Below are 46,351 nucleotides of genomic sequence, written 5' to 3' on the forward strand. Positions count from 1 at the left end.
GCCGTCGCGCGGTTCGGGCGGGACGCCCGGTGACAATGGCCGGATGCGCGCACCGATCGAAGCCATGGACCGCAACCTCGCCGAGCACGCGTGCCACCTGCACCGGGTCACTCCCGGGATGCGGGTGGACGAGGACGACCGGGTGGTCGTCGCGGACAGCGGCCTGGCGCACGACTCGTACAACATCGTCGCGGGCGCGCGGCTGACCGCCGAGACGGTCGACGCGGTCGTCGAGCGCACGACGCGCCGGATCGCGGCGACCGGGCGGCCGTTCTCATGGTGGGTCACCCAGGGGTCGCGGCCGGCGGACCTGGCCGAGCGGCTGGTGGCGCACGGCCTGCCGATCAACGAGACCGAGGTGGCGATGTGGGCGCGGTGGACCCGCGGTACGCCCGCCGAGGCCGCGTCGCCGGCCGGGTTGCGGATCGAACCGGTGCGCACGCGCGCGGGGTTGCTCGACTTCGCCGAGGTGTTGTCGACGCTGTGGACGCCGTCCGCGCGTGATGTCGTGCGGTTCGTCGAACTGACCGCCGAGGCCGCGCTCGCATCGGCCGCGCGCTACCTGGTCGGGTACCTGGACGACCGGCCGGTGGCCACCGCCGAGGTGTTCGCGCACGCCGGTGTCGCGGGCGTGTACAACATCGCGACGTTGGCCACGCACCGCATGCGCGGGTACGGCGCGGCCCTGACCCGGGCCGCGCTGGACACCGCCGTCGACGAGGGGCATCCGGTCGCGGTGCTCCAGGCGTCGGCGGCCGGCGAACCGGTGTACCGGAAGCTGGGCTTCGAGGCACTCGGGCCGGTCACCGAGCACGCGTTCGCGAGGTGAGCGCGCGGGCCGAGCGCGGGCCGGACGCGGGCCGGGCCAACGCGCCGTCGGAAGAAACGCGCGGCCCGACGACGCGCGGCCCGGGTCGGTCCTACTCGAGCAGTTCCGGGTGCAGGGCCTCGACCATCCGGCGCATTCCGTCCTGCCAGTGCACGGTGGTGCGGCCGGTGATCGCGTGCATCCGGGTCAGGTCCAGCGTGACCGAGTCGATGGTCGCGTCGGTGGCGTTGAACTCGGGCGTGACACCGGTGAGTTCGGCCAGGTAGCCGCACCATTCCTCGATGCTCACCGGGTCGCTGCCGCCCCAGTTGACGGTGGTGACCTCGGGGGTGGCCGCCGCGAACAGCGCGGGCAGCGTGCCGGCGATGTCGTCCACGTGGATCGGGTGGTAGACGCTCGGCGCGTTGGTGTGCACGTCGATGGGCGCGCCGCCGAGCATCATCTCCAGGTGGATGCCGGGCCAGCCACCGTTGTCGCCGTAGGGCACCGACAGGCGGGCGATCGTGGTCGGCAGCGCGAACCGGCGCGCACCCCAGCGGGCGGCGCCCTCGGCGGCGATCTTGCAGATGCTGTACGTCTCCAGGAACGACCACACGCCGTGGTTGTCTCCCAGAGGAGCGCTTTCCCTCAGTTCCTTGTGGCCGGCGGGCTGGTAGACGGCGGTGGAGGAACAGTGCAGGAAGGCGCGGGCCGCCTGGTGGTGCTCCATCAGGGACAGTACGCCGCCCGCGTTCGCGTCCAGGTCCACGTTCCAGTCGCCGTTCTTGGCCACGGCGAAGTTGACCACGTAGTCGGCGTCGGCGGGCAGCGCCGCGACGTCGCCGGAGGCCAGGTCGATCTTCACGCACGTGACGCCGGCGGCCTCCAGACGCTCGCGGGCCTCGTCGTCGTGGAAGCGGGCGGCGCCGTACACGTCGTTGTCCCGGGCGAGGATCTTGGCGACCGGTTCGGCGACTTGGCCGGTGACACCGGTGACGACGATCTTCGCGCCGGTGAGGGTCGATGCCATGGGGACAACCTCCGTGCGGGTCGCTGCGCTGTGCGTGGGCCGGAACCCGCCGCGAGTTCGGCGGTCCCGGTGGGCCGGTTGGTTCGGCCCGCGGTCGTGGGGCCCGGTGCGCGGATCGTCCGAGGACGCCGGGCGGTTGGGCGTGCCGGCACGTTAGTGCAGGATGCGATCAGGGGGAAGGGAGGGAACGAGGGGCTTCCCTTATCTGCGGACGAATGCGGAACGGGTGTTCTCGGTTGGGCGTCTTCGGACGCGGGGGATCGACGTTCGGGGGCAGCCATGAGTGTGACGGGGCACTGCCGACTGTGTGGGACTCCGGTGGCGGACGAGCGCCACGGATACTGCGAGGGGCCGCTGTGCGGGGCCGACCTGGCCGGGCAGCGGGTGGGCGATCCGGCGCTCGCGGTGCAGGTCGGATTCGAACGGGCGCGGATCGCGGCCACCCCCGGGGAGGTGGTGGAGGCCAGGTTGGTGGTGCGCAATCGCGGGGGCGGGGCCGAGCGGTTCCGGGTCCGGGTCTTCGACAAGGAGCGGGTCGCGGTGGTGGAGCCGGAGCCGGGCGCGCCGATCGGCCCGGGCGCGGAGGTGGTGTGGACCGTGCGCTATCGGGTCCCGCGCGAGGGCGGTCCGATGGGCGCGGGCGCGTTCGCCGGCACGGCCGGGCCGTACCACGCGGCGGTGCGGGCCGAGGCGGTACGCGACGGACGGGTGGGCGCGGCGGCGGTGCTCGACGTACGCGTTCGCGACGATACCGACCGAGCCGGGCCGGAGTCGGGCGGTGACCGGGCGCTCAACGCGCCCAGTCGGGCGCATGGCGCGCGACCAGGCTCCGCCAGGCGGGGACGCCGCCCTTGAGCGGCCAGGCCCGTGTCGGGCCGTAGCCCTCGCGCAGCCGGTGCAGGTCGCGGGCGAGCTGCAGGCCCGCGTCCCGTACCGCGTTCGCACCGGCGTCGGGAGCCGCGGTGATCGATGCCATCCGCTGCTCGTAACCGCCCACAGGGCCCGCCACGTAGGCGTCGTACGCCATCGGGCGGGACAACACCAGCAGCGGCGGCACCCGGTGCTCCGCGATCGACGCGGCGAGCCGGTCGTGTCCGTCCAGCACCACATGGGTCTGGAGCACGCTGATCCACCACACCAGCACCGGTGGCAGCGAGCCGTCCCGCACCTGCTTGCGGTACGCCTTGACCCGACCGTGCTCGGCCGACGAGAGGGCGCGCAGCGGCAGGATCTCCCAGTAGTCCGAGGTGTGCGCGTTGAAGTCGATCCGCCCACCGGGTCGGGTGGGCAACATCGGCGCGGCGAACGCCGGAAAGCGCAGCCGGGTGCGATCCATGTCCCGCGACAACACCCACGCGCCGCCGTACAGGGGACCGCCCGCGGTCAGTGCGTCCGCCATGTGGTGCGCCCAACGCGCGTACCAGGTGCGGTCGTTCGCGGTGCCCAGGGCGCGCGCGTCGGCGGCGCGCAGCGGTGCGAGCGGGGACCGGAGCGGGGCCGGGCAGTGGTAGTCCACGCCGTACCACCGCGGGTCGACCTCGCCGAGCAGGAGCGGTGGCGCGTCGGCGTCCGCGGCCGACTCGTCGACCAGGACGAGATTGCGGTTCCCCGCCACCGACAGGCGCAGCGACGGTCGCGCGGACTCGGGTACATCCAGGCGCAACGCGTCCCATTCGCCACCCGGGCGGGTGAGATTCGTGCGATCCATGCGGTGATCCTAGGGTGGCCGGCAAACTGTCCGGAATGAAGGCATCGCTGTGGTTCACCTGGACCCTTTCGGGTTCCGGTTGGGCCGACTGCACCATCGCCGACATCGCCGGGGAGGCGCAGTTGGTCGTCTCCTACATCACCGACGCGCCCGAGGAACTGATCGGCGCGGTGACCCGGCTCGCGCTCGGCGAACCGGGCGACCACAAGGTGATGTTCGAGGCCGAACCCAACGGCTTTCTGTGGCACCTGAGCCCGGACGGCGACGCGGTGGACATCAGGATCGTCGAATACGCCGACGCGTCGAAGCGCAACCGGCCCGGCGAGGTGTTGTGGGAGGCACGCCATCCGATCGAGCTGCTCGCGCGGAGCGTGCTGCGTGGCTTCGACCGGGTGGACTTCGACCTCGGCGAGGATCGCTGGTACGCGGACTGGCGGCGGCCGTTCCCCCGTCGCGAGTTGGAAGCCCTGCGCACGGCCTGGCACAAGCTCCGGTTGTGAGCGTGCCCCGCGTGCCCCGCGTGCAGGGGGCGTCGAATTTCCGCGAGCAGGGGTGGTCGGGTGGGGGCGTGGTGCGACGCTTGGGCGCATGACCGCGCCTCGTGATCCATCCGCTCCGGACGTGACCATCCATACCGGCGGTGCGCTGTGGCCCACGCCGGGGCAGTTGCGGGCCGAACTCCCGGAGGGCGCACGGGAGGAGTTCGAGGTCGAGTACGGGCGGGCGCTGGACCACGCGCGTGACGCGGGCGATCTGGCCCCGCTCGCACACGCGTTGGTCCCGTGGCAGCGGCGGCTCGTGCATCACCGCAACGGCGACTACGAGGCCGTCCTGGAGCGGGCCCGGCGGATCCGTGAGGGCGATCTGTCCGGGGTCGTGCGGCCCCGGGCGGCCCGGCTGTTCCGGGCGCAGCGGTGAACTATGGCGTCGAGTACCACGTCGAGGCCGAGGCGATTCGGCGCACCCTGCCGACCGCCGCCCGCCGGGCCTGGGTCGAGTTGGAGCGGCGGCTGCGCCACGATCCGTGGAACGCGGGCGCGCGGATGAGCGGTGGCCTCAAGGACACCCTGGAGGCGGCCTTCGCGGCGCACGGCTTCGCGACGTACATCGTGCAGGAGAACCGGGTGATGGTCAGTGTGATCAACCTGGTGTGGATCGGGTGACGGGCGGGGCGGGCGGCTCGGCCTCCCGGGGGTCTCCAGGTTTTTCCCGGTCTTCCCGGTCTTCCCGGTCTTCCCGGCCTTCCCGGGTCTCGTGGCTCTCCGGGCTTTCCCGGCTGCCTTGGCTGTCCCGGCTTTCCTCGCTCGGCTCGGCGGTTCGCTCGGCTCAGTCGGTTCCGAGGGTGAAGTGGTGGGTGGGGAAGGTCAGCGGGATGTCGGTCGGGCCGGTCGGGCAGGCCGCGCGCAGGGTGCCGGTCGGGGTCAGGTCGAGGGTGCCGGTGCGGAAGGACTCCGGTACCTGGAAGGCGAGTTCGACCGAGGCGGCGTAGAGATCGGACTGTGGGGAGGCGTTCAGGACCGGGACGCGGCGGCCGTCGGGCAGCCGCAGCACCACCTCGTCGGCGAGCTTGTGGCCGTAGGCGAAGGTGCAGCCGGCGGGGTCTGCGCCGGAACCGGAACCGGATTCGGGAACGGAGCCGGGGGCGGGGTGGGCCGCCGGGCGCAGGGCCGCGTGCAGGCCGATCAGCACGAACATCGTGCCCTTCGGGGCGGTGCCGACCTTGGGCAGCCGGTCGGTGATTCGCGGCGGTTCGGGCGAGGTGGAGACGCCCACCGCGACCTCGAACGTGATCGACCGGCCCTGCCACGGGATCGTGGCGGACACGACGCCGTCGGTGTAGCCGGTGACGGCTCGGTCCGGGGCCGCGGCCGCGGTGTCGCCGCACGCCGCGCAGCCGGCGGCGACGAGCAGGACGAGGGCCGACAGGTGCACCGTGCCGCGTCGTGTGGGCGCATTCGGTCGTCCCCTGGCCACGCGGTCCCTCCTCGATCCCGGTCGCCGTCCATGCAACCAGGGGTTCGGCCGAGGGGACACCTTCGCGGGTGGATCGGCGGGAAGTCCCTCACCTGGCAAGGCCCGGCACACGAGCGGAGGACCCGCGCGGGGCCGCGCCGGTGGGCGGGGCGTCGGGGCGACGGTCTCCGGGTGTCATATCGTCTGGAATCCGTCGCTCACAGCGCCGGGGGAACGGGAACGGGAGAAAGCGAACGATGACGGAGCACGAAGTTCTTGCCGAACGGTTCGAGGAGAACCGCAGCCATCTGCGGGCGGTGGCGTATCGCATGCTCGGCTCGCTCAGCGAGGCGGAGGACGCTGTCCAGGAGGCCTGGCTGCGCCTGGACCGCTCCGACATCAGCGATGTGCACAACCTCGGCGGCTGGCTGACCACGGTGGTCGGGCGGGTCTGCCTGGACATGCTGCGCTCGCGCAAGTCCCGGCGCGAGGACATGTGGGACACGCACGTGCCGGACCCGATCGTCTCGCACGCGGAGGGGACCGATCCCGAGGAACTCGCGGTCCTCGCCGACTCGGTCGGGCTGGCGATGCTGGTCGTGCTGGACACGCTGCCGCCCGCCGAGCGGCTCGCCTTCGTGCTGCACGACATGTTCGCGATGCCGTTCGACGACATCGCGCCGATCGTGGACAAGTCGACCGCGGCGACCCGGCAGCTCGCCAGCCGCGCCCGGCGTCGGGTGCAGGGTGCGGCGCCCGAGCCGGACCTGCCGCGTCAGCGCCGCGTCGTGGACGCCTTCCTGGCCGCCTCCCGGGCCGGCGACTTCCAGGCCCTGCTGGACCTGCTCGACCCCGACGTCCTGCTCCGTGCCGACGCCGGCAGCGGCCCGATCGGCGTCTCCCAACTGGTCCGCGGCGCCCGCGCGGTGGTCGAGCAGGCGCTCAGCTTCGCGCGCTTCGCGCAGTACGCCCGCCCCGTGCTCGTCAACGGCGCTCCGGGCCTGCTGAACGCGCCGGGCGGCAAGGCGTTCGGGGTGATGGACTTCACCATCGTCGGTGACAGGATCGTCGAGATCAACATCCTCGCCGACCCCACCCGCCTGGCCCGTCCGGACATCAAGGACGTGGTCGGCCCGGGCGACCCGGCCGAGCTGCGCGCCCTGGGACTGCCCACGGAGTAGGCGCGAGGCCGCCGGGAGGGGGCGCGTGCGCGGGCGGGCGGCGACGGAGCGTCGCCGATCCGCTCGCGGCGGCCCGGCCCGGCTCGGCTCGGCCCGACCCGGCGCGGTTCGGTTCGGTTCGGTTCGGGCTACCCCGGCGTGCCCGGGGTGATCAGGCCGCTCTCGTACGCGAAGACCACCGCCTGGGCGCGGTCGCGCAGGTCGAGCTTGTCCAGGATCCGGCTCACGTGCGTCTTGACCGTCTGTTCGGCGAGCACGAGGTGGGCGGCGATCTCGCCGTTGGAACGGCCCTGCGCGATCAGCCCGAGCACCTCGGTCTCGCGCGGGGTGAGGGTGCCCAGGCGGGTCGAACTCGCGCGCGTGATCGGCCGGTTGCGGGCGAAGTCGGCGATCAGCCGACGGGTGATCGAGGGCGCGAGGAGCGCGTCCCCGGCCGCGACGATCCGCACCGCGGCGATCAGCTCGGCGGGGGAGGCGTCCTTGAGCAGGAAGCCGCTCGCACCCGCGCGCAGCGCCTCGTACACGTAGTCGTCGATGTCGAACGTGGTCAGCATCAACACCCTCGGCATCGCCTCGAACGCGCCGGGTGTGCCGAGCAGTTCGCGGGTCGCGGCAAGGCCGTCCAGGGTCGGCATCCGCACGTCCATCAGGACCACGTCCGGCCGGGTCTCCCGGGCCAGCCGGACCGCCTCGCGCCCGTCGGCGGCCTCGCCGACCACCTCCAGGTCCGGCTGGGCGGCGAGCAGCGCGGCGAAGCCGGCACGGATCATCGCCTGGTCGTCGGCGATCACTACGGTGGTCATGCCGCTCCGGGGGTGCTCGGGGCCGACGTGGCGTCGGCCGGCGGTAGGGGAAGCATCGCAGCGACCCGGAAGCCGCCGTCCGGCAACGCCCCGGTGTGCAACTCGCCGGCCAGCATCGCGACCCGCTCGCGCATGCCGATCAGGCCCTGGCCGGTGCCGGTCGGGCCGGGGCCCTCGGCCGGCCCACGCGGCTCCACCGGCCGGCCGGCCGCTCCGGGCGCGGAGTTGACCACGGTGAGCCGCAGCGCCGAGGCGTCCGCGGCCACGGTCACCCGGACCGAGGCGCCCGGCGCGTGCCGGACCACGTTGCTGAGCGACTCCTGGATCAACCGGTACGCGGACAGTTGTACGCCCACCGGGATGCGGTCCGGCGCGGGCACGGAGTCCTCGATCGACAGGTGCGCCTCCAGGCCGGCCCGGTGCGCGGTCTCGATCAGTACGGGCAGTTCGGCCAGGCCCGGTTGCGGGCTGTGCTCGGCGCCTGCGTCCGCGTCCTGGCGCAGTACGTGCAGCAGGCGGCGCATCTCGGTGAGCGAGCGGCGTGCCTCGGCGGCGATCGTGTCGAACTCGGTGACGGCGGCGGGCGGCAGGTCGGCGATGCGATACGGCGCGCTGTCCGCCTGCACGGTGATCACCGACATGTGGTGGGCCACCACGTCGTGCAACTCGCGGGCGATCCTGGTGCGTTCCTCCAGGAGGGTACGCCGGGCGTGTTCGGCCTGGCTGATCTCCTCGACCCGGACCAGTCGGCGCTGCACCGCACTTCGGCTGCCGATCGCCTCGGCGGTGAGCGGGGCGAGGGCGGACAGGATGGATATCGGCAGCAGTTCGTCGACGTCGATCGGACTGCGGGCAAGCATCAGCGCGGTGCCGGCCGCGAGCAGGATCAGCCACAGCACGACCAGTACCCGACGCGGCGCTCGCAGCGCGATCACGCTCAGGACGACGACCAGTGAAAACACCGAGGTCACCGCCCACGGCCACGGCTCGGAGTCGGACACCGGATGGGTCGGCACCGCCGTCGCGATGGCCGCGGCCAGCGCCAACCACCAGGCCGCCAGCGGGCGATACAGGCACAGCAGCACCGGGACCGCGCGGGCGATGGCGGCGACGGTCGCGCCCGCGGCCGACACGTCGTAGTGCTGGTACAGGTCGAGCCAACCGGCCACGCCGATCACCAGCGCGGCAAGCGACAACACCCGCCTCGCGCGGCGGGTGTGCGGCAGCGGGGCCACCGAGTCCGGTGCCAACGCCTCGCGCAGCGCGGCCAGGACGGTCGGTTGTCGAACGATCTTCACGGTTGGTGATGCTATGCCCGGATGGACCGATCGGTCGGGCGGGGCGAGGGCGGTGTCCATCACGGTCTCCGGGGCGGGGCGGGGCGGGGCGGGGGCGGGAGCAGGGGTGGGCGAGCGGGTGCCCGGTGGCGATCAGGCCGGCGGGCCGAACGTTCGGCGGGCCGCGTTCGCCTGCACGTCGGTCAGCGCCTTGATCAGGCACAGGCACACAGCGAAGAAGGCGAGGCCGCCGATCGCATGAACGGCCCAGACACCGGCCAGGGTCGGCCCGCCCCACGCGTCGTGGTAGTCGGTGTCGCCGTACCAGATCGGGTAGGTCAGGTTGCGCAGCGTGTTGCCGTACGCGTATCCGGCCAGGACCAGCGTCGGGATGCCCAGCGCGACGTCGAGCACGCCGTCCCGGAGCACGCGGAGCGCGCCGGGGTAGGGCGGCCCGGTCCTCTCGTCCGACTCCGTGTCCAGGAACCGCCGGGCCGCCGCGAGCCGGAGGCGGGCCGCGCGGGCGGGCCGGCCGCCGAGCACCAGGCCGATGCTCAGCAGGCCGAGCGGCAGCGCGATCAGCGCGTACATCGAGCGCCGACCGGCCTCGCGCACCGAGCCGGGCGCGAAGCGACGGATCGTGCGGCGCGTGGTGCGGCGCGTCGTGCGCCGGCTCGGGGTGCGGACGAGCGGTGCGGCGGCGGGGCGAGCGGTCGTGGGTGTCATGGCGGAGTCCTCGGGGACGTGCCCGCGAGCTTTGCGGGCGGGGGCGATACCGGCACGGGTGCGGCCGGTTTCGGCGTGTTCCCCAAGGTAGGAGTCGGGCTTGGCGGGGGCATCACACCGCGGCGCCAACTCCGGAGTGATACCCCGGTAGGGGGTCGGGACTTCCGCGGCGGGGCCGAGCGGGCCGACGCGACGGCGGTTCGGCGTCGGCGCCGGCGTGCTGGAACCCGCGGCGGTACCGCGGTCCGCGGTCGAAGGTCCGGGAAACGGCGCGGCCGCCGGGTCGACGAGCCGGCGGCCCGGCTTGGCCGCGCCGGGAGAAACAGGTGGCCCGCCGAGATCGAGGCAGCCGCGGCGACCGGGACTACGGCCCCGCACATTTCACCGCCCTTGCGGGCTCCATGGAGTATCCGCGGCCTGCGTACCGGAAGGCCGTCGAAACCGTAGCGCGGCGGGCCGATTCGGGGCGAGGCGATTTGTGCGGCGGGCCGGTCCACCCGGCTGCTCGGCAGGTGTCGCTGAGCCGGCCGACCGCTGCGCCGGCCGCTGCGCGCGCGGCGTCGGGCCGACCGCCGGGCCCTGGGGTCGGTCCCGGCGACGTGCGAACCGATGCTCAGGAAGAGGGCATCTGGGTCTCGGCGTCCTTCTTGGCGTAGTGCTCGCGCTCGCGCCGGTCCGCGCGCAGGATGCCGCGGATCACGAAGGTGAAGCCGACCGCCACGGCGACGAAAGGGGTGAGTTCGGCGAGGGCGCCGAGGGCGTTCAACACGATGACTCCCAAAGGTGGTGCAGCCGGCGGACCACGCCACCGGCGACACCGATCGCGCGAACCGGACCCGGCTCGCTCCGCCGTTCGTCCTCCGAACGGCGCCACAACACTACCGTCCGCCCCCGCGTCAACCGCCGGCGACCACGGGTTCACGTCGGGCGGCGCGGGCGTGGATCGGGACGACGCCGAGCGCGCCCCGTGCGCTCAGCGCGGGCCGCCCGCGGCCTCGGTGAAGCGGCGCAGGTCCTCGACGTGCGCACCCCAGCCGTCGCGGTGCGCGGCGGCGAGGTTCGGACCGTCCTGGAGGTGACTCCAGCCGGTCTCGCGGACCCGGATCCGGGTGCCCGGACGGGCCCGGGCCAGCTCGATGGTCACCGTCGTGGACACCGCCCAGTCGTCGTCGGCCCAGGTGAAGCGCAGCAGGCGGAGCGGCTCGAGTGCGCGGACCCGGCCGGTGGTCAACCGGGCCTCGCCGTCCGCTCCGCTCCAGCGCTCGCTGAGCCGACCGTCGACCCGCGCGTCCAGGTCGAGACAGCGCCACCACATCGCGCGCGTGTCCGCGTCCACGAGGGCATGCCAGACCGCCTCGGCGGACGCGGCGATCACGACACTGACCTCGACGAGCGGTTCACGGACCATGAACCAACGGTAGATCTCGCCAACGCCCGCGTCAGTCTGCCAACGGTCCGCGAAAGGTTTGCTGAGGGTCAAGACTGCGCCGTGCGCGCGCCCTGTGCGCCGCCTCGGCCGAAGCCCGCCGCCCGAGCGGGCGGACGCCGGGCGCGCAGGTGGGCATATGACCGAAAGCTCGGTTATGCCGGGAATACGATTCGGCCTGAAACGCTCGCCGCCCACCACCGCTTCGCCCATCCGTGAATCGTTCGATTGGCGATCACCTCGGATGGGGAACGCACAGCCACAGGTGCGTATCGCGCATCGCCGGCCACCGGGAGGAATCCGCCCATGCCCCACCCGCCGATCGCAGCTCTGCGAAGCGCGTTCACCGCGTCCGCCAAACCGGGCAGCGAGGACTGGCCCACGCTCGCCGACTTCACCGCGTTCGCCGCCGCCGGCCGCGCCTGCGGCCGAGCGCCGCTGATCGGCCTGCCCGGCTGGACCTGCGACGACGCCGCGCGGGTCCTGGCGCTGGCCGAACTGGCCGCGCGTACGCCCGAGTGCGACCTGTCCGCGCACCTGCGCACCCTGTACTGGCGCGGCGACGCGCACGAACGTCGAGCCGTGTTGCGGGCATTGCCCTATCTCGCGGTGTCCGAGCGTGACCCGGCCCTGGCCGGCGCGCTCGTCGAGGACGCGCTGCGCACCGGCGACCCGCAACTGATCGCCGCCGCCCGCTTCGCGGAGGTCGTCGCCGGCACGGAACCGGCGGAGCCGGCGCGATCGGACGGGTCGGACGGGTCGGACGGGTCGGATGGTTCGGACCGGGCGGACACTTCGGACGGTGCGGACCCGGCGGTCGTGCAGCCGCGCCGGGCGGAACGATCCGAGCAGGCGGAGCAGTCCGTACAACCGGTGCAGCCCGGCTAGGGGATTCCGGGCCGCGGCCGACGTGCTGCGGGCCCGCCGGTGCGGAGCGAACCGCACCGGCGGGTCCGCGGCACGTCGGCGGCCCAACCCGGACCGAGCGGGTCTCAGGTCGCGAGTTGGTCCAGGGCCGTCGACCACGACGCGCACAGGGATTCGGCCAGCTCGCCCGGCAGGGCCGTGTCGACCGTGGCGCTCACGTACAACGTGTCCTCGAACGTGCCCAGGAACACCCCGAACGGCACGCTCCGGGGCATGCCGCCCAAGGGGATCGCGCCGACCATCGGGGATCCGCGGAACGCGTACGGCCGGCGCAGCCACCCCTGGACCGGCCCCGCCGCCACGTCCACCTGCCACGGCGACAGCGCCGCCCGCAATCCCCGGCGCACGACCGGCGGCGCGGGAGCCTCCGTGATCAGCGCCAGGCGCCGCGCGGGGTCCGCCTGGTCGCAGGGCAGCCGGACCCGGGTCGGCCGGGCGTGGCTGCCCGGTTCCGCGCGGGCCCAGCCGCCGGCGGCGGACGGTACGAGGGCCCAGACCGGCTTCGGCCCGCGTCGCCACGGGACGCCCGGGCAGTCCCGCAGCGCGCCGGTGAGGGCGGCGAGGAACAACGCGTCCGGCTCGGCGCCCGTGTCGTGTACCGCCGCGCGCAGCCGCTTGGCGTCCAGGCCCAGCCAGGCCATCCGACGGGTACCGGCCGGCCCGCGCGTCGCGAACGGCCGCGTGCTCGGCGGAACCAGGCAGCGCAGCCGGTCGCCCGCGCCGAACTCGCCCACCTCGGCCGCAGGCGCCGGAGCGGCGTCGATCGGCTCGACCCCGAACAGGCGCCGACCCACCTCGACCACCGACGCGCCGTCCAGCAGCCACTGATGCGCCTTGAAGACCACCGCCCACTCGTCCGCCGCGTACCCGTGCACGAGCCGGGCCTCCCACAGCGGCCGATCCCGAGGCAGGCGATCCGCGAGCGCTTCGTCGACGGCGGCGCCCAGGCGGTTCGCGCCGACCGGGTGCACGCGCACGTGCCGGGCCAGGTCCAGCGTGCCGCGCCGCCGGTACGCGCCGTCCACGCGATAGGCCAGCACCGGCACCCGCCACAGCCGGGCCGCGATCGCCTCACGCAGATCCTCGACGCGCGGCGCGAGGCCGCGAAAACGCAGGACGCCGCCGACCTGAAGCGCGTCGGCCCGGTCGGCGCGGCCATGATCGCGATACACCTTCTCCGCCGCGTCGGCGCGCCGACCGCCGCGGCCGGGCCGGACGCAGTCCACGAGGTAGTCGCGATCCACGCCGATCCTCGAACACGGCTCGCCGAGCAGCGCGCGCACGCCCGAGTCGTCGTAGCCACGACGGTGCGTCAGATACGGCGTGAACGCCGTGTGCGCCTCGGCGAGCCGCTCCACGCCCGTCGGCCGCTCCGGCGGTTCGGCGACGAACCGCAGCCGGACCGGCAGGAATTCGGCGAGCACCTCGCGGACCACCTCGATCGGGACGTCGTGCGGATGCCGCACGTGGTAGACGTCCACGCCGCCGGAACCGGCGAGATCGGCGAGCCGGGTCATCACCCGCGCGGCCTCGTGCACGGGGACGAAATTGAGCCGGCCGTCCGGCGCCGCGGCCAGTCGCAATACCGGCCGCACCCGGCGCGGCAACCGCGCCGCCCAGCCCAGCGCCGCGCAACCACCGGTCGCCTCGGCCCGTTCGACCATGTACCGCAGGGCGTTTGTGGGCAGACCGGGCTGGTCGGAGACCAACGTGGTCGGCCGCAGGATCATCGCCGAGCGCCCGCACCGCGCGGCCCAGTCCCGCACGAGCACCTCGGCCTCGTACTTGGACCGCTCGTAGTCGTTCTCGAAACCGCCGGAATCGTCCGGCAGTTCCTCCTTCATCGTGCCCTCGCGCCGGCCGCCGGCCACGTACGCGGTGCTGATGTGCAGCACGCGCGGGCGGCGCCGGCCGACCTCGGCCAACTCCAGCAGGTGTCGGGTGCCTTCGACATTGGTCCGGCGCAACTCGGCCGGCGGAGCGTCGATCCTGGAATCGCCGGCGCAGTGCCAGATCACGTCGACCGAGTCGGCCAGCGAGGCGAAGTCCGCCCGGGACAGGCCCAGCCGGGGCAGCGTCAGGTCGGTTTCGACGATCCGCAGCCGCTCGGGGAGTCGCCGCACCAACTCGTCCGGAGCGGCGGAGACTTCCAGAAAGGCCCGAATCCGGTCGATCGCGCCGCGCGAACCCGCGTGGGACAGGACGGTGATCGTACGGTGCCGGTCGAGCAGTTCGCGGAGCAGATGGAGACCGAGGAATCCGGTGGCTCCGGTGATGGCGACGCGCATGGCTCAGCAAACTCCTTGCAGGTATTTCCGATTGGCCTGACGAGGCGTCGCATCGACGGTGTCGACGCACGGCGAGTCCGGCCCGATGGCGCGCCGCGCCGGGGCATGCGTGGTCAATGTCTTCCCTGGGACGAGTGGGTTTCGTCAGGACGCTAGTCGCCGGAGGGCCGGCACCCGGGCGGTATTGGGCCAACCGGTGTCGGCGTCACCCGATCGGGTTCGCGATCGTGGTCGTGGGTTGGTGCGGGGCCGACCGTGGTGTCCGCCGTGGTGTCGGCCGGGACCCAATGATTGTGCCGTGGTCGGGCGGCCGATACCCCCGAAAGAAGCTTTATTGCTTGTTTTCGCGCGGGGGCACCGGTCGGGGGCACTACGGTCTGGAGCGGGACGAGCGCCCGGGCCGGGCCCGAGGCGCGCCGGGACCACAGGGGGCATACGCGGATGGACACTTCCCAGGCCGGGGCCACGGTGGCCGCGGTGGGAGCGATGGACTACGGCAGCCACTGCTGCTTCGTGTCGGCCGACGAGGCGGTGGTCCGGCTCGCGGTGCACAGCTACGTGCGGGACGGGTTGTCCGCCGACGACCGGGTGATGTGCCTGCTCGGCCGGCGCGATCGATCCTGGCTGATGAGTACGCTGTCCCAAGGACCCACGCGGCCGGCCGAACGCGAGGCCGACGGCTCGCTGGTGGTCGTCGATGTCGGCCGAACACCGCTGTGGGACGGCGAGTTCACGCCCGAGGGGATGGCGCAGACGTTCTTCGCGGCGGTGGACCAGGCGCTCGAGGACGGCTACCGGGGCCTGCGCGTGTGCGGTGACATGACGTGGGGCCGAGCCGGTGGCGTCGGATACGACGAACTGCACGAGTTCGAGCGGCTCGCAGGCCTGGGCCTGCCCGGCCGCCGGGCGATGGGCATCTGCCTGTACGACCCGCGCGAGTTCAGCTCGGTGCAGATCGACGCCCAGGAACGATTACACCCGATCGTCGCGGGCACCGGGCGCGCCCGTCCGCCCAGCCTGCAGGTCACCGACACGACCAAGGGGCTGCGGCTGATCGGCGAGGCCGACGTCGCGACCCTGGGTTTGTTGGAGGAGGCGCTGCGGCGGGCCGCCGCGCAGCCGGGGCGCGACCTGGTGGTCGACCTGTCCGCGCTGGAGTTCGCCGACCTGAGCACGATGGAGACGTTGTACCGGGCCGCCGCCGCGCTGGGCCCGCACCGGCGATTGGTCCTGCGCGCCGCCGGGCCGGCCGTACGCAAGGTGGTCGACCTGCTCGGCTGGAGCGGCGCCGGTGGCCTGATCGTGGACGGGGACCGTCCGTCCGGCGAGCGTAGTGGGGGAACGCAGTGACCGGCCCGAACCGCGACCGCGCCCGTTCCCGTTCCGGGGGCCCGGTGGAGGTGCTGCCGTTCGGCGCGTCGGACCTGTGCCTGGTGCGTGCCGTGGTGCGCCGGCACGCCGACGCGGTGGGCCTGGCCGACGACCGCCCCGACTGCCTGGTGCTCGCGGTGCACGAGATCGCCGCGTGCGCGGTCACGAACGGCTCGAAGCCGGCCCTGTTGCGATGCGTACCCCGGGCGGGCCGGGTGGTCTGCGAGATCCACGCGAGCCGTGACGAGCAGAACGGCTGCCGACGGCGGAGCTTTCCGCGGCTGACCGACAAGCACGAGACCCCGGGGCGGGGATTGTGGATCGCCCGCGCGTTGTGCGACGAGGTCGAGGTGACCGAGTGCGCCGAGGGTGTGGTCGTGCGGATCACGATGCACCTGGGCACGTCGGCGGGCGCGGCGCCCCCTGAGGCGAGTGGTCGAGCGGAGGCGAGCGGTCGAGCCGAGGCCGGCGGTCGACCTGCGGCCGGCGGTCGGCCGGAGGCGGAGGAGACCGCGGCGGCGTCGGGGCCGCTCTCGATCGAACCCGACGGTCGCCGCAATTCGATGGGCCCGCCGCCTGCCGTGTGACACCGTCGGTCGCGATGACGGACGAGCAGGCGATGACGGTTGAGCAGGCGATGACGGCCGCCGAACAGGCCATGGTGGGCGAGCGCGCGGTGGCGGACGCGCGGGTCGTGGCGCACGGGTGCGTGACGCCGCTCGGGTCGGCGGTGGGGTCGGGCGCGGCGGCGGTGGCAGGGCCGGAGCGGACGGCGATCTTCGAGGCGGTATGCGCGGACCGGGACGGACCGGTGACGCGCGTGCTGCTGGGACTCGCGGACGCGGGAGCGGTCGAGACGCGCCTGCGTGCCATCGAACTGCTTTGCTCTCTCTGCGAGTTCGGACGACCCTGGCCGGTCGTCGCCGAGCGTGCCGCGGCGTATGTGGTGGACCCGGAGCCGGCTGTCCGGGTGGCGGCGGCATCGCTGTTCGTGGCGACGGGTGAGGTCGAGGAGGTTTCGGCGTGGCTGCCGGGGTCGGCCGACCCGGCGGTGCGGATGGCGGGCGCGAACGCCCTGCTCGGGAGCGGTGACACGTTCGCGGCACTGCTCACCAGGCTTTCGGAGGATGGCGACCCGACGGTCCGGGTGCCGGCGGCGCTCGGGTTGTCGGGCGCGGAGGGTGTTTCGGGGGCCCGGTCCAGGGCGCTGAACGACGCGATCCTGGCGGACCTGCCGGCGGCGGTGGACCGGATCGGCCTCGACGCCCGGTCGTGGGGCGCGACCTGGGCGTGGCGCCTGGCCCGCAACGATCACGAGGACGAATGCCACCGCGTGGCAGGGAAGTTGCTCGCCGCCCAGCAGGAGGGCGTGCGGTGGGTCGGCGTGGACATGGCGGCGGCGGCCGTCCGGCTGTGGCGGACCGGGCCGGTCGAGATCCTGCCCGCCCTGGCCGAGCTCGCGGCCGGCGCGGGCCCGGCTTTGCGCGAGGAGACGCTGCGGGTGTTGCGGCTGTCGAGCGACCTGTGGCGGGCGGCGGCCGCACGGTGGGCGGCGGGCACGCGCGAGGTGGACCGGCTGCTGTCGCGCGAACTGGGCGAGCCGCGGCGAGTCGAGCCGGCCGTACCGGAGTTGCACGCGGTCTTCGCCGCCCGGCGGCCGAGCGGCGGGCGCGCCGACCTCGACGCGTGGTTGGCGGAACAGCCGATCGAGGTGGTCGACTCGCGGCGCAGGGTCGGTCGGGCACTGATCGGGTTGATGGCGTGCGGCGGATTGACGGAGCGTCAAGGGCGGCAGGCGATGAGCCTGTTCGAGCGTGAGTCGGTGCTCAAGTACGAGCTTGCGGGCGTGGTGTGGCGAGCGCGTGGTGTCGTGGACGCCGGGATCGCCGATCGGCTCGTGGGGGAATTGGCCGCGGTGGCCGGGGATCAGTACGTGGGTGCGCACGCGCTTCCGGTGCTGGCCGACATGGGCCGGTGCGCGACCGGCGCGCTGCCGAGACTGACCGCGTTGATCGACGCCCGGCGCCGACTTCCGGTGAACGCGCCGGACGCCGAGGCCGAGATCCGCTTCGACGAAACCAGGCGAGCCCAACTGATCGTTGTCCGTGATCGGATCGCCGCCGACATCCCGTAGGGTCCTTCCGGGGCTCGTGCGGACATCTGTACGAAGTCGGAAGCGGACAAGGGGAGATGGGCATGCCGATAGGCAGGGTCGCCGTGGTCGGCGGAAGTATCACGGGCTGCGCGTTCGCGCTGGCGGCGGCGCGCGGCGGAGCCGAGGTCACCGTGTACGAGCGAACCACCGGCGAACTCGCCGATCGAGGTGTGGGCATCGCGCTGCACGTGGACCGCTACGTGGAACTGGAGGCCGCCGGCTATGTCGACGACACCACCCCGTGGCGGGACGTGGTCGGGCGCAAATGGCTGGTCGACGACGGCGGTTCCACGCGGGGCCGCTTGTTGTGGGACCAGTCGGCCGGGTTCCGGGTCTACAACTGGGGCCAGTTGTGGCAGGGGTTGCGCCGCCGGGTGCCGGCCGAGGTGGACTATCGCGGCGGTACGCCGGTCACCCTCGGCGCGGACGGCGACGTGGTCCTGCCGGACGGCACCAGGGAGCGCTACGACGTGGTGGTCGGCGCCGACGGATACGGCTCCGCCGTACGGACCGCGCTCTTCCCCGCCGCGGTACCGCAGTACGCGGGATACGCGATGTGGCGCGGGAGCGTTCCGTGGGAGCACGAGCCGATCGACCACCTGATCTCGATCTGCATCCCGAACGGCCAAGGCGTCATGTACCGCATCCCGAGCAGCGCGGGCGACCGCATGTCGTGGGGCCTGTACAGCGCGGTCGGCGGCACGGCCGACCCCCGGCCGGGGCTGCTCGCGCTGGTCCGCAAGTACTTCCCGCCGTTCTGGGCGGACCTGGTGACCGCCACCCCGGAGAGCGAGACGTTGATCCAGCCGATCAACGACCTGGTGGTGGACGCGTACACGAGCGGTCGCACGCTGGTCGCGGGCGACGCGGCGGCGATCGCGCGTCCGCATGTGGCGAGCGGTGCGGTCAAGGGCATCCAGGACGCGGTGGCGTTCGAGAGCGCGTGCCTGGCGGTGGGGCCGGACGGGTCGTGGGACGACGTGCTGGCGCGCTATCAGGCGGACCGCTATCCGGCGGGCGCGGACCTGGTCCGGGTCGCCCGGGCGATGGGCTACGCGATGGTCGAGGACACGCCGGACTGGACCACGATGACGCCGGAGCGCATGGTCGACTGGTGGGCCGCTCAGCACGCGGACGACGGTTTCGGTGGACACGCGTTGGGGGCGTCGATCGGCACTCGGTGACGGTGGCAGTGCGTCGGCGGGGCGTCGGCGGGGCGATCCCGGCGTGATGCGTGCGTCATGTCCGCGGTCGGGCACGCCCGCCGACATTGCCCGGGGTCGGGCGATGTCGGGGGGCGAGGGACGCCGGAGTGCCGCGTACCCGCTCGGGTCAGGAACCGTCCTCGAGGTTCCAGCCGATCACGCGTTCGGGGTGGATTCGCAGCACCTCGTTGCTGAAGAAGTCGGCTGCGAACGGCGGTTCGTGGTCGCGGAGCAGTTCGGCCCGGCCCCGGATCTCGACGCCGCGGCCCCAGCCCGGCCGGTACGCCCCCGGCTCGTCCGGCGTCATGTCGTCCACGACGAACGCCACCGCCGGATTGCGCTCGGCATTGCGCCATTTCTGGCTCGTGCCGAGCTTGGGTCCGCCGATGTCGACGGTCCCGTCCTCGTTCAGCCGAAACCCGACGGGCCGCACCTGCGGCACGCCGTTCGGCCCGACAGTGGCCAATCGGCCCAGGCCCTGTCCGATCAGGTACGCACGTTCGATCTCGGTGTAGGTCGCCATGTCCGCCGCGCTCCGTCCGTGTGGGCCGGGGCTCCCGAGGCCCCGGACGCTCTTCGGAGCGTAGAACTTCAAGTCGACTTGATGTCAAGGGGCGGTGGCCCGGGCGGCTGGGCGGGCCGGCGGATGGATGGGTGGGGCGGTTCGATTGCCGGGCGGTTCGCTCACTCGGGGTCGAGCGAGCCCTCCCACAGGAGCCGTTCGGGTCCGCGCGGGTCCGCGACGACCTCGTTCACCGGCTCGTTGTCTCGACGGAAGGTCATGACCGGGCGTTGCGTGGTGTCGTACGCGGGCCAGTCCGTCGGTGCGCCGGTCAGGATGAACTCCACCCAGCGCCGGTGCATTTCGTCGGCGAGATCGCGGGGAGGACTGACGACGAGTTCGTCCACGCCGGGGGCGTCGAGGGATTGCCAGATGAAGGGGATCTCCGCGATGTGGCATGCCCCGAGGGGCCGGGAGTCCTCGCGCGTCTTGGGCGTACGCCAGCCGAACTCGTATACGTGGGTGGTGGCGGAGGAGACATTCGCCCGGGCCTCGGCGATCCGGTAGGCGGGAATCCGGAAGAGTCGGTCGGTCATCACCGCGGCGAAGACCTCCGGGGGATCTTCGCGTGGGTAGGACTTCGTGAAGCCGGCTTTGTAGTGGTCGTACATGTCGGCGCTGTCGGGCACGCCGTAGTCCGTGAGCCGTTGTTGCCAGGCCTCCGGCGACACGTCCGACGGGGCGGGCAGGACGAAGTGGCGGTTCTCCTCGACGTTGGTGCCGATCAGCAGCGGTACTTCCCTGCCCGCGCCGCGGGCGATGGCGTCGATGGGGCGTTCGTGCAACAGCGCACCGTCGATCACGGGCACGAGGGACATGCCGCAGGTCTGGATGGTGGTGTGGCCGTACTTCGCCGGATCCGCGGTCGCGACGATGTCGTCGTGTACCCGGGTCTGCGCGGCGACGATCGCGGCGGGTGCCACGGCGGACAAGCCGGCGAAGGAGGCTTCCATGCGCAGGTCCGCCGCAATGGCCCCGACGACGAGGGCGGCGTCCTCGGGGGTCTGGGCCACGTGCGCGCTGCCGCTTTGCACGATGGCCCGGTGGAACAGATCGCGGCGGCCGGTCGAGAGCAGGGCCAGGATGCACATGGCGCCCGCCGACTCGCCGGCCACCGTGATGTCGTCCGGGTCGCCACCGAAGTTCGCGATGTTGTCGCGCACCCACTGGAGGGCGAAGATCTGGTCGAGCAGCCCGCGGTTGGCCGGGGCGGGCGCGTCCGCGATGTAGCCGAACCCCTCCACGCCGAGTCTGTAGTTGATGGATACGCACACGATGCCGTGCCGGGCGAATACCGCGCCGTCGTAGGCGGTTCCGGCCGAGGAGCCGCGTACGAAGGCGCCGCCGTGGATCCAGACGAGCACGGGTCGGCGGACGGTCGGGGCGTGGGCCTGAGTCCAGACGTTGAGGTTGAGCCAGTCCTCTCCCGGCACCGGCTCCTTGCCGCTGAGCAGTTCGTCGAGCCGAGCGCCGACCGTCCTGGGGGCCGTCGGGCCGAACGCGTGGGCAGGCAGCGGAAGGGTCCAGGATTCCGGGGCGACCGGCGCGGCGAACCGGTTGACCCCGGTGGGAGCCGCGGCGTACGGGATGCCCAGGAAGCGGGCCGTGCCGTCGCCGTCGACCAGCCCGGAGACCGGTCCATAGGTGGTCGCCACTTCGAAGATGTCGTCGTCCGGCACGCGTCGTCTCCTTGGGTATCGGTTCCTGTACGCAGAGGCAGCGTCTCACCGAATGCGCGCGCACCGTCACGGAATGGGAAACTCCATGATGGTCCCGGCTCGGTCGGATTGCGATCTTTTGCGATTGATGACGTGTGGCGTGCCCGAATCGCTACCGTGTGTGCGGATGAACTCCCCGCACCGTGATCCTCACACGCGCGAACGCCGTGGCCGGTGCGCGGGGACGGACCAACCGGAGAAGCCATGCCCGCACGACCCCTCGGCGCCAACTCCAAACTGGTGACCGCACGACGCACCCTCGGCCTGCACTCCCAGGCCGGCTTCGCCGACGCCTTCGAGGAACACGCCCTCGTGATGGGCATGCGGCCGGCGGTGAGCGTGCGCCAGATCCGGCGGTGGGAGAGCGCGGATCCGCCGTATCCGACGCCGGACTATCGGCGGGTGTTGGAGGACTTGTTCGGGAGGCCGCTGGCGGCACTGGGGTTCGTGGCACCGGATGAGCCGAACGGCGATCACATGGACGCGGGTTGGCGCGACATTCTGAGTGACGTTCCCGAGCGACTGCATCGGCTCATTCGGTTGGAGAGCACGACGCTGAGTCTGCGTAGCTACCAGACTGCTTTCATTCCAGGCCAGTTGCAGACACCAGATTACGCGCTTGCCGCCATTCTCATGCACGATCCGACTCTCTCCATGACTGCCGCTTACGAAAGGCAGCGCCTGCGGATGGATCGAGTACAGCGCCTGCTCGCGGCCCAGGTTCCCGCCTGGTTCATCGTTGCCGAACCCGCCTTGTACCAGCCCAATGGCAGCCCGCAGGTTCTCGCCGACCAACTTGGACACCTCGTCAAGGTCACCTCGGAGCATCCACAGGTTCGGCTGCAGGTGCTCCCTACAGGGGCACCTTTCGCGGTATCCGCCCCCTGCCTGATCCTCGAACCCAAGCGGGGTCGGTATGTTGCGTCCCGCCAGCGCCCCATCAGCGCTTTCACGCCGTCGATCTGCGCCTGGGACGCGTGCTTGATGTTGGTGTCGATGGCGTCGTTCAAGCCGCCCGTGAAGGTCTCGAACGACGCCATGTCGAAGGAGCCGCGCCGCGCCGACTCGTCGATGAACTCGATCGCGGCGTCGAGGATGCGTGCGCAGGACGCTTCGAGTTCGCGCGCCATGAGCGCGTTGCCGAGCTGCCGTCGGGCCGTGGTCAGGGTGGCGCCGAAGTCCTGAAGTGGGCTGATCCATTCCTTCGTTCCCGGGCCCTTGAACGCCACCATGTCCACGTCGTGCTGGTCGAGGCGGTCGGAGCTGGGGAGTTCCGGGATGCGGCGGCTCAGATACGGCGCGATGATCGAGTAGATGCCCAGGGGCACGTGGGCGACCGACTTGGCCGGCTCGAAGACGTCGGAGACAGGGTGCATGGTGCCGGACCCGGATCGCCCGCCGCCGCGGACGCGGTCCGGGCGCCGCCGAGGTACGGGCCGGCGCCGACCGCGGTGGCGATGCCGAGGAATCGTCTGCGTGTGCTCCTGCTCCGCCCCCACAAGCCGTTCGGAACGATCCCACCCGACCCCGAAGTTCCCATGCCGACTCAACGGCGTCGCGATCACCCAGGACACGGCCCGGTTTCCGGCAAGACGCAGACGGTCTGCCATTCCACCGCGTGCTGGGCCACTCGTGGGGTGAAGCCCGACGCGGCGCACGGGCCGACGATCCGGTCGTACAGTCCCGGGCCACCTGGCGTGGCGGGAGTACGAAGGGCGATCCCGTCAACTGCGCGACCCGCACGGCTCGTTGGAACGTGAGCGGGTGCGCCGCGAGCGGCACGGCCACGAAGGGCTCGGTGAGTAAGGTCCCGAAGCCGAGCCGTGGTTCGTGGTCATCGGATTGTCGATCGCCAGGTGATGGATGCCGGCGTCGAGGGCGAAACCGGCTGTCGCGGCGATGTACGCGGCTGCGATGGCCTCGTGGGAGTCGTGCCGGACGCGGGTGCGGGTGGGAAAGCGGCCGGAGGTCGAGCTTGCCGCGGCCGGCTCGTACGGGGTGATGCGGTACACGAAAGGCGCCATGTCAGCGCCCGGCGCGGCTCGAAGTTGCCCCGAGGGCCGGTCGCGGATGGACGGGGAAAATACTCACGGCGCAGCGTTGCGGCGTGATCCACACGGGAGCAGGCCGCCCGGAGTACTGGGCCGTATGGGGACGGCATGTCCCCGATCGGGTGGTAACAACCGGGAAGTCTGGCGAGTTCGGGACTCGGGTCAGCAGCATGGCGACGTCGCGGCAGATTGCCGTCGCCGTTTCGATCGTGGAGAAACCCCATGCGTATGCGTACCTTGGCGCTCGGCGCCGCCCTGTCGCTGACCGCGCTGTTGCTGCCGGCGACGAGTGCCAGTGCGGCACCGGCCGCGCCGCCGTCCTGCAACGACGGCTCGGTGTGCTTCTGGACCGGCGAGGGCTTCCGCGGCAACACGTGGGAGTGGACCGCGCGCAGCGGCTACCGCGATATGCCGCCGGCCTTCCACGACCACGTCGGTTCGGCCGTCGCGAGCACCAGGGCCTGTTTCATCAACTGGAGCCCGCTGGAGAAGCGCGACGTGTTCAACGGTGACTGGCGCTCGAAGTACCTCGGCGACTTCGGTGGTCGGATCGACGGTGTCGGGCCGGGCGCCTGCTGAGATCTTTTCCGGCGGCAACGGCCGGTGCTCCGAGGGGGCACCGGCCGTTGCGTGGGTGACTTCACTCCGGGTCGCGCTCGCGGTCGCGGTCTGGGCTTCGGCCTCAGTCGCGGACCGGCACTGTTACCGTGGACGGGTCGTTCGCCGGTGACGAGAAGGCGAGGCCGGCGGCGAAGGGGTTGTGCTCCAGGTAGAGCGGGTCGACGGTGTCCACCACGACCGCGAGGCGGTGGCCCGCCGGGACGTCGTAGGCCGTCGCGAACATGTCGATGTCGATCGGGAAGGCCACACCCGGCGTCTTGCCGTGGAAGCTCAGCGGTGAGTGGGTCACCAACTTGCCGACGCCCAGCGGGCCGACGTCGTACAGATAGGCGAAGATCGTTCCGCTTTCGTGCGACGCGGTGACCGTGGTGTGCAGCTTGGTCGTACCGCGCACCTTCGTCTGCGTGTTGTAGCGGTCGCTCTGCCACACGCCCGCGAACGCCCTGGGCAGCAGCGGGATCGAGGCGACCGGCGGGATCTGGAGGAACTGGTCGAGGATGCTGGACAGGAAGATCGTGCCCCCGTTCGCCCCGGAGTCGATGTTCGCCAGGACGCGCTGGGTCCCGGTGAGCGCGATGGTGCGGGTCGAGGACGGTACGGCCGCCCAGCTCGGGTAGCCCTCGTAACCGCCGTCACCCGTACGGGACTTGAGCTGGACGGGCTGCTCGCGGTCGATGCCGTTGTCGACGCCCTTGAGGTGGTGGTCGAACCAGCGGGTCGAGTCGGCCCACATGTCGTTGGGAAGTCCGAACAGGCCGCCCGCCTCGGCGGTGGCGTGGTCGCCCGGACGGAATTCCAGTCGCTTGGGGCCGGTCAACTTCCCATAGAAGTCGGCGTATTGGTTCGGCGGGAAGAGCGAGTCGCCCCACGCGTTGCCGAGCATGATCGCGGCGCCGTTGGCGTTGATCCGGTCGAGGTAGGTCGCGGGGGAGCGCTTGGCGCCCCACGCGATCATCTCCGCCTCCTTGGCCAGGTTGCCGGAGAGGAAGTTCTTCAGGATCTCGGTGAGTTCGGCGCTGGGTCGGCCGGTGAGGAAGCCGGCGCCGCCCAACAGTGCGGCGGCCTGGGCGTGTTCGGTGCGGCCGCTGTAGATGGAGTCGATCAGGTCGGCCCAGCCGCTCATCGCGACCACGGCCTTGATCCTGGGATCGAACGCGGACGCGAGCAGGCTGATCCCGGCGCCGTAGGAGACGCCGGCCATGCCGATCCGGGTCGGATCGGCGGGCGTGTTGGCCAGCGCCCAGTCGATCACCTTGGACGCGTCGGCGATGTCCTTCGGGCCGGCCGTCTCGATCTCGCCGCCGGACTGCCAGAAGCCGCGCGAGTTGTAGCCGACTACGACATAGCCCTTGTCCGCGAGCTTTTGCGCGGGGACGACGTACTCGATCTGGGGCATCGCCCAACTGGTGGGCAGCACCACGATCGGGTAGCGGGCGCCGGGGGCGCCGCCGGTCGGGGTGGTCACGTTGGCGGCGAGCTTGGTACCGCCGTCGCCGGGGATGTCGACGAAGCGCAGGGACGTCCCGGCGGCGGTCTGCACGGCGGCCGCCGGGGTGCGGGTGACGGTGGTGCCCGCCGAGGCGGCCGGACCGAGGGTGCTCCCGGCGAGGATCGCGGCCGAGACGACGGCGACCGCACGAGCGCGTGGGCGCACACCAGCGCGTGGGCGCATGCGGAATTGACCCATGAGGGTCTCCTGACGTCATGGTCGGGGCGTGGCCCGACCAGCGGGAATGCGTGGCGAAGCGACGCCCAGGGACGGCGTCGGAGGGTGACTCACGAGTAAGTTACGCGCCGGTAAACCAAGACGGAAGAGCCACGGGGCGCTCCGCTTCGGCAACCGGAAGGTTCGCTCGCGCGTGCGGGCGACGGGGCGCCCGAGCGGTGGGGCGAGGGTGGGGACGGGGACGTCGGTGGACCGACGGAGTGGCGCGCTGGTGGACCGACGGAGCGGCGGAGTGGCGGGTCGGTCGGCCGGTGAGCCGGTGGGCCGGTGCGCCCCGGACGGTGGGGCGGGTGAGGTGGGGCGGCGGGACTGGGTTGGGGGGGTGGAGTGGTGGCGTTGGGCGGTGGGATTCGGCCGGGGTCGTGATGGCGTGTTCGTTGGCGCGTGTTTGTGTCCCGGTACCGTGGATTCGGTGTGCGGGGGCCAGCGGGGGGTGGGCGTGGAGGATGTCGACGCGGAGACGCGGCGGGCGCGGGAGCGGGGTGAGCGCGGTCGGGCGCGGTGTGCCGAGGCGTTGGCGGCCGAGGCGGGGGAGGGTGGCCCGGACGCCGCGCGGGAGTTGTTCGCCGAGGCGATCGAGTTGCTGACCGAGGCGCTCGGCGTGCTCGACGGAGCCGACAGCCGGTGGCCGGAATTCGCCTACGCGGCGGGCATCGCGTACGCCGCGAGCGCGGCACCCGCCGGCGACAGTCGAGCCTGGGACCAGGCGCGGATCTGCTTCCGGCGCGCGGATCGTGCCGCGCCGGCGGACGCCCACCTGCTCCGGGCCGCCGCGCAGGTGGCCTCGGCCCGGATCGGGCTCGACCCGCGCGGCACCCCGTGGCATACGCTCCTCGACCCGCCGTCGGCCGCCGAGATCGCCGCCGCGCTGACCCGGCTCGGCAACGACGCGCTGGTGCAACTCGTCCCCGGAGCCGCGGTGATCACCGGCACCGAGGGCGCGACGCGGGTGCTCGACCTGCCCGAACTCGAATACGGCCTGGACCTGGGCAGGGGCGATCGGGAGAACTGGGCGGACCTGCTCGACGCGCTGTGCGCATGGGCCTGGGGCGCGGTGATGGAACCGGTCCTGGCCGCGCTGCCCGACTCGTTCGGCCACGCCCCGTCCCTGGTGCTGCTGCCCGCCGGACCGTTCGGCATGGTGCCCTGGCACGCGGCCTGGACGGTCGTGGACGGCCGCCGCCGGCACGCGCTGCAGAACACGCGGATCTCGTACATCGGCGCGCCGAGGTTGTTGTGCGACGTCGCCGCGCGGTCGGCGGGTGAGCTCGACAGGCCGCACCGGGGCGAGGTCGGCCGCGCCGCCGGCGATCCGATCGCCTTTGTGCCGGCGGGTGGTCACGACGAGAACCGGCGACGGGCCGCCGAGTACCTGACGGCCGGCAGCCACACGGTGGTGTCCACGCTGTGGCCGGTGGACGAGACGGTCACGGCGCTGGTGCTGTACATGGCCCGCCACTACCTCGACCGCCGCGACCTGGCGCCGGCCCAGGCCGTACGCACCGCCCAGTTGTGGCTGCGCGACCCCAAACGCGGCATCCCGGCCGCGATGCCGCCCGAACTGGCCGCCAGGGCCCGTGCGATCGCGCCGGACGACCTGACCGGCTGGGCGGGCTTCACCCACTCGGGCTGGTGAGCGCGCGGGTGCGTGTTCGCCCGGTACGGGGAGGCGGCGGGCGTGTGTTCACCCCCTCGGGGTGGCGGCGTGCACCACTCCGGATGGCGCCGGGCCGCAGGCCGGTGTTCACCTACTCGGGAAGGCCGGCGCGAGCATGTGCCCGCCCCTCGGGAAGGCGGGCGCAAGCATGTGCTCACCCCCTCGGGGTGGCCTGCCCGGGCCCGTGCTCGCCCACGTGAGGCGGCCCGCTCGCGTTTGTGTGTTGGGTCACCCCGCCTTCCCAAGGGGTCCGTGGGGCGCGTACTGTTCGCCACGCCATCGCGGGAGCTCGGACCAACCGGGCTGAGAGGGCGGCATGGGGTGTCGGCACAGCGCCGGCGCACCCGGGGCCACCGACCGCTTGAACCTGTCCGGGTAATGCCGGCGTAGGGAGAGCAGGTAGAGCCATGTCGGCTCCGGTCATAGACGACGCACGCCCCGAGGCACCGCACGGTGGCGCCGAGGCACCACTGATCCTGGACACCGCGCCGCCCCGTACCCTCGGGTTCCGCGACCAGGCGGCGTTCTGGGCCAACCTCGGAGTGAGCCTGCTCGGCTTCTCCGGCGCCCTGTTCGTGCTCGCCCCCGCAGGCTATCCGCAACTGTCGATGGTGGCCGCGATCGTCGCCGCCGTCGGCGGCACGCTGATCGGCACACTCATGGTCGCGGTCGCCGGCATCCCCGGCGCCCGCAGCGGCGCGCCCGCGATGACCGTGTTGCGTGGCCTGTTCGGCACGAAGATCTCCTACGTGCCGACGGTGTTCAACATCGTCCAGTGCATCGGCTGGGGCACCTTCGAGCTGCTGGTGATCTCGATGGGCATCGAGGCGATGACCGACGGCGACGGGCCGCACTGGCTGTACATCGTCGCCGCCGGCGCGGTCACCACGGCGATGACGCTGCGCCCGCTGGGCATGCTGCGGATCCTGCGCCGCTACGTGACGATCGCGGTGGGCATCGCGATGCTCTACTTCTCCGTGCAGTTGTGGCGCGAGGGCCTGCCGCCGATGACCGAGGGTTCGTGGTCCGGGTTCTTCCCGGCGATGGACGCGGCGCTCGCGGTCGCGGTCTCCTGGGTCCCGCTCGCGTCCGACTACACCCGCCACTCGCGCGGCACCAAGCCCGCGTTCTGGGCGGCGTTCAGCGGATTCTCGATCACCAGCATCTGGTGCTACCTGCTCGGCCTGGTCGCGCTCGCCCAGGTCGGCGGCGACGCGGACAAGATCTTCGACTCGTTCCTGGGCGTCACCGCCGGGTGGGTGTTCTTCGCCGTGCTGGTCGTGCGCGAGGTGGACCAGAGCTTCGCCAACGTCTACAGCACCGCGATGTCGATCCAGAACCTCGCGCCGCGCGTGGACCGCCGGGTGTTGTGCCTGGGCGTGGGTGCGCTGGTCACCGCGTTCGCGCTGATGGTGAACGACTTCGACACCTACGCGAGCTTCCTGTCGCTGATCGGCTCGATCTTCATCCCGCTGCTCGGTGTGCTCGCGGTGGACCTGTTCGCCGGACGCGGTCGGGCCGGCTGGGACCTGGGCGACCGCGCGCCGGCCCGCTGGGTGATGGTCGTGCCGTGGGTGCTGGGCTTTTGCATGTACCAGCTGATCAACCCGGGTTCGGTCGAGTGGTGGGCGAAGTTCTGGGGCCGGCTCCAGGACGCGCTGCACATCCACGCGCAGACGTGGACCTCGGCCTCACTGTTCTCGTTCGCGCTCGCGGGCGTGACCGCGTACCTCGCGGTCGCGTGGGACCGGCGGCGGGCGGTCGCGGCGCGTTGAGGTGGACCGGCCGCGTCGGTCGGGTGCCTCCTCCCGACGCGGCCGCGATCCACCAGCCGGCGGGACCCCGGTGCCCGGGAGCGGAGCGCCGGCGTCCAGATCCGAGTCGAGCCGAGCCGACGGAGCCCACCCGACCCGCGTCCGCCCCGACCGAGCCGGGCCCGCCCGCACCGACCACGCCCTAGCTGCCCAGGGCCTTGGCCAACTGCGCCTTGTTCATCGACGAGCGACCCTTGATGTTGCGGCGCTTGGCGTCCGCGTAGAGCTGGTCGTACGTGGGCGCCTGCGAACCCTTGTGCGAGTTCTTGCCGCCGCGCTTCGCCGAGGACATGTCGTGCAGCGACGAGCGACTCGCGGTCTTGGCCTCGCCGGAGCGGGCACGCTCCTTGTTGACCGTGCGGGCGGCGATCTCCTCGGCCCGCTTCTCGCCGGTGCCGCGCCGCTTGGCGCTCTCCTTGATGTGCTCGTACTGACGTTCGCGCTTGGGGCTGGATCCGCGTGGCATGGTCGTCCACCTCACTTGTATCGCCGGCCACTCGATGCCATGTCGGCCTTTTCGGCGGCCTCCTTCATCGGCTCATCTCGGCTACCCGCACTCGCGTCGATCACCCGCGCCGGCCGACCGCAGTTGATCTTCGAGCCGGTCGAAGCCGCGGACTCGCCGCCATGGACGACGACACGAACGACGAGGTGCGGGACGTACTGGTGGGCATCGGCGCGTTCGCGCGGCGGGTCGGGCTGAGCCCGAGCGCGTTGTGCTACTACGACGACTGCCTCGTGCCGCGGCCCGCGTCGGTGGATCCGGGTACGGGTGCGCCCGGGTCGAATCGAGGGCGGGCCGGGACAGGCGCTGGTCCGGGTGGGTGACCTGATCGCACTCGGCCCCGACCCGCCGGTCCTGATCCGCTCCGCCGACGGGGGCGGCTTCGGCACATTGGTGATGCCCGTGGCCCTCCCGAAAGCCGGGAACCCGAGGGAGGGGACGGTCTCGTTCGGTGCCCGCGAGCGGGCCGAGGCATCGATCGGCCGGCGCGGCGTCAGGCGCCCTTGTGGCGACGCCGGCCGCTGCTTTCCAGGTAGCGGGCGAGGCCGGAGAGGAGCATGCACATGCCGATGTAGATCGGGGCGATGACGATGACGACCGGGATGAAGGGGAGGCTGTAGTCGAGGTTGGTGGCGATCTGCTTGCCGGCGTAGAGGAATTCCTCGTAGGAGATCAGGTAGCCCAGCGAGGTGTCCTTGAGCGTGACCACCAACTGGCTGATGATCGTGGGCAACATGGTGCGGACCGCCTGGGGGATCAGGATGTGCACCATCACCGAGGTCTTGCGCATGCCCAGCGCGTAGGCCGCCTCGCTCTGTCCCTTGGGGACCGCGTTGACGCCGCCGCGGAAGACCTCGGCCAGGACCGAGCCGTTGTACAGGGTCAGGCCGGCGATCAGAGCCAACCGGGGCTCGACCTTCATCGCGATGAAGATGAAGAAGATCATCACCAGCACGGGCATGGCCCGGAAGAACTCCACCACCAGACCCGCGCCCCAGCGGACCACCCGGTGATCGGAGAGCCGACCGGCCGCGAAGAAGGCGCCGAACGCCAGCGAGAGCACCGCCGCCCACGCGAAGACCTCGAGCGTGTTCCTCAGGCCGCGCAGCAACAGCTTCTGCACGCCCACGTATTCGAAGGGCGCCCACTTGTCGTGCGCGAACTGTCCGGTGTCGATCAGCTTGTAGATCACCCAAGCCAGCACGCAGGCCAACAGTGCGGTGACGATCCAGCCGTAAGTACGGTGCCGAGCCAGGGCTTTCGGGCCGGGGACGTCGTACAGCGCCGAGGTCTCGGTGCTCATCGGGCCACCTCCAGGCGCTTCTCCAGGAAGCGGAACAGGGCGCTGATGGACAGCGTGATGATCAGGTAGCCCACCGCGATCCACAGGAACGTGACGACGATGTCGTAGCCGAGTTCGTTGAGGGTGCGGTACGTGCCGAGCAGTTCGGTGACGCTGAACGAACCGGCGATCGCGGTGTTCTTGGCGAGCGCGATCAGCGTGCTGCCCACCGGCGGGATCACCGCGCGCACCGCCTGTGGCAGCACGATCAGTTGGAGCGTCTGGCCGAAGTTCATGCCCAGACTGCGGGCCGCCTCGCCCTGGCCGACCGGCACGGTGTTGATGCCGGCGCGGACCGCCTCGCAGATGAACGCCGAGGTGTAGCAGCCCAGGGCGAGCACCGCGAGCGTGAAGAAGGGGAGTACCACGCCGAATCGCGGCAGGCCCAGCACGACCGCGAAGAACAGCAGGGTGAGCGGGGTGTTGCGGAGCACGGTCACCCACGCGCCGCCGAGAATCCGCAGCGGACGGACCGGGGAGACCCGGCAGGCGGCCATCAGGACGCCGAGCACGAGCGCGATCGCCGAGGCGGCCAGGGTCAGTTCGACCGTACCCACGAAGCCCTTGCGGAACAGGGCGAAGTTGTCGAGCAGCACATTCATCGTCGTCGACGCCCTCCGCTAGTACCGGTCCACCGGCGGCGGCTGGGGAGCCGGTACGCCGGAGAGGCCGAGGGTCGAGTCGTAGGCGCGCTTCCAGTCGCCGTTCGCCTCGTGCGCGACGATCGCGTCGTCGATCGCGAGGCGGAAGTTCCGGTCCCCGCGCGGTACACCGATCCCGTACGGCTCCTGGGAGAACGGCTCGCCGGCGAGCCGGAGTTGGTCGGGAACCTTGGCGGCATAGCCCTTGAGGATGGTGTCGTCGGTGGTGACCGCGTCGACCTGAAGGCTGATCAGGTTGTCCACGCAGACCGAATAGCTGTCGTAGGCGACGGCGGTGGCCTTGGGATAGTTGGCCACCAGACGCTGGTACGGCGTGGAGCCGGAGACCGAACAGACCTTCTTGCCGGCCAGGTCCTGCGGCCCGTTGATGTCCTTGTCGTCCTTGCGGACCAGGAGCGCCTGGCCGGCCATGTAGTACGGCCCGGCGAAGCCGACCAGCTTCTTGCGGTTGTCGTTGATCGTGTATGTCCCGACGTAGTAGTCGACTTCGCCGTTCTGCAAGGACGTCTCGCGGTTGGCGGAGGTGATCGTCTTGAACTCGACCCGGTCCGCCGGGAAGCCCAGTGACGCGGCCACCATCTTGGCGATCTCGACGTCGAAGCCCGAGTAGTAGCCGCTCGCCGGGTCCTGCGCGGCGACGTAGGGCTGGTCGGCCTTGGTGCCGACGATCAACCGGCCGCGCGACTTGGCCGAGCGGAAGGTGGGCGAGTCGATGTCGACGTCGGTGGCGACCTGGTAGGAGGGCAGGTCCTTGGGCTTGGGGCCCTTGGGCGGAGGCGTACCGGACTTGCCGCAGGCGGCGAGGAGGAGCACGGCGAGGAGGAGGGCGAGCAGGGTGGCTGCCCGGGGGGTGTTTCGGGCGGTCGCGCCGGCGCGGGCGTGAGTGCGGGTGTCGGCGCCGGCGAGGGGGTCGTGTGGGTCGGTGCGGGCGTGGGTGCGCATCTGCGATCCCCCGTCAGTGCTTGAGGATCTTGGACAGGAAGTCCTTGGCCCGGTCGGTCTCCGGGTGGTCGAAGAAGTCCTCGGGCCTGCGTGATTCCATGATCCGACCGTCCGCCATGAACACCACACGATTGGCCGCCGAGCGGGCGAAGCCCATTTCGTGGGTGACCACGACCATGGTCATGCCCTCGACCGCGAGCGTCCGCATGACCTCCAGGACCTCGTTGATCATCTCCGGGTCGAGCGCGGACGTCGGCTCGTCGAACAGCATCACCTTGGGATCCATCGCCAGTGACCGGGCGATGGCGACCCGCTGCTGCTGACCGCCGGAGAGTTGCGCCGGGTACTTGGGCGCCTGGTCGGAGAGGCCGACCCGGTCCAGGAGTTCGCGCGCCTTCTTCTCCGCCTCGGCCTTGCTGCGCTTGCGCACCTTGATCTGGGCGAGGGTCAGGTTCTCCAGCACCGACTTGTGCGCGAAGAGGTTGAACGACTGGAACACCATGCCGACATCGGAGCGCAGCCGGGCCAGTCCGCGACCCTCGGCGGGCAGGGGCCGGCCGTCGATGGTGATGCTGCCGGAGTCGATCGTCTCCAACCGATTGATCGTGCGGCACAACGTCGACTTGCCGGAGCCGGAGGGGCCGATCAGGACGACGACCTCGTTGCGCGCCACGGTCAGGTCGATGTCGCGCAGGACGTGCAGCGACCCGAAGTGCTTGTTCACACCGGAGAGGACGACGAGCGGGTCTTCCGAGGTCACAGGTATCCGACTCGCCTTCGACACGGGGGCGGGGGCCGTGCGCGAGCGCACGTGCCCGGTGCATCCACCTCGGCGGGTGGGTTCAGTCGCATCACCCCGGCCAACCCCTCTAACGGCCGATAGAGTCCCCTCGCGTGGGTGACGCGCGGGTGACACGTGCGTGGTCGGCGGCGGGACCGATGCCCGAGGGGGCCGGTCGCACGGACGTGTGGTCGTGTGGCCGCGCGCACGGGAGTGGTCGCGCACGAGAGTGGCTGCGGGGAAGAGTGTCGTCGTGGGGACGAGAGTGGTCGCGCGGTCGCGCCGGCGGGTGTCGGGTTCGGATGGAGCGGGTCGAGTCGAGGGAGCCGTCGATGGCGAAGGTCAACATCAGCCTGGACGCGAACGTCGTGATCGAGGTCATGGTCCTGTCCGGCGTGCGCAACGCGCAGGACGCGATCGAGGCGATCGTGCTCGACTACATCGCGCGCGGGCACCGTACCGAGGCGCTGACCGGCAACGTCGAGGAGCACCGGCGCACGGTCGAGGAGCGCGAGCGGCGCAACCCGGTCACCGACTAGTCGGTTCGGGCCGGCCGGTACGCACATGGCCAGGCCCGGTGTTCGCCGAGTCGTGATGCCCGGCCGGTGCGCTTGTGCGGATCCGCCGCGCGCGGACGGAAGGCTCTGCGCGAGAATGATCCCGACCCTTGTGGCGCGGAGCCGCAGGTCGGGGTCGAGGTCCGGGTCGGCGGGGGACGAGGTGCGTACGCATGCGGTTGTGGCTGAGTTATTTCGCGTTCATGTCCTCGATAGGCCTGACCAATCGCACCACGGACATCTGGCGCAGCGCGCGGGTGGCCGACGAGATCGTGCTCACGTTCCGTTCGTTGCCGCTCGGTGATTCGACTCGGCGTGGGCTCGTCCGCGCGATGGCGCTGGTGGCGATCCAGATGTGGTGCGTGTCCGTCGTGATCGCGGTGTCGCCGTGGTTCGCGGCGGAGGGGGAGAGCCCGGCCGCGTTCTGGGGCTATCTGTCGATGGTCGCGATCCTGGTGCTGCTGGCCGTCGCGGTGGTCGAGGCGACGGTGATCCTGTTCAATCGGCCGCGCAACGTGGTCGCGCCGCATATGCGGGCGGAGCGCGGGTTGTTGCGCTGAGGGTGCGGCGGGGCGGGGCGGACGGGGCGGGACGCGGCGGGACGCGGGGGCTTGCGCCGAGCGTCCTGCGGGTGGACCCGCAGATCGGGCCTGCGCCACGGCTGCCTCGGCGCGTGGCCCGGACCGGCGCGCGGGTGTGGACGCGGGTGTGTGCGCCGGCGGGGTTACGGGTGCGGGCTGCGGATGCGGTCGGGCCTACGGCAGCAGCGCGCAGCCGCCGTAGCCGAGTACGTGTTCGCGCAGCAGGTCGCTCGTGGCCGGGTCGCGGCGGCGGAAGGCGGCGACGATCGGTTCGTGGTCGGCGGCGTTCTCGTGCAGGTCCATCCGGTAGACCCGAATCGACAGCGTGGTCCAGACCTCGATGCCCAGCGCCTCCCAGACCGAGCGCAGCAGCGCGTTGCCGGACGCGGCGACGATCTCGCGATGGAAGGCCACCCCGTGCCGGATCTGGGCGCTCGCGTCGCCCGCCGCCGAGGCCGCGTGCAGCGCGGTGACGTGCCGGTCGAGCGCGTCGAGCCGCTCGTCGTCGATCCGGGGCAACGCGAGCCGCGCCGCGGTCTCCTCCAGGCCGGCCCGGACCGGATAGATCTCGCGTAGGTCGCTCTCGCTGAACGAGCGCACGCGTACGCCCTTGTTGGGCTCCGACTCGACCAGGCCCAGTTGTTCCAACTCGCGCAGCGCCTCGCGTACGGGTGCCTGGCTGACGCCCAGTTCCACCGCCACGCGACGCTCGACGATGCGCTCGCCGGGCGCCCAGCGGCCGGCGACCACGGCCTCGGTGACGTACTGGCGGATCTGCTCGCGGAGCGGGCGGCGTTCCAGGGTCGGGCGAGGCGGCTCGGTCATCGGGTCAGTCTAGGACGCGGGAGGCACTTTTGCGCAATGATCGATCATTGCGCAGAATGAAGGAGCAATGAGGACGCGATGAAGAGGCTTCGCCGCGGGGCTTCACCCGGAAGTCCGCCTCGGAAGTTCCCACCCCGGGGAGTCCGCACCGGACGTTCGGGGTGGGAAGTCCGTACCCGGAGGCTCCCGCCCCGGGAGTCCGCACCCGGCAGCCTCACCGATACGAAGGAGGGCGGCCCGGATGTCACACCACACGTCGAGCCGTACCCCGACCGGGCAGCTCGACCAGCTCCCCGACCGGGACCCCGAGGAAACCGCGGAATGGATCGAGTCGCTCGACGCCGTCGTACGCGCCGCCGGCCCCGCCCGCGCCCGCCTGCTGCTGGCCCGCCTGCTCGAACACGGCGCACACCGCGGCCTGGACCTGCCGCCCCTGACCCGCACGCCGTACGTCAACACCGTGCCCACCGCGGCCGAGCCGAGCTACCCCGGCGACCCGGACCTGGAGGAGCGGATCACCGCGTACAACCGGTGGAACGCGGCGGCGATGGTGACCCGGGCGAGCCGGTACGGGCTGGGCGGGCACATGGCCACGTACGCGTCGGCGGCCTGGCTGTACGAGGTCGGCTTCCAGCACTTCTTCCGGGGGAGGGCCGACGGCGGGTCCGGTGACCAGATCTACTTCCAGGGGCACGCGTCGCCCGGGGTGTACGCACGGGCCTTCCTGGAAGGGCGCCTGACGGTCGATCGGCTCGACCGGTTCCGGCGCGAGGTGGGCGGCGGCGGGCTGCCGTCCTATCCGCATCCGCGCTCCCTGGGCGGCTTCTGGGAGTTCCCGACGGTGTCGATGGGCTTGGGGCCGCTGGCCGCGGTGTACCAGGCGCGGTTCAACCGCTACCTGCACAACCGGGGCCTGGAGGACACCTCGGGCAGCCGGGTGTGGGCCTTTCTCGGCGACGGCGAGATGGACGAACCGGAGGCCACCGCGGCGCTCACCCTCGCCGCGCGCGAGGGGCTGGACAACCTGGTCTTCGTGATCAACTGCAACCTCCAGCGACTGGACGGCCCGGTGCGCGGAAACGGGCGCGTGGTCCAGGAGTTGGAGAGCGTGTTCGCGGGCGCCGGATGGCATGTGGTCAAGGCGCTGTGGGGCCGGGACTGGGACGACCTGTTCGCGCGCGATCACGACGGCGAGCTGATCCGCCGGTTGGAGCACACGCCCGACGGCCAGTTCCAGACCTACTCGGCCGCCGACGGCGGGTACATCCGGGACAGCCTGTTCGGCGGCGACCCGGATCTGCGCGGCGTGGCGGCGCACTTGGACGACGCGCGGCTCGCGGAACTGATCGGGTTCTCCCGCGCGGGCCACGAACCGCGCAAGGTGTACGCGGCCTACCGTGCGGCGATCGAGCACCGGGGCGGGCCCAGTGTGGTGTTGGTGCAGACGGTCAAGGGTTGGACGCTCGGGCCGGGCTTCGAGGCGCGCAACGCCAACCACCAGATGAAGAAGCTGCGCCAGGACGAGTTCCGGGTGATGCGCGACCGGCTCGACCTGCCGGTGGCGGACGCCGACCTCGACGGCGAACTGCCGCCGTACCTGCACCCGGGCCCGGACTCGCGCGAGGCCCGCTACCTGGCCGACCGCCGCCGCGCGCTGGGCGGCCCGGTGCCCGCGCGGCGCGCCGCGTTCACCCCGCTTCCGGAGCCGCCGGCGTTGACCGAGGCGCCGTTCGCCGCGCTGCTCCAGGGGTCCGGCAAACAGGAGATCGCCACCACGATGGCGTTCGTGCGACTGGCCAAGGAATTGATGCGCGATCCGGTCGTGGGCCGGAGCTGGGTGCCGATCGTGCCGGACGAGGCGCGCACGTTCGGGATGGAATCGATGTTCCCGACCGCCGGGATCTACTCGCCGCACGGTCAGACCTACGACGCGGTGGACCGCGAACTGCTGCTGTCCTACCGGGAGGCGGTGGACGGACAGATCCTCAACGAGGGCATCACCGAGGCCGGCGCGGTCGCCTCGTTCACGGCGGCGGCCACCGCGTACGCCACGCACGGGCGGCCGATGATCCCGTTCTACGTCTTCTACTCGATGTTCGGCTGGCAGCGGGTCGCCGATCAACTGTGGGCCCTGGCCGACCAGATGGGCCGGGGCTTTCTGATCGGAGCCACCGCGGGCCGTACCACGATGACCGGCGAGGGGCTGCAACACGCGGACGGCCACTCGCAGTTGATCGCGTCGACGAATCCGGCATGCGTGTCCTACGACCCGGCCTTCGCGTACGAGATCGCGGTCATCGTGCGGGACGGCCTGCGCCGGATGTTGACCGCGACGCCCGGACACCCGAGCGGCGAGGACGTCTTCTACTACCTCACCGTGTACAACGAACCGCTCCCGCAACCGGCGATGCCGAGCCCGGACGCGGCCGAGGGGATCCTGCGGGGCATCCACCGCTGCGCGCCTGTCCGCGACGCGGGGGCCGAGGCGGGTGTTGGCGCGGGTGTCGACGTGGGTGCCGGCGCGGACACCGGTGTCGGCGCCGACGCCGAACTGCTCGCGAGTGGGACGGCGGTGCGGTGGGCGCTGGAGGCGCAACGGTTGCTCGCCGAGGAGTGGGGGGTGTCGGCGCAGGTGTGGTCGGTGACCTCCTGGACCGAGCTGCGCCGCGAGGCACTTGCTGCCGGACCGGACCAAGTCACGTATATAGAAACGGCTTTGGCGGAGGCAACCGGGCCGGTGGTGGCGGTGAGCGACTGGATGCGCGCGGTGCCCGACCAGATCGCGCCGTGGGTCCGGCAGGACTGGACCTCACTCGGCACGGACGGCTTCGGCCTCTCCGACACCCGAGCCGCCACCCGCACCCACTTCGCGGTGGACGCCCCGTCGATCGTGATCCGCACGCTGGGGGCGCTGGCCCGTCAGGGGAAGGTGAAGGCTGGGATGGTGAGGGAGGCGATGGAGCGGTACGGGCGTATGGAGGGGTGACGTGTGGCGGGGGCGCGTTGCGGGGGGCGTCGGCGGGGCGTGGTCGCGGGGCGTGTCGGCGAGGCGCGTCGGGGGGATGCCGTGGGGGTGCGGCGGGTTGGTGCGATGGGCTGGTGCGGCGTGGTTGGTGGGTTGCGCGAATACGCCTAGCGAGTGCTTCGGGCGTGTGCGCAAGACTGTGTCCATGACGATCACATCGGTGACAGTGCGCCGACACGTACCGGACCTGGACGCGGCGATCACGTTCTACGAGCGGCTGACCGGTGAACCGGCAACCCGATTCGCCTTCGCCGGACTCGAGTTGGCGGCCACCGGCCCGTTCCTGGTCTTCACCGGCCCGTCCGAGGCGGCGGCCCGCTTCAGCGGCGTGGCCGCCACCCTCGGCGTCGAGGACCTGGACGCGACGTTCGCCGACCTGATCGCCCACGGCGCCGAACCCATCGCCGAGCCGACGCCCACCCCGAATGGCCGCCGCGCGGTGCTCCGCCACCCGGACGGCGCGGTCTTCGAGTACGTCAGCCGCTGACCCGGGTCGGGGCCGCCACCGCTTTCGGCGGCGGCCCCGACCATCATTCGGCTCAGCTACCGGCGATGAGCTGTGCGGGCCCGAACACGTTGCCGTTGGCGTCGGGGGCTTGGCCGGGGAACGTGTAGACGTTGCCGTTAGCGGCACGGGCCCAGAGGTCGGCCTTCCCGTCGGCGTCGAAGTCGCCGTCGGAGGACACCTGGGGGTAGGCGGCGGTGTCGAATCCGGTGGCGATCAGGGTGGGGGTGCGGCTGTAGGCGCCGAGGTCGGCGGTGCCGTCGGGGTTCTTGGCGGAGGCGTATTGGTAGAGCTTGCCGTCGGTGCGGTCGCGGGCCCACAGGTCGGCGAGGCCGTCGCCGTTGATGTCACCGGGGGAGGAGAACTCCTGGTTGCGACGGTCGCCTTGGTCGAGAAGCGTCGCTTTGGTGAAGGCACCGAGCGAGACGCCTCCTGAGTGCAACCACAGGCGCTGCACTCCGGTGATGTCCTCCTCGACGGTGAACAGGTCGGCGCCACCGGCATCGTCGGTATTGCCGCCGGTCACGATCTGCTTGACCTGCGACCAGTCGTCCTGGAAGGCAACGCAGTGGCCGTCGATCGCGGTGAGATCGACGCAGTCGTATGGACGATTGACCACGTCCTTCTCGCTGGACGCGAAGTACGCACCGCCCGTCGACGCGCCCGAAGTGTTCAGGAACAGGCTCAGCGAACCGCCGGCGTAGGTAAACAGGTCGTCACGTATGGCGGTTGACCGGGCGCGGTGCGCCAGGAGCGTGCCGTTCCAGGTGTGTCCGGGTGCGGGACCGTCGATCTTTCGGGCGATCAGCACACCGCCCGAGGCGGGCGTTGTGGCCGCGCTGTAGCCCTTGAGCGCGCCGGTGGCGTCGACGACGAGCACGTCCACCTTGCCGTCACCTGTGACGTCGCCGAGGACAGGGGCTGGGGGATTCGGGTCGCTCGGCGCGTAGAACGAGTAGGTGATCTGCTGGGAGATGTTGCCCGCGCGGTCCCGGGTTTGCGCGAGCAGTCGGTTGGTGCCCCACAGGCCCACCGTCAGGGGTGGGGTGCGCCAAGTGCCGGACGGCGCATCGTAGATCGCCTGCTGCGCCCCACCTACCGGCATCGTTCCATTGAGGACGTACTCGACGCCCGTGACGTCGGGGCCGGCGGTGCTGGTATCGAAGACGAAGACACCTTGTTGTCCGGCGTATTTGCCGCCGCCGTTCACCGGGAAGTCCTGGCTCGTGACGGTGGGAGCGCCGGGGCGTGTGTTGTCGTAGGTGAAGGTGCAGCCTGGGGTGCGGATCGGGTCGGGCTGGTTCGCGCGCCCCGACTCTACGCTCCATGCGTAGGTCTTGCCGTCGGTGAACGTGTTGCCGGGGACCTGTGCGAGGGCGGTGTGGGTGCCGTGGAACTCGGAGGTCCAACCGCCGTCCCAGGCGGTCGGATTGCCGTTTCCGACTTCGTGGACTTCGAAGTGGGCGCCTACCTGCGGCCCGTTGGGCTCGCCCACCGTCGCGGTCAGGTCGAGCGTGCTGAAGCTACCGATTCCTCGGAGGTAGCCGCAGTTGTCTCCCGATCCGTTGATCGGGGTCGGGTGCATTCGGAGGTTGGTGGGGCCGGTGGCGGTGGCGGTGGTGGGTGCGGCGACGGCCGGTGCGGTGAGCAGGGCGCAGGACAGGGCGCCGATGGCCAAACCACCGATGAGTGTGCGGGGTTGCCGGCCGGTTGAGCGGGGTTTCTTACGGGGCATGGGTGTACTCCTCGTGTCGCCGGGATCACCGGACTGCGGTAGGCAACCAGGCGACTGGGACACCCGCATTGGGCATGAGGGGCTGCGGACTTGCCGTGGTGACGCAGGGTGGCGGGAGAGAGGCGCGAAGTTATGTTTGGCTTCCGGGATTTCCTGCTGTGCCCGGTTTGGCGGTGGGCGTGACACTTGGCGTGGCCAACAGGTTGTAGTGAGAGATGGCACATCGTGGTGGTGGGTTGGTGGTGGGTGGGAAAACCCGTGGCCGGGGGTGGGGCCGGCCGGCAGCGTGTCGGGGCATGGTGATGTTGCGTCAGATTCGGGCCGATTTCGATGCCGCGTCGATTGTGGTGTATCAGGCCTACGCGCCGGCCATTGCCGAACCCGCTTTGCGGGAGGGGAGGTTCGTGGCGCCGTTTTCGTTTGGACGGATGACGTGGGTCAAGCCGTCGTTTCTGTGGTTGATGCACCGTAGTGATTGGGCGCGGAAGGCGGGCCAGGAGCGGGTGTTGGCCGTGCGGATCAGTCGAGCCGGGTTCGAGGACGCGCTCGGGCGGGCGGTGTCGACCGAGGGGTCGGTGGCCGGTGCGGACGTGCACGTGCAGTGGGATCCGGAACGGTCGTTGCGTGGGGCGGCGTTGAATCACTACAGCATTCAGGTCGGGATCGGGCGGGATGTGATCCGGACCTTCAACGACGAGTGGATCGTCGGAATCGCCGACCTGACGCCGGTGGTGCGGCGGGTGGCGGGGCTGCTCAAGGAGGGCCGAGCGGCGCAGGCTCAGCGGTTGTTGCCGGTCGAGAGGCCGTACCCACTGACCGGGCCACTGGCTCGGCGGGTCGGGGCGGACGGCTGAGGTTTGGATGAGCGGGGTGCGGGATTCCTCGCGTGCGCGGGTGGGCTGGGCACGTCGGTTCGGGATGCGGGGCCGGGTGCGTGGTTGGGGCCGGGTACGCGGTTGCCGGGAGGCGCGCGCGTACCCGGATGCCGTCAGGCGTGGGTGCCGCCGTCCACTCGGATTTCGGTGCCGGTGATGAAGGCGCCGTCTTCGGAGGCGAGCATCGCGATGACGCCGGCGATGGCGTCGGGGCCGGCCATCGGGGCGCCGCCGGATTCGAGGTCGGTGGCCAGGATGGGGGAGAGCTTGGCGAACAGCTCCCAGTCGGTGTCCGCCGGGAGGTAGCCCGAAGTCGCGTCGGTGATACCGGACTTGATGCTGCCCGGGGCGACGTTGACGGCGCGCAGACCCTGCTTGCCGTATTCGAGGGCCAGGGCGTGGGTGAAGGACTGGATGCCGCCCTTGCTCGCCGCGTAGGCCGCCATGTACGGGTGGGCGAAGGCCGCCGAGGTCGAGCTGAAGTTGACCACGACGCCGTTGCCGGTGGCCAGGAGGGCGGGCAGCGCCTCGCGGGTGACCAGGAATGTGCCGGTGAGGTTGACCGTGATGATCCTGTTCCACAGGTCGAGCGAGGTGGCGTGGGTGTGCTCGGCGCGCAGGATGCCGGCGGCGTTGACCAGGACGTCCAGGCCGCCGAGCTCGGTGACGGCGGTACGGACACCTGCGACGACCGAGGCCTCGTCGGCGATGTCGACCACGAGGGTGGTGAGGCGGTCGGCGATGCCTTCGTCGGTGGCGAGCTCGCGCGTGCGGTCGAGTCCGTCGGGGATCACGTCGGCCGCGACGACCCGGCCGCCTTCGCGGAGCAGCCGGAGGGCCGTTGCCTGGCCGATGCCGGAGCCGGCGCCGGTGACCAGGATGCGGCGGGTGTCGAAGCGGTTCATGGGGGCCTTCTTCCGGGCGGGTGGGTGGTTGGTGAGGGTGTGTTGTTAGTGCACGCTACGCCTAACGTGCGTGTTGTGCCATTAATTCCTGGTGGGGCATTAGGCTGAGTGGATGGATGCTGCTTCTACCGGCTCGGATCCGGATCTGGACTCGGTGCGGCGGGTGCGTGCCGCGCGGGTCGGGCGGCCTTCGTTGACCGAACGGCGGAAGGCCGATACGCGGACCGAGGTGTCGCGGGCGGCGGTTCGGTTGTTCGCGGAGCGAGGGTTCGACGAGACGACCGTCGAGGACATCGCGGAGGCGTCCGGGATGGCGTTGCGGACGTTCTACCGCTACTTCCGGAGCAAGGAGGAGACCGTCGCGCCGGTGTTGTCGGCCGGGATCGCGGACTGGGTCGGGCGGCTGGCGGCGTGTGACCCGGCGGTCGGGTTGTTGGAGGCGATGACGACCAGCTATCGCGCGGCGATGCGGCACGCGCGGGAGGTGGACGGGGTCGACGACGCGCAATTGCGGGTGGTGCTGCGGACGGCGGACGGGCATCCGGCTTTGCGGGCGGTGTGGTTGGCGGTGCACCACGACTGCGAGGAGCGGTTGCGGCCGGTCATCGCGGAGCGGGTGGGGGCGGAGGCGGACGGGTTGGCGGTGCGGTTGGTCGCGGGGGCGGCGAACGTTGCGGTTCGTGTGGCGATGCAACGGTGGGCGGCGGCCTCGTCTTCGGGGCGGGCGGGTGTGGGGGGCGATGCGGCTGATCAGGTGGCGGTGGCGTTGGCGCGGGTCGCGGACGGTGGCCTTTTGCGCGCGTGACGGGTGGCCTCGAGCGCCGGGCGGGCTGGGTGGCCTCGAGCGCCGGCCGGGCTGGAGTCTAGCCAACTGTCCATGTACCCCGTGGGGACCGTCGCCCGCCGGGCTCAAAGAGTCGCCGCCGCCGTTGCCGTTGCCGTTCGCGCCGGCTCTGAACTCGCTTGCGGGTGAAGGGTTGGTGTCGGTGGCCTTGAGGGGTGGGGGGATCGGGGGAGGGTTATGGCTATGGTGAGGCCGCCGTGGTGGTTGGCGGTGGTGGTGATGTCGGCCGCGTGGGCGTGGACTATGGCTTGGACTATGGAGAGGCCCAGGCCGGAGCCCTTGGAGGAGCCTGTGCGGTTGGGGCGGAAGCGGCGGAAGGGTTCGAAGAGTTCGGGGATTTGGTCTGCGGGGATGATCGGGCCGGTGTTGCGGACGCGGAGGGAGCCGGGCGAGACGCCGACGGTTACCGAGCCGCCCGCGTGGTTGTGACGTACCGCGTTCTCGACCAGGTTGGTCACCAACTGACGCAGCAGCAGCGGGTCGCCGGAGACCATGCTGCCGGCCAGGTTCGCGTCGACCCGTACGCCCGCCCGATCGGCCGCCGGGCGGGTCTGGCGTAGGACGTCGGCGGTCAGTTCGTCGAGGGCGACCGGGGACGCCTGGACGTTGCCGCGTTCGCTCACCGCGAGGTCGAGCAGGCCGTCGATCAGGCGTTCGGTGCGACGGTTCAGGGCGAGGAGTTGTTCGCGTGTCGCGACGATGTCTTCCGGGGAGTGCGGGTCGGCGAGGCCGATCTCGATCGCGGTGCGTTGGATGGTGAGCGGGGTGCGCAATTCGTGTGAGGCGTTGGCGACGAACAGGCGCCTGCTGTCGAAGGATTTCTCCAGGCGATCGAGCATTCCGTCGAACGTGTCGGCGAGTTGCTTGAGTTCGTCGTCCGGGCCCGGCATGGCGATGCGCTCGTGCAGGTTGTGTTCGGACAGTCGGCGTGCCGTCGCGGTGACTCCGTGGACCGGGCGGAGCACGCGGCCGGACATCCACCAGCCGACCAGGATCGAGGCCGCCGCGAGCAGGAGCAGTGCGGCGCCGAGCACGGTGAGGAGTTGACTCATCGTCACGTCCTGGCCGGTGGTGGTCATCCGACGGATGGTCTCGGCGGGGATCATGGTGAGCTGGGTCGGCATGCCCGGCGCCGCGTATGCCGGCTGGGCCTGGCCCGCGATGGGCGCGGCCGGGCCGTAGGTGTACGCGGAATCCGCTGCGACCGTCCTGGCCAGTGCGGTCGGCAGGCGCTGGGACAGCCGCTGGTCGACGAACCAGTACACGATGCCCAGCAGCACCGTGCCGACCACGAGCGACATGCCGCCGTACAGGAGCGCGAGTCGGGCTCGGGCCGACGGGCGGCGGAATACGGCTTGGGAGAGCAGCCGAAGATCCCCCGTCAGGCCGCTCATATTCGGTATCCCGAGCCGGGCACGGTCCGGATCACCTGGGGGTCGCCCAGTTTGGCGCGCAGTTTGGACATGGTCACCCGCACGGTGTTGGAGAAGGGGTCGATGTTCTCGTCCCAGACGCGTTCCAGCAGTTCCTCGGCGCTGACCACCGCGCCGTCGGCGGCCATCAGGGTGGCGAGCACGGCGAACTCCTTGTGCGCGAGGCGGACGTACTCGCCGTTGCGGGTGACCTGGCGGCGTGCGCTGTCCAGCACGATGCCGTGCTTCTCCAGCACCGGCGGGACGGCCGGGGTGGCGCGCCGGCCCAGGGCCTGTACGCGGGCGAGGAGTTCGGCGAACTCGAACGGCTTGGGCAGGTAGTCGTCCGCCCCCAGGCGCAGCCCCGCGACCCGCTCGGGGACCGTACCGGCGGCGGTCAGCATCAGGATGCGGGTGCGCAGCCGACCGGCCACGACCGCCTGGCAGACGGCGTCGCCGTGCGTGCCGGGCAGGTCGCGGTCCAGGACCAGGACGTCGTAGTCGTTGACCATGAGCCGCTCCAGCGCGCTGTCGCCGTCGTACGCGACGTCCACGGCGATCGCCGCCCGGCGCAGTCCTCGGGCGATCAGATCGGCCAGTAGTTCCTCGTCCTCGGTCACCAGGACTCGCAAGGTCTCGTCGCTCCGCTTCGGCCAGGGATGGGGGTGGGCAGGGGTGGGATGGGGTGGGAGTGAGGGTGGGGAGGCGTACTCCATCGCCACGGACCGGGATGGGGACAACCCCACTGTTTATACGCGAGCCGGTGTTAGCTCCGGATAACCAATTCGGGAGACGGCCCGGTAACGCGCTGCCGCGTAGACCTGTTGTCGCACCCCTCGGCGGTATCGGCATCGACACCGGCACCGAGTCGAGATCGAGTCGACGACGACATCGGTCGACGACGAAGTCGGGGGCGGGCACGACTACAGGCCCTACCAACAGGCGGGAGCGGCAGTGATGACGAGGTTTGGGCGCACAGGATCGGGACGACCCCTGGCGCTGCGGTTGGCGGTCGGGGTGGTCCTGGCGAGCGGCCTCGCCTTGACCACGGCCGGGTGCGGTGACGACGGCGGCGGCTCGGCGAAGAACAAGGTGGCCTCGGGCGGCGGCGGCGCCGAGAAGGCCGGCGGTCAATCGGATTCGGGCAAGAAGGGCGACGCCTCGGACCGCGAGCAGATGGTCAAGTTCGCGGGGTGTATGCGGGAGAACGGCATCGACATGCCGGACCCCGAGCCCGGCGAGGGCGGCGCGATGCGCGCGATGGGTATCCCCGCGGACGGCGACATGTCCAAGACCGAGAACGCGCTGAAGGCGTGCGAGAAGTTCCAGCCGAAGAGCGACTTCGACCCCAACGACCCCAAGTTCAAGGAGTGGCAGGCCAAGAACGCGGAGTGCATGCGTGAGAACGGCGTCGACATCGGCGACGGCACGGGCATGGTGACGATCGAAGCGGGTGACGAGAAGACCATGAAGGCGATGGAAGTGTGTCGCCAGAAGGTTCCGCCGTTCGAGAAGAAGAAGTAGGGACGGCGACGTGGTTTCGATCGACACCCCACAGCACCACGAGTACGAGGACGGATCCGCGCCGGCCCCGGCGGAGCCGGACCGTTCGGCGTATCCGCGGGAGCGTCGGCGGCGCCGTCGGCGGCGCGCACTCGCGGCGGCCCTGGTGCTGGCCTCGGCGGGCGGCGCGGCGGCCGTTCTGCTCTCGGACGGCGGCGGCGACGCCGAGGCGTCCGCGAATCGCACCAGGCTGGACGCGGTCCCGGTGACCCGGGCGGACCTGGTCGACCGGCAGAACGTGGACGGCAAGCTCGGATACGCGGGCACGTACTCCGTGAACGCGGC

45 protein-coding genes and 1 pseudogene are annotated in these 46,351 nt (G+C 71.5%); 24 read left to right on the top strand and 22 right to left on the bottom strand.

Annotated elements, in window-relative coordinates:
- Positions 1-64: 64 nt before the first annotated feature.
- Positions 65-829 carry a GNAT family N-acetyltransferase gene (locus ACWCPW_RS46270; protein ID WP_449767690.1) on the top strand — a complete coding sequence of 255 codons (765 nt, stop codon included), beginning with the start codon at positions 65-67 and terminating at the stop codon, positions 827-829.
- 91 nt (positions 830-920) lie between these two features.
- On the opposite strand, the gene ACWCPW_RS46275 is transcribed toward ACWCPW_RS46270, so the two are convergent.
- The gene (locus tag ACWCPW_RS46275) at positions 921-1,838 is read right to left on the bottom strand and encodes an NAD-dependent epimerase/dehydratase family protein (protein ID WP_449767649.1); all 918 of its coding nucleotides are present in this window, start codon (positions 1,836-1,838) and stop codon (positions 921-923) included.
- A 279-nt stretch (positions 1,839-2,117) separates the two neighbouring features.
- On the opposite strand from ACWCPW_RS46275, the gene ACWCPW_RS46280 reads away from it, so the two are divergent.
- Positions 2,118-2,693 carry a hypothetical protein gene (locus tag ACWCPW_RS46280; protein ID WP_449767650.1) on the top strand — a complete coding sequence of 192 codons (576 nt, stop codon included), beginning with the start codon at positions 2,118-2,120 and terminating at the stop codon, positions 2,691-2,693.
- Here the strand turns inward: ACWCPW_RS46280 and ACWCPW_RS46285 are convergent.
- Positions 2,629-3,546, bottom strand: coding sequence for a hypothetical protein (locus tag ACWCPW_RS46285; RefSeq protein ID WP_449767651.1), 918 nt, complete (start codon positions 3,544-3,546; stop codon positions 2,629-2,631). The two genes, ACWCPW_RS46280 and ACWCPW_RS46285, sit on opposite strands and share 65 nt — an antisense overlap.
- 35 nt (positions 3,547-3,581) lie before the next feature.
- On the opposite strand from ACWCPW_RS46285, the gene ACWCPW_RS46290 reads away from it, so the two are divergent.
- From ACWCPW_RS46290 to ACWCPW_RS46300, 3 genes are all read left to right on the top strand, one after another.
- Entirely contained in the window at positions 3,582-4,046 is a 465-nt protein-coding gene (locus ACWCPW_RS46290; RefSeq protein ID WP_449767652.1) for a hypothetical protein, read from the top strand.
- A gap of 88 nt (positions 4,047-4,134) precedes the next feature.
- Positions 4,135-4,464 (top strand): DUF6247 family protein, encoded by a 330-nt coding sequence (locus ACWCPW_RS46295; protein WP_449767653.1) that lies wholly within the window; start codon positions 4,135-4,137, stop codon positions 4,462-4,464.
- Positions 4,461-4,709, top strand: a complete 249-nt coding sequence (locus tag ACWCPW_RS46300) for a hypothetical protein (protein ID WP_449767654.1) — start codon at positions 4,461-4,463, stop codon at positions 4,707-4,709. The genes ACWCPW_RS46295 and ACWCPW_RS46300 overlap by 4 nt, the downstream gene beginning before the upstream one ends.
- A gap of 163 nt (positions 4,710-4,872) precedes the next feature.
- Here the strand turns inward: ACWCPW_RS46300 and ACWCPW_RS46305 are convergent, their stop codons facing one another.
- Positions 4,873-5,520: a hypothetical protein gene (locus tag ACWCPW_RS46305; RefSeq protein ID WP_449767655.1), complete on the bottom strand. Its 648-nt coding sequence runs from the start codon at positions 5,518-5,520 to the stop codon at positions 4,873-4,875.
- Between the two features lie 236 nt (positions 5,521-5,756).
- Between ACWCPW_RS46305 and ACWCPW_RS46310 the strand changes: the two genes are divergently transcribed.
- A complete protein-coding gene (locus ACWCPW_RS46310) occupies positions 5,757-6,680 on the top strand; it encodes a sigma-70 family RNA polymerase sigma factor (RefSeq protein ID WP_449767656.1) in 924 nt (307 codons plus the stop codon).
- A 128-nt stretch (positions 6,681-6,808) separates the two neighbouring features.
- Here ACWCPW_RS46310 and ACWCPW_RS46315 read toward each other — a convergent pair whose 3' ends face one another.
- The 5 genes from ACWCPW_RS46315 to ACWCPW_RS46335 all read right to left on the bottom strand — a co-directional run bounded on the left by ACWCPW_RS46315 (position 6,809) and on the right by ACWCPW_RS46335 (position 10,894).
- Entirely contained in the window at positions 6,809-7,483 is a 675-nt protein-coding gene (locus ACWCPW_RS46315) for a response regulator (RefSeq protein WP_449767657.1), read from the bottom strand.
- The gene (locus ACWCPW_RS46320) at positions 7,480-8,781 is read right to left on the bottom strand and encodes a sensor histidine kinase (protein ID WP_449767658.1); all 1,302 of its coding nucleotides are present in this window, start codon (positions 8,779-8,781) and stop codon (positions 7,480-7,482) included. Before ACWCPW_RS46320 ends, ACWCPW_RS46315 begins: the two co-directional genes overlap by 4 nt.
- Positions 8,782-8,913: 132 nt before the next feature.
- Positions 8,914-9,486 carry a hypothetical protein gene (locus tag ACWCPW_RS46325; protein ID WP_449767659.1) on the bottom strand — a complete coding sequence of 191 codons (573 nt, stop codon included), beginning with the start codon at positions 9,484-9,486 and terminating at the stop codon, positions 8,914-8,916.
- Positions 9,487-10,099: 613 nt separating this feature from the next.
- Complete coding sequence (locus ACWCPW_RS46330) at positions 10,100-10,255, bottom strand: hypothetical protein (RefSeq protein WP_449767660.1); 156 nt, start codon at positions 10,253-10,255, stop codon at positions 10,100-10,102.
- Between the two features lie 204 nt (positions 10,256-10,459).
- Positions 10,460-10,894 (bottom strand): SRPBCC family protein, encoded by a 435-nt coding sequence (locus ACWCPW_RS46335; protein ID WP_449767661.1) that lies wholly within the window; start codon positions 10,892-10,894, stop codon positions 10,460-10,462.
- A gap of 324 nt (positions 10,895-11,218) precedes the next feature.
- On the opposite strand from ACWCPW_RS46335, the gene ACWCPW_RS46340 reads away from it, so the two are divergent.
- The gene (locus ACWCPW_RS46340) at positions 11,219-11,800 is read left to right on the top strand and encodes an EboA domain-containing protein (protein ID WP_449767662.1); all 582 of its coding nucleotides are present in this window, start codon (positions 11,219-11,221) and stop codon (positions 11,798-11,800) included.
- Positions 11,801-11,904: 104 nt separating this feature from the next.
- Here the strand turns inward: ACWCPW_RS46340 and ACWCPW_RS46345 are convergent, their stop codons facing one another.
- Positions 11,905-14,127, bottom strand: coding sequence for an SDR family oxidoreductase (locus tag ACWCPW_RS46345; protein WP_449767663.1), 2,223 nt, complete (start codon positions 14,125-14,127; stop codon positions 11,905-11,907).
- A 441-nt stretch (positions 14,128-14,568) separates the two neighbouring features.
- On the opposite strand from ACWCPW_RS46345, the gene ACWCPW_RS46350 reads away from it, so the two are divergent.
- From ACWCPW_RS46350 to ACWCPW_RS46365, 4 genes are all read left to right on the top strand, one after another.
- Entirely contained in the window at positions 14,569-15,477 is a 909-nt protein-coding gene (locus ACWCPW_RS46350; protein WP_449767664.1) for an MEDS domain-containing protein, read from the top strand.
- Entirely contained in the window at positions 15,474-16,085 is a 612-nt protein-coding gene (locus tag ACWCPW_RS46355; protein WP_449767665.1) for an ATP-binding protein, read from the top strand. The genes ACWCPW_RS46350 and ACWCPW_RS46355 overlap by 4 nt, the downstream gene beginning before the upstream one ends.
- 14 nt (positions 16,086-16,099) lie before the next feature.
- Complete coding sequence (locus ACWCPW_RS46360) at positions 16,100-17,632, top strand: hypothetical protein (RefSeq protein ID WP_449767666.1); 1,533 nt, start codon at positions 16,100-16,102, stop codon at positions 17,630-17,632.
- 62 nt (positions 17,633-17,694) lie between these two features.
- Positions 17,695-18,837 (top strand): FAD-dependent monooxygenase, encoded by a 1,143-nt coding sequence (locus ACWCPW_RS46365; RefSeq protein ID WP_449767667.1) that lies wholly within the window; start codon positions 17,695-17,697, stop codon positions 18,835-18,837.
- A gap of 148 nt (positions 18,838-18,985) precedes the next feature.
- Here ACWCPW_RS46365 and ACWCPW_RS46370 read toward each other — a convergent pair whose 3' ends face one another.
- Both ACWCPW_RS46370 and ACWCPW_RS46375 read right to left on the bottom strand, forming a co-directional pair.
- Positions 18,986-19,381 carry a PPOX class F420-dependent oxidoreductase gene (locus ACWCPW_RS46370; RefSeq protein ID WP_449767668.1) on the bottom strand — a complete coding sequence of 132 codons (396 nt, stop codon included), beginning with the start codon at positions 19,379-19,381 and terminating at the stop codon, positions 18,986-18,988.
- Between the two features lie 161 nt (positions 19,382-19,542).
- Positions 19,543-21,099 carry a carboxylesterase/lipase family protein gene (locus tag ACWCPW_RS46375; RefSeq protein WP_449767669.1) on the bottom strand — a complete coding sequence of 519 codons (1,557 nt, stop codon included), beginning with the start codon at positions 21,097-21,099 and terminating at the stop codon, positions 19,543-19,545.
- A 243-nt stretch (positions 21,100-21,342) separates the two neighbouring features.
- Here ACWCPW_RS46375 and ACWCPW_RS46380 point away from each other — a divergent pair, with 243 nt between their 5' ends.
- Both ACWCPW_RS46380 and ACWCPW_RS46385 read left to right on the top strand, forming a co-directional pair.
- Positions 21,343-22,323, top strand: a complete 981-nt coding sequence (locus ACWCPW_RS46380; RefSeq protein ID WP_449767670.1) for a DUF5753 domain-containing protein — start codon at positions 21,343-21,345, stop codon at positions 22,321-22,323.
- A gap of 1,088 nt (positions 22,324-23,411) precedes the next feature.
- Complete coding sequence (locus ACWCPW_RS46385; protein WP_449767671.1) at positions 23,412-23,768, top strand: peptidase inhibitor family I36 protein; 357 nt, start codon at positions 23,412-23,414, stop codon at positions 23,766-23,768.
- A 103-nt stretch (positions 23,769-23,871) separates the two neighbouring features.
- Here ACWCPW_RS46385 and ACWCPW_RS46390 read toward each other — a convergent pair whose 3' ends face one another.
- Positions 23,872-25,497: an alpha/beta fold hydrolase gene (locus tag ACWCPW_RS46390; protein WP_449767672.1), complete on the bottom strand. Its 1,626-nt coding sequence runs from the start codon at positions 25,495-25,497 to the stop codon at positions 23,872-23,874.
- Between the two features lie 478 nt (positions 25,498-25,975).
- Here ACWCPW_RS46390 and ACWCPW_RS46395 point away from each other — a divergent pair, with 478 nt between their 5' ends.
- Both ACWCPW_RS46395 and ACWCPW_RS46400 read left to right on the top strand, forming a co-directional pair.
- Positions 25,976-27,172, top strand: a complete 1,197-nt coding sequence (locus tag ACWCPW_RS46395; protein ID WP_449767673.1) for a CHAT domain-containing protein — start codon at positions 25,976-25,978, stop codon at positions 27,170-27,172.
- Between the two features lie 428 nt (positions 27,173-27,600).
- A complete protein-coding gene (locus tag ACWCPW_RS46400; RefSeq protein ID WP_449767674.1) occupies positions 27,601-28,968 on the top strand; it encodes a purine-cytosine permease family protein in 1,368 nt (455 codons plus the stop codon).
- Positions 28,969-29,149: 181 nt separating this feature from the next.
- On the opposite strand, the gene ACWCPW_RS46405 is transcribed toward ACWCPW_RS46400, so the two are convergent.
- Positions 29,150-29,473, bottom strand: a complete 324-nt coding sequence (locus ACWCPW_RS46405; RefSeq protein WP_449767675.1) for a plasmid stabilization protein — start codon at positions 29,471-29,473, stop codon at positions 29,150-29,152.
- A 161-nt stretch (positions 29,474-29,634) separates the two neighbouring features.
- On the opposite strand from ACWCPW_RS46405, the gene ACWCPW_RS46410 reads away from it, so the two are divergent.
- Entirely contained in the window at positions 29,635-29,835 is a 201-nt protein-coding gene (locus ACWCPW_RS46410; RefSeq protein ID WP_449767676.1) for a hypothetical protein, read from the top strand.
- 170 nt (positions 29,836-30,005) lie between these two features.
- Here ACWCPW_RS46410 and ACWCPW_RS46415 read toward each other — a convergent pair whose 3' ends face one another.
- The 4 genes from ACWCPW_RS46415 to ACWCPW_RS46430 are packed head-to-tail and all read right to left on the bottom strand — an operon-like array spanning position 30,006 to position 33,224.
- A complete protein-coding gene (locus ACWCPW_RS46415; RefSeq protein WP_449767677.1) occupies positions 30,006-30,815 on the bottom strand; it encodes an amino acid ABC transporter permease in 810 nt (269 codons plus the stop codon).
- Positions 30,812-31,456: an amino acid ABC transporter permease gene (locus ACWCPW_RS46420; RefSeq protein ID WP_449767678.1), complete on the bottom strand. Its 645-nt coding sequence runs from the start codon at positions 31,454-31,456 to the stop codon at positions 30,812-30,814. The genes ACWCPW_RS46415 and ACWCPW_RS46420 overlap by 4 nt, the downstream gene beginning before the upstream one ends.
- Before the next feature lie 18 nt (positions 31,457-31,474).
- Positions 31,475-32,458: a glutamate ABC transporter substrate-binding protein gene (locus ACWCPW_RS46425; RefSeq protein WP_449767679.1), complete on the bottom strand. Its 984-nt coding sequence runs from the start codon at positions 32,456-32,458 to the stop codon at positions 31,475-31,477.
- Between the two features lie 13 nt (positions 32,459-32,471).
- Positions 32,472-33,224, bottom strand: a complete 753-nt coding sequence (locus ACWCPW_RS46430) for an amino acid ABC transporter ATP-binding protein (RefSeq protein ID WP_395873943.1) — start codon at positions 33,222-33,224, stop codon at positions 32,472-32,474.
- A gap of 347 nt (positions 33,225-33,571) precedes the next feature.
- On the opposite strand from ACWCPW_RS46430, the gene ACWCPW_RS46435 reads away from it, so the two are divergent.
- On the top strand, positions 33,572-33,778 hold the full coding sequence (locus ACWCPW_RS46435; RefSeq protein ID WP_395873920.1) for a DUF2191 domain-containing protein: 207 nt from the start codon (positions 33,572-33,574) through the stop codon (positions 33,776-33,778).
- A 191-nt stretch (positions 33,779-33,969) separates the two neighbouring features.
- Positions 33,970-34,356, top strand: coding sequence for a hypothetical protein (locus tag ACWCPW_RS46440; protein WP_449767680.1), 387 nt, complete (start codon positions 33,970-33,972; stop codon positions 34,354-34,356).
- Positions 34,357-34,551: 195 nt separating this feature from the next.
- Here ACWCPW_RS46440 and ACWCPW_RS46445 read toward each other — a convergent pair whose 3' ends face one another.
- Positions 34,552-35,202, bottom strand: coding sequence for a GntR family transcriptional regulator (locus ACWCPW_RS46445; RefSeq protein ID WP_449767681.1), 651 nt, complete (start codon positions 35,200-35,202; stop codon positions 34,552-34,554).
- 241 nt (positions 35,203-35,443) lie between these two features.
- Between ACWCPW_RS46445 and aceE the strand changes: the two genes are divergently transcribed.
- Positions 35,444-38,188, top strand: coding sequence for a pyruvate dehydrogenase (acetyl-transferring), homodimeric type (gene aceE, locus ACWCPW_RS46450; protein WP_449767682.1), 2,745 nt, complete (start codon positions 35,444-35,446; stop codon positions 38,186-38,188).
- A gap of 184 nt (positions 38,189-38,372) precedes the next feature.
- Entirely contained in the window at positions 38,373-38,714 is a 342-nt protein-coding gene (locus ACWCPW_RS46455) for a VOC family protein (protein ID WP_449767683.1), read from the top strand.
- A gap of 52 nt (positions 38,715-38,766) precedes the next feature.
- On the opposite strand, the gene ACWCPW_RS46460 is transcribed toward ACWCPW_RS46455, so the two are convergent.
- Positions 38,767-40,227 carry an FG-GAP repeat domain-containing protein gene (locus tag ACWCPW_RS46460; protein WP_449767684.1) on the bottom strand — a complete coding sequence of 487 codons (1,461 nt, stop codon included), beginning with the start codon at positions 40,225-40,227 and terminating at the stop codon, positions 38,767-38,769.
- A gap of 536 nt (positions 40,228-40,763) precedes the next feature.
- On the opposite strand from ACWCPW_RS46460, the gene ACWCPW_RS46465 reads away from it, so the two are divergent.
- Positions 40,764-41,321: a DUF4291 domain-containing protein gene (locus ACWCPW_RS46465; protein WP_449767685.1), complete on the top strand. Its 558-nt coding sequence runs from the start codon at positions 40,764-40,766 to the stop codon at positions 41,319-41,321.
- Positions 41,322-41,455: 134 nt separating this feature from the next.
- Here the strand turns inward: ACWCPW_RS46465 and ACWCPW_RS46470 are convergent, their stop codons facing one another.
- Complete coding sequence (locus ACWCPW_RS46470; protein WP_406299493.1) at positions 41,456-42,247, bottom strand: SDR family NAD(P)-dependent oxidoreductase; 792 nt, start codon at positions 42,245-42,247, stop codon at positions 41,456-41,458.
- A gap of 112 nt (positions 42,248-42,359) precedes the next feature.
- On the opposite strand from ACWCPW_RS46470, the gene ACWCPW_RS46475 reads away from it, so the two are divergent.
- Positions 42,360-43,052 carry a TetR family transcriptional regulator gene (locus ACWCPW_RS46475; protein WP_449767686.1) on the top strand — a complete coding sequence of 231 codons (693 nt, stop codon included), beginning with the start codon at positions 42,360-42,362 and terminating at the stop codon, positions 43,050-43,052.
- Between the two features lie 104 nt (positions 43,053-43,156).
- On the opposite strand, the gene ACWCPW_RS46480 is transcribed toward ACWCPW_RS46475, so the two are convergent.
- Both ACWCPW_RS46480 and ACWCPW_RS46485 read right to left on the bottom strand, forming a co-directional pair.
- The gene (locus ACWCPW_RS46480; RefSeq protein WP_449767687.1) at positions 43,157-44,485 is read right to left on the bottom strand and encodes a HAMP domain-containing sensor histidine kinase; all 1,329 of its coding nucleotides are present in this window, start codon (positions 44,483-44,485) and stop codon (positions 43,157-43,159) included.
- Positions 44,482-45,135: a response regulator transcription factor gene (locus ACWCPW_RS46485; RefSeq protein ID WP_449767688.1), complete on the bottom strand. Its 654-nt coding sequence runs from the start codon at positions 45,133-45,135 to the stop codon at positions 44,482-44,484. The genes ACWCPW_RS46480 and ACWCPW_RS46485 overlap by 4 nt, the downstream gene beginning before the upstream one ends.
- Positions 45,136-45,460: 325 nt before the next feature.
- Between ACWCPW_RS46485 and ACWCPW_RS46490 the strand changes: the two genes are divergently transcribed.
- Both ACWCPW_RS46490 and ACWCPW_RS46495 read left to right on the top strand, forming a co-directional pair.
- The gene (locus ACWCPW_RS46490) at positions 45,461-46,027 is read left to right on the top strand and encodes a hypothetical protein (RefSeq protein ID WP_449767689.1); all 567 of its coding nucleotides are present in this window, start codon (positions 45,461-45,463) and stop codon (positions 46,025-46,027) included.
- Between the two features lie 10 nt (positions 46,028-46,037).
- Positions 46,038-46,351, top strand: a pseudogene (locus tag ACWCPW_RS46495) (hypothetical protein); the annotation flags it as partial.

The sequence above is a fragment of the Embleya sp. NPDC001921 genome (assembly GCF_053594475.1).

Excerpts from the sequence above, each read along its gene's own strand:
- ACWCPW_RS46270 (WP_449767690.1), top strand. The coding sequence starts at position 65 with ATGGACCGCAACCTCGCCGAGCACGCGTGCCACCTGCACCGGGTCACT.
- ACWCPW_RS46275 (WP_449767649.1), bottom strand. The coding sequence starts at position 1,838 with ATGGCATCGACCCTCACCGGCGCGAAGATCGTCGTCACCGGTGTCACC.
- ACWCPW_RS46280 (WP_449767650.1), top strand. The coding sequence starts at position 2,118 with ATGAGTGTGACGGGGCACTGCCGACTGTGTGGGACTCCGGTGGCGGAC.
- ACWCPW_RS46285 (WP_449767651.1), bottom strand. The coding sequence starts at position 3,546 with ATGGATCGCACGAATCTCACCCGCCCGGGTGGCGAATGGGACGCGTTG.
- ACWCPW_RS46290 (WP_449767652.1), top strand. The coding sequence starts at position 3,582 with ATGAAGGCATCGCTGTGGTTCACCTGGACCCTTTCGGGTTCCGGTTGG.
- ACWCPW_RS46295 (WP_449767653.1), top strand. The coding sequence starts at position 4,135 with ATGACCGCGCCTCGTGATCCATCCGCTCCGGACGTGACCATCCATACC.
- ACWCPW_RS46310 (WP_449767656.1), top strand. The coding sequence starts at position 5,757 with ATGACGGAGCACGAAGTTCTTGCCGAACGGTTCGAGGAGAACCGCAGC.
- ACWCPW_RS46315 (WP_449767657.1), bottom strand. The coding sequence starts at position 7,483 with ATGACCACCGTAGTGATCGCCGACGACCAGGCGATGATCCGTGCCGGC.
- ACWCPW_RS46325 (WP_449767659.1), bottom strand. The coding sequence starts at position 9,486 with ATGACACCCACGACCGCTCGCCCCGCCGCCGCACCGCTCGTCCGCACC.
- ACWCPW_RS46335 (WP_449767661.1), bottom strand. The coding sequence starts at position 10,894 with ATGGTCCGTGAACCGCTCGTCGAGGTCAGTGTCGTGATCGCCGCGTCC.
- ACWCPW_RS46340 (WP_449767662.1), top strand. The coding sequence starts at position 11,219 with ATGCCCCACCCGCCGATCGCAGCTCTGCGAAGCGCGTTCACCGCGTCC.
- ACWCPW_RS46345 (WP_449767663.1), bottom strand. The coding sequence starts at position 14,127 with ATGCGCGTCGCCATCACCGGAGCCACCGGATTCCTCGGTCTCCATCTG.
- ACWCPW_RS46350 (WP_449767664.1), top strand. The coding sequence starts at position 14,569 with ATGGACACTTCCCAGGCCGGGGCCACGGTGGCCGCGGTGGGAGCGATG.
- ACWCPW_RS46360 (WP_449767666.1), top strand. The coding sequence starts at position 16,100 with ATGACGGACGAGCAGGCGATGACGGTTGAGCAGGCGATGACGGCCGCC.
- ACWCPW_RS46365 (WP_449767667.1), top strand. The coding sequence starts at position 17,695 with ATGCCGATAGGCAGGGTCGCCGTGGTCGGCGGAAGTATCACGGGCTGC.
- ACWCPW_RS46370 (WP_449767668.1), bottom strand. The coding sequence starts at position 19,381 with ATGGCGACCTACACCGAGATCGAACGTGCGTACCTGATCGGACAGGGC.
- ACWCPW_RS46380 (WP_449767670.1), top strand. The coding sequence starts at position 21,343 with ATGCCCGCACGACCCCTCGGCGCCAACTCCAAACTGGTGACCGCACGA.
- ACWCPW_RS46385 (WP_449767671.1), top strand. The coding sequence starts at position 23,412 with ATGCGTATGCGTACCTTGGCGCTCGGCGCCGCCCTGTCGCTGACCGCG.
- ACWCPW_RS46390 (WP_449767672.1), bottom strand. The coding sequence starts at position 25,497 with ATGGGTCAATTCCGCATGCGCCCACGCGCTGGTGTGCGCCCACGCGCT.
- ACWCPW_RS46400 (WP_449767674.1), top strand. The coding sequence starts at position 27,601 with ATGTCGGCTCCGGTCATAGACGACGCACGCCCCGAGGCACCGCACGGT.
- ACWCPW_RS46405 (WP_449767675.1), bottom strand. The coding sequence starts at position 29,473 with ATGCCACGCGGATCCAGCCCCAAGCGCGAACGTCAGTACGAGCACATC.
- ACWCPW_RS46410 (WP_449767676.1), top strand. The coding sequence starts at position 29,635 with ATGGACGACGACACGAACGACGAGGTGCGGGACGTACTGGTGGGCATC.
- ACWCPW_RS46415 (WP_449767677.1), bottom strand. The coding sequence starts at position 30,815 with ATGAGCACCGAGACCTCGGCGCTGTACGACGTCCCCGGCCCGAAAGCC.
- ACWCPW_RS46420 (WP_449767678.1), bottom strand. The coding sequence starts at position 31,456 with ATGAATGTGCTGCTCGACAACTTCGCCCTGTTCCGCAAGGGCTTCGTG.
- ACWCPW_RS46425 (WP_449767679.1), bottom strand. The coding sequence starts at position 32,458 with ATGCGCACCCACGCCCGCACCGACCCACACGACCCCCTCGCCGGCGCC.
- ACWCPW_RS46435 (WP_395873920.1), top strand. The coding sequence starts at position 33,572 with ATGGCGAAGGTCAACATCAGCCTGGACGCGAACGTCGTGATCGAGGTC.
- ACWCPW_RS46440 (WP_449767680.1), top strand. The coding sequence starts at position 33,970 with ATGCGGTTGTGGCTGAGTTATTTCGCGTTCATGTCCTCGATAGGCCTG.
- ACWCPW_RS46445 (WP_449767681.1), bottom strand. The coding sequence starts at position 35,202 with ATGACCGAGCCGCCTCGCCCGACCCTGGAACGCCGCCCGCTCCGCGAG.
- aceE (WP_449767682.1), top strand. The coding sequence starts at position 35,444 with ATGTCACACCACACGTCGAGCCGTACCCCGACCGGGCAGCTCGACCAG.
- ACWCPW_RS46455 (WP_449767683.1), top strand. The coding sequence starts at position 38,373 with ATGACGATCACATCGGTGACAGTGCGCCGACACGTACCGGACCTGGAC.
- ACWCPW_RS46465 (WP_449767685.1), top strand. The coding sequence starts at position 40,764 with ATGGTGATGTTGCGTCAGATTCGGGCCGATTTCGATGCCGCGTCGATT.
- ACWCPW_RS46470 (WP_406299493.1), bottom strand. The coding sequence starts at position 42,247 with ATGAACCGCTTCGACACCCGCCGCATCCTGGTCACCGGCGCCGGCTCC.
- ACWCPW_RS46475 (WP_449767686.1), top strand. The coding sequence starts at position 42,360 with ATGGATGCTGCTTCTACCGGCTCGGATCCGGATCTGGACTCGGTGCGG.
- ACWCPW_RS46480 (WP_449767687.1), bottom strand. The coding sequence starts at position 44,485 with ATGAGCGGCCTGACGGGGGATCTTCGGCTGCTCTCCCAAGCCGTATTC.
- ACWCPW_RS46490 (WP_449767689.1), top strand. The coding sequence starts at position 45,461 with ATGACGAGGTTTGGGCGCACAGGATCGGGACGACCCCTGGCGCTGCGG.